Origin of the sequence: Streptomyces sp. CA-142005, from assembly GCF_050942335.1 — a bacterium.
Classification (GTDB): Bacteria; Actinomycetota; Actinomycetes; order Streptomycetales; family Streptomycetaceae; genus Streptomyces.
Genome location: NZ_CP192078.1, coordinates 2,516,230 through 2,573,256 on the forward strand (window position 1 = coordinate 2,516,230; position 57,027 = coordinate 2,573,256).

Here is a 57,027-nt window from a genome sequence, read left to right on the forward strand (position 1 = left end):
GCTGCCGGCCGAGCGGGAGCTGGCGGAGCGGCTCGGGATCAGCCGGGTGACGCTGCGCGAGGTGCTGAAGGTGCTCCAGGACCAGGGGCTGGTGGAGGCCCGGCGCGGGCGCTACGGCGGAACGTTCGTCCTGCCGCGCACGGACGCCGGCGGGGAGGACGAACTGCGGCGGCGGATCGCCGAGGTCGACGTCGAGGACGTGCTGCGTTTCCGCGAGGTGCTGGAGGTGGGCGCGGCCGGGCTGTGCGCGGCGCACGGGCTGACGGACGAGCGGGCGGACCGGCTGCGCGAGGCGCTGGCCCGCACGCACGACGCCCCGCTGGCCGACTACCGCCGCCTGGACACCCTGCTCCACCTGACCCTCGCCGAGCTGTGCGGATCCCCCTCCCTGACCGCGCAGTACGCGGCGGTCCGGGCCACGGTGAACGACCTGCTCGACTGCATCCCGCTGCTGGTGCGCAACCTGGAGCACTCGCAGCGCCAGCACACCGCGCTGGTCGAGGCGGTGCTGGACGGGCACGCGGACGGCGCGCGGGAGATGATGCGCGAGCACTGCGCGGGCACGGCGGCGCTGTTGCGGGGCTTCCTGACATGAGCGCACCCTTGTAAAGGTGTGAAAGTAAACCTTTTGCTTCCGGGGAGGGCGGCATGACCGTACGACCGCTGATCGGCATCAGCACCTATCTGGAGACCGGCGCGCGCTGGGGCGTGTGGGAGCTGGACGCGGCGCTGCTGCCGGCCGGCTATCCGCGGCTGGTGCAGCGGGCCGGCGGGCTGGCCGCGATGCTGCCGCCGGACGCGCCCGAGCGCGCGGCGGAGACGGTGGCCCGGCTGGACGCCCTGGTGATCGCCGGCGGCCCGGACGTGGACCCGGCCCGGTACGGCGCCGAGCGCGAGCCCCGTACGGGACCGCCCGCCGTCGCCCGGGACGCCTGGGAACTGGCCCTGATCGGAGCCGCCCTGGACGCCGGAATGCCGGTGCTGGGCATCTGCCGCGGCATGCAGCTGCTGAACGTGGCGCTCGGCGGGACGCTGGTCCAGCACCTGGAGGGGCACGCGGAGGTGGTCGGCGTGTTCGGCGGCCACCCGGTGAAGCCGGTGCCGGGGAGCCTGTACGCCGGGATCGTCCCGGAGGAGACGACCGTGCCCACCTACCACCACCAGGCCGTGGACCGGCTCGGCGCCGGACTGGTGCCGTCGGCCTACGCCGCGGACGGCACGGTGGAGGCGGTCGAGCTGCCCGCGGAGCGGGGCTGGGTGCTGGGCGTCCAGTGGCACCCCGAGATGGGCGAGGACCTGCGGGTGATGTCGGCGCTGGTGACGGCCGCTTCCTGAGTCACAGCCGCTTTCTGAGCCACTCCAGGGCGGCATCGCCCTGGGCACGCTGGAAGGGGCGCAGGGTGGGCAGTCCCGGCGGTGCCGGGTTCAGGGAGCGGCGCAGGAAGAAGCCGCTGAGGCCGGCCAGTGCGGCGGTCACGGCGTCCGGGTCGGCGTCCCGGCCCAGCGGGTGCGCGGTGAACACCTCCTCGGGATCGGGCCCGCCCTGCGCCCGCACGCACGGCAGCATGACGAGCAGGTCGAACCAGGGCGCGGCGCGCACGGCGTGCGGCCAGTCCACGAAGGCGACGCCCCCGTCGGCCGTGAGCAGCACGTTGTCCGCGCGCAGGTCGGCATGGGCCAGGGTGTCCCCCGAGGCGCCCTCGGCCCAGCCGGCTTCCAGCGCGGCGAGGTCGGGCAGATGGCCGGCGGTCCAGGCACCGAGCCGGTCGCGCACCTCGCCGCCCTCACCTGCCTCGCCGTCGAGCAGTCGGCGCCAGCCGTCGAAGGCGTCGGCCAGGTCCTCGGCGACGGGCGGGACGTCGATCGGGCACGGTGTGCCGGTGCGGCCGAGCACGGTCACGGCGTCGAGCACCCGGCGCAGCTCGTCCGGCCGCCAGGGCACGTGCGGCTGGCGCCCGGCCACCTCCTCGAAGACCAGCGCCACCCAGGTGCCGTCGTCGTACGTCCCGAGCAGCCGCGGCGCGGGTACGGCGGCCGGGAGCGCGGCGGCGATCCGGGCCTCCCGGCGGTGCAGGCCGGGGCTGTGCGGGTTGGCTGCGCCGCTCACCGCCTTGACGAAGCCGGTGCCGCCCGCGGCGGTCCGCACCCGCGCGGCCACGCCCGGCGAGAAACCCCCGCGCTGTGTCTCCGACCGTACGACCGGCGCCCCGAGCATCTCGCCGACGGCGTCACGGACGGCGGTCGGGAGGTCTTCCCAGGGGGCGCGGACGCCTGCGGCGGCCGGGGCGGTGACGGTCATGCGCAGCATGGTGCCGGTCCGCTGCGCGGCTTGGCGAAGGATTTTCGATGCATCGCCGGGGAGTTCGCCGTGATTGCCGGGTACGGGTCCTTGACCGGCTGGGGTGCCGTGCGGGTGTCGCCGTGGGGGTGGGGACCGCCTACGGGGGGTCGGATGCCGGGGGCAGCGTCCTTGCTCAGTGGGCGTCTCTGCCCGGTGCGGGTGCGGGTGCGGCGGAACAACGCCGTGGTTCAGCGGCCGTCTGCCGGGTGCGGGTGCCGACGGAACAGCACCGCCGTTCAACTGCCATCTGCCGGTGCGAATGCCAGCGGTACAGCACCGTCGCTCAACCGCCATCGGCCGAGTGCGGGTGCCGACGGAACAGCACCGCCGTTCAACCGCCAACTGCCGGTGCGAGTGCCAGCGGTACAGTACCGTCGCTCAACCGCCATCGGCCGAGTGCGAGTGCCGACGGAACAGCACCGCCGTTCAACAGCCATCTGCCAAGTGCCGGTGCGGCGAAACAACGCCGCCGTTCGACGACCATCTACCGAGTCCGGGCGCGTGGTGGGCTGGTCGCGCAGTGCCCGTGTTCCTTGGGTAGTTGCAGTACCGTCGGCTTCGGGGTGTCCCGTCGGCGTGGGCAGGTGAAGCTCACCTGCCCCGGGCTGGTCCCGAGCGAGCCGTGCTCGGAGGGACGCCCGCTCACCCCCGCGTCAGCGACAGCAACTCCCGTGCCGGACCGGTCGGTCGGTGTCCCGTCGGCCAGACCGCTCGCAGCTCGCGGTGCAGGGAGACGCCCTCCACCGGGATGCTGACCAGGCGCCGCATCGACAGTTCCTCGCCCACGGCCAGCTCGCTGAGGACCGAGGGGCCCGCGCCGCTGACGGCGGACGCCTTGACCGCCGTGGTGGAGGACAGCTCGATCAGGGGGCGGGCGAGGCCGCCGAGCGCCGCGTCCAGGACCTGCCGGGTGCCGGAGCCGCGCTCGCGGAGGATCAGCGGGGTGCCCGCCAGCTCCTGCGCCGTCACGGGGCGCCGACGCCGGGCCCAGGGATGGCCGGGCGCGGTGACGACGATCAGGCGGTCGCGGGCGATGACGGCGGAGTCCAGGCCCGTCGGGACCGACAGGCCCTCCACGAACCCGAGGTCGGCCTCTCCGGCCAGCAGGAGTTCCGCGACCTTGGCCGAGTTGCCCGCGAGCAGTGACACGGCCGTGTCGGGCCGCTCGGCGTGCAGCGCGAGGAGCCAGCCCGGGAGCAGGTACTCGGCGATGGTCATGCTCGCCGCGACCCTGAGGCGCGAGTCCCGCCGGTCCCGCAGCGCCCGCGCACCCGCGTCGAAGGCCGCCGCCGCCTCGACCACCCGGCGGGCCCAGTCCGTCACCAGGGCGCCCGCGTCCGTGAGCCGGGAGCCGCGCGGCGAGCGGTCCACGAGGGCCACGCCCAGTTGCCGTTCCATGGAGCGGATCCGGCTGCTGGCGGCGGGCTGGGTGATGCCGACCTCGCGCGCCGCCGCGCCGAGACTGCCCAGCCGCGCCACCGCCAGCAGCAGTTCCAGCGCGGCCAGGTCGGGCACCCGGTGCGCCAGTGACGCCGTGTGCTCCGGTTCCGTGCGCTCCCGCCGCCGCCCCTCCGCCTCGCTCATAAGACCAGCTTATGCCCTGATAGAAATGAACTCCCTGGTCAGGGGAGAGCGGCGGCGGCACGGTGAAGCCATGGTCACCGCAGCCCAGCCCTTGTCCACCGCTTCCGTCCTGCGCACCGAACGGGTCCGCCACCTGGGCCCCAACTGGTACGCCGCCGTCATGGGCACCGCCATCCTCGGCTCGGCCGGCGTCGCCCTGCCCGTGCACGCGACAGGTCTGCGCGATGTCTTCGCCGGAGCCTGGGCCCTGTCCCTGATCATGCTGGTGGCCCTGCTCGCGGCCCGGACCGTGCGGTGGGTCCACCATCGCGACCGGGCCCGCGCGGATCTCCTGGACCCGGCCACGGCCCCCTTCTACGGCTGCCTGTCGATGGCCCTGCTGGCGGTCGGCGGCGGCGCCCTGACGGCAGGGCGCGCGCTGATCGGCACCGGCACCGCCGTCGCCCTGGACGCCGTGCTGTTCACCGCGGGTACGGCGGTCGGGCTCGCGGCCGCCGTGGCCGTGCCGTACCTGATGGCCGTACGGCATCGCGTCGAGCCCGCGCAGGCGAGCCCGGCCTGGCTGCTGCCGCTGGTCGCGCCCATGGTGTCGGCCGCGCTCGGCCCGCTGCTGGTGCCGTATCTGCCGGCGGGCCAGCCCCGCGAGACCCTGCTGCTGGGCTGCCTCGCGCTGTTCGGGCTGAGCCTGCTCGCGACGCTGCTGATGCTGTCGCTGGTCTTCGCCCGGCTGGTCTCGGGCCCACTGCCGCTCGCCCTCACCCCGACCCTGTTCCTGGTCCTCGGCCCGCTCGGGCAGTCCACCACCGCGGTCGGCAAGATCGCGGACGGCGCCCCGGGTGTCGTACCGGCCGCGGACGCCCGCGGCCTCGCCGTCTTCGCCGTCCTGTACGGGGTGCCGGTCATGGGGTTCGCGCTGCTGTGGCTGGCGCTGGCGACCGCGCACGTGGTGCGGGCCCGCCGGCAGGGCATGCGGTTCACGATGAGCTGGTGGGCGTTCACCTTCCCGGTGGGCACGTGTGTCACCGGCGCGATGGCGCTCGCCCGGCACACCGGTCTCGCGGTCTACGACGCGCTGGCCGTCGGGCTGTACGCCCTGCTCGCCGCCGCCTGGCTGGCGGCCGCCACCGGCACCGTGCGCGGTCTGCTCAGCGGCGAGCTGCTCGCAGCGCCTCGGACAGCACCCGTGGCGCCTCGGCCAGAGACGGGCCGTACCAGGTCAGGTGCCGCCCGCTGACCAGGGCGCAGGGCAGGCCGGGGAAGGCCTCGGGGCCGTCGTCGGCGGTGAAGCGGTAGGGCTCGTCGGGCAGCACCACCAGCTCAGGGGCCGCTGCCCGCAGTTCGTCCAGCGGGACGCGCGGGTAGCGGTCGGGGTGGCCGGCGTACAGGTGGCCGGCGCCGAGCCGGGCCAGGACGTCACCGGCGAAGGTGTCCCGGCCGAGGACCATCCAGGGCCGGCGCCAGATCGGTACCACCGTGGTCGTCCGGGCCTCGGGCCGGGGCGGCGCCGCCCAGGCCTCCTCCGCCTCCGCCAGCCAGCGCGGGCGCCCCGGCGCACCGCACGCGATGAGCACCCGGGCCAGCTCGGCGAAGGCCTGCGGCACGCTCCGCACCTCGGTGACCAGCACGGGGAGGCCCGCGGCGCGCAGGGCGTCCAGGTCGGGGGCGCGGTTCTCCTCCTCGTTGGCGATCACGAGGTCGGGGGCGAGGGCGAGGATGCGGTCGAGTTTGGGGTTCTTGGTACCGCCGAGCCTGGTGACGTCCAGGCCGGCCGGGTGGGTGCACCAGTCGGTGGCGCCGACGAGGGCGCCGGGCAGCGTGACGGCCACCGCCTCGGTCAACGACGGAACCAGGGAGACGATCCGCGCCACCATCAGCGCGACCGGTCCTGAACGGCCTCGATGTGCTCGGCGACCGCCACCACGACGACCCGGGTGTCCGGCACCGTCGCCCGCCAGCGATGACGTACCCCTCCGGTCAGATAGAGGGTGTCGCCTCGCCCGAGGCGGTACGCGCGCCCCTCGGCCTCGATCTCCACCGCGCCGTCGGCGACGTACATCAGCTCGTCGTTGCGGTGCTGGAACTCGCGGCCGGCGTCGTGGTCGCCGGTGAACTCGGAGGCGTGCAGCTGGTGGTGGCCGCGCACCAGGGAGCGGGTCCGGGGCGCGAGGTCGCCCTCGGCGGCCAGGTCGGCGCGGACGACGTCCACGCTGGCCGCCGGGTCGGCGGCGGCGAGGAGTTCGACGGCCGTGGTGCGCAGGGCGTCGGCCAGTTTCTCCAGCGAGGTGCGGCTGGGGCGGGCCCGGTCGTTCTCGACCTGGCTGAGGAAGGGCACCGACAGGCCGCTGCGCTCGGCCACGACGGCGAGGGTCAGCTCCAGGGCACGGCGGCGCCGCCGGACGGCCGCGCCCACCCGCACGGGCTGCTGTTCTTTGTGGTCGCCCATCGCTCCGGCTCCCTCCCTCGCTCGTCGTGCCGCTGTCCGGGTGCCCGGGTCTGGACACACCTCTTCCGATGACTTCTCTGCACCCTACGCATGTTCGGCAAACCGTTTCACGCGGCTGTCACATACCCGACATGCTGCCGAGCCGCCACCCTCACGGTTCGCGCCACCGTGACGGGGCCACGGGCCGGTCCTGGGCGCAGTCCGGGCCGACGCGAACATGCCGACCAGCAGGGGCTGCCGCCTGGGTGGGGGCCAAGGTTCGTCACGCACCGTGGTTGGCCGGATCCCTGTCGTGTCGGGAAGGAGTTGGCGACGCTGCCCGCCGATGCCGCGAGGGGCGGGCCGCGCCGGACGCTCGACGGCGTCCGGCGCTGCCCGCCCCTCGGGTGGCGGTCCGGGACGGTCAGGTCACCCGGCCGCCTGGCTCTTGGCGCCCTTCCTGGCGACCGGGGCCCACTTGTCGATCAGGCCGGGGTGCTCGCGCAACCAGGCGCGCACGGCGTCCTGCTCCTTGCCCTTGCCGGCCTTCTGGATCCGCGCCTCCAGACCGGTGAGCTGCTTCTCGGTCATGGAGAAATCCTTGAGCCAGCGGCCGACCTGCGGGTTGTCCTGGGTGAAGCCCTTGCGGGCCAGGGTGTGCACGCCGTCGCCGGCGCCCCAGGCGCCCTTGGGGTCCTTGAGCTTCTTCAGGCCGTAGTCGCTGTAGGCCCAGTGCGGGGACCACAGGGTGACGACGACCGGCTGCTTCCTGGCGTAGGCGCGCTCGAGCTCGGCGAGCATGGCCGGGGTGGAGCCGTCGACGACCTGGTACGTGCCGTCGAGGCCGTACTCCTTGAGGACCTTGCTCTTGAGCAGGCCCATCTCGCCCGCGCTGGGCTCGATGCCGACGATCTTGCCGCCGAACTCGGAGGCGTGGTCCTTCAGGTCCGCCAGGGAGTTCACGTCCTTCACATAGGACGGGACGGTCAGCTCCAGGGAGGTCCGGCCGTACCACGAGCCGAGGTCGTCGAGCCGGTTGCCGTACTTCTTCCAGTACTCGGCGTGGGTGGTGGGCAGCCAGGAGTCGGTCTCGAAGTCGAGCTGGCCGGTGGCGAGGCCGGTGTAGAGGGGGCCGGCCGCGTACTGGGTGGTGGTGACCTTGAAGCCGCGTTCCTGAAGGATCTCCTTCCACAGGAAGGTCGAGGCGACGCCCTCGTCCCAGGGGATGTAGCCGATCCTGATCTCCTGGCCCTTGCCGACGTTCGTGCCGGAGGCCTCGGAGGAGGTGCCGGCGGGCGAGCCGAAGATCCCCATGCCGCCCGCGACGAGCGCGAGCACGACCACGCCGACGACGGCGACGGCCGGGCGCGGGCGGTACGACCACGCGCGCGTGGGTGCCTTGGCGGCGGCCCTGCGGCCCAGCGGGGAGAGCTGGGTGCCGAGGGCGCCGGTGATGCGGTCCAGGTAGATGGCGAGGACGACGATGCCGACGCCCGCCTCGAAGCCGTAGCCGATGTCGAGCTGGCCGATGGCCTCGTTGACGGCGCCGCCGAGGCCGCCGGTGCCGACCATGCCGGCGATGACGACCATGGACAGACCCAGCATGATCACCTGGTTGACGCCGGCCATGATGGTGGGCAGGGCGAGCGGCAGCTGGACGCGCCACAGGATGTCGCGCGGTGCGGTGCCGAACGCCTCGGCGGCCTCGACCAGTTCGGCGTCGACCTGGCGGATGCCCAGCTCGGTCATGCGCACGCCGGGGGCGAGCGCGAAGATCAGGGTGGCGACGACACCGGCGGCGGTGCCCAGGCCGAAGAACAGCATGGCCGGGATGAGCAGGACCATCGAGGGCATGGTCTGGAGCAGGTCCAGGACGGGTCGTACGACCGCGCCGACCGCCTTGGAGCGGGCCGCCCAGATGCCCAGCGGCAGCGAGACCGCCAGCGCGATCAGGGTCGCCACCAGGACCAGGGCGAGGGTGGACATGGCCTGGTCCCACAGGTCGAGCGAGTCGACCAGCGCGAATCCGGCGAAGGCGAGGACGCCGGCGGTGAGGCCGCGCAGCCACCAGGCGATGACGGCGAGGATGCCCGCCATCAGCAGCGGCTGGGGCGCGCCGAGGACGGCGTCGATGCCGTCGTACATGCCCTCCATGACCGCCTTGACGGCGTCGAAGAGCCAGGAGAGGTGATTCACCAGCCAGTTGACGCCGGAGTCGACCCAGTCGCCGAGATGGATCCTAGGCACGGCTGATCACCTTCTTCCCGCCCTGGTCGCGCTGGTTGTCGCAGGCCGTCGGCGCGCCGTGTTCGTCGCCGAGGAAGCCGACGAGGCGGCGGCGGGGTACGACGCCGACGAGGCTGCGGCGGGTGTCGAGGACGGCCACCGCGTGCGGCACGCGCGCGCTGATGGCGCACAGGTCGGTGAACGGCGTGTCGGGGGCCGCGGTCTCGCAGCCGCAGTCGGCCTCGTCGCCGCGCAGGTCGGTGTCCATGACGGCGGCGGCGGTCAGCACGCGGGAGCGGTCGACGTCCTGGATGAAGGAGGCGACGTAGTCGTTCGCGGGGCGCAGCAGGATGTCCTCGGCGGTGCCGGTCTGCACGATGCGGCCGTCGCGCATGACGGCGATGCGGTCGCCGAGGCGCATGGCCTCGTTGAGGTCGTGGGTGATGAAGACGATGGTCTTCTTCAGGGTCTTCTGCAGGTCCAGGAGCTGGTCCTGCATGTCGCGGCGGATCAGCGGGTCCAGGGCGCTGAAGGACTCGTCCATCAGGAGCAGGTCGGCGTCGGTGGCCAGGGCCCGGGCCAGGCCGACGCGCTGCTGCATGCCGCCGGACAGCTCGTCAGGCCAGGAGCCCTCCCAGCCGGCCAGGCCGCACAGCGCGAGCGCCTCGTCGGCGCGGCGCTCGCGCTCGGCGCGGGGCACGCCCTGCACTTCCAGGCCGTAGGCGGCGTTGTCGCGGACGCTGCGGTGCGGGAACAGCGCGAAGTGCTGGAACACCATGCTGATCTTCTTCGAGCGCAGCTCGCGCAGTTCGCGGGCGGTGAGCGCGGTCAGGTCCTGGCCGTCGAAGCGGACGCTGCCCGCGGTCGGCTCCAGCAGGCCGTTGAGCATGCGCAGCAGGGTGGACTTGCCGGAGCCCGACAGGCCCATGACGACGAAGATCTCGCCCGCCTCGACGCGGAAGGAGGCGTCGATCACGGCGGCGGTGCTGCCGTCGGCGCGCAACTCCTTCCGGTCCGCGCCCTGTCGCAGGCGTTCCACCGCTCGGTCCGGTCCTCTGCCGAACACCTTGAACAGGTGCTCGGCCTCAAGCCTGGGGTGCACGCGTACCTCTCGTCTCGGGGGCGGGACAATGGCCGCGCCTCCCCGGGATCGAGATGGTCAAACTTTTAAGTGGCTCAGCTCACAGCGCGGTCTACGATGCCCGCCTACCGCTGTTGAGGGGGGCAACCGTGGAACGACCCGACGACAGACACGCGTCCGCGCTGCGTTTCGCCACCGAACTGGTCGCCTGGGTGGCCACGCCGTGGGCCCTTTCCGGGCACTCCTGGACCCTGGCCGTGCTCGCGCTGGTGGTGCTCGTCGGCCTGCCCACGGTGTTCTCCACACCGGGCGACAAGGCCACCGTGATCGTCCCCGTCCCGGGCGGCGTCACCATCCTGTTCGTCCTGCTCCACCTGGTGGCCGCCGTGGTCTCGGCCTGGTGGCTGTGGCCGGCCTGGGCCGCCGTTCCCGTGACCCTGCTGGCCGGCGCGACCCTCGTCACCGAGCGGCCGCGCTGGAGGTGGCTGCTGTCGTCGGCCGGGTGACTGTCGGTGCGGTACGGCATGATGCGAACGTGACCGGACGACTCATGCTGCTCGACACCGCATCGCTGTACTTCCGCGCCTACTTCGGCGTCCCGGACTCCGTGAAGGCACCCGACGGCACGCCCGTGAACGCCGTGCGCGGACTGCTGGACTTCATCGACCGGCTGGTCAGGGACCACCGGCCGCAGCATCTGGTGGCCTGCATGGACGCCGACTGGCGGCCGCAGTGGCGGGTGGACCTCATCCCCACCTACAAGGCCCACCGGGTCGCCGAGGAACACGAGGACGCGCCGGACGTGGAGGAGGTGCCGGACACCCTCTCCCCGCAGGTGCCGGTCATCGAGGAGGTACTGGACGCGCTCGGCATCGCCCGGGTCGGCGTCGCGGGGTACGAGGCGGACGACGTGATCGGCACGTTCACCGCGCGCGCCACGGGCCCGGTGGACATCGTCACCGGCGACCGCGATCTGTACCAGCTGGTGGACGACGCGCGCGGGATCCGGGTGCTGTACCCGCTGAAGGGCGTCGGCACCCTGCAGCTGACCGACGAGGCGGTGCTGCGCGAGAAGTATGGGGTCGACGGGCGGGGGTACGCGGATCTGGCGCTGCTGCGCGGCGACCCGAGCGACGGCCTGCCGGGCGTGGCCGGGATCGGCGAGAAGACGGCCGCCAAGCTGCTCGCCGAGTTCGGCGACCTGGCCGGGATCATGGCGGCGGTCGACGACCCGGGGACGAAGCTCACGCCGTCGCAGCGCAGGCGGCTCACCGAGGCCGGCCCCTATGTCGCGGTGGCGCCGAAGGTGGTGCGGGTGGCGGACGACGTACCGCTGCCGGACGTCGACACGGCTCTGCCGCGGGCACCGCGGGACCCGGCGGCCCTGGAGCAGCTGGCCAAGCGCTGGGGGCTCGGCGGCTCCCTGCAGCGGCTGCTGACCACCCTCGCGGTGGGACCCGAGTGACCGCGACCGGAATATTCCGGCAAAGGGCTCTCCGCCGGCAGCCGGGAAAGAGGTGTGACCGCAGGGCGAGATGCTAACTTAGGTAAACCTAACCATCTTGCAGGAGGTCGTGATGGCAGAGCGTCCGGTACGGAAGCCGCGCAAGACCCGCACCGCCCACGTGGTCCGCACCGAGCGGCTGACCCCGCACATGCAGCGCGTGGTGCTCGGCGGCGAGGGCCTGGCCGACTTCGCGGCGGACACCTGCACCGACCACTATGTGAAGCTGCTCTTCGGCCCCGAGGGCGTGACCTACCCGGAACCCTTCGACCTGGAGCGGATCCGGGCGGAGTTCCCGCGGGAGCAGTGGCCGGTGACCCGGACGTACACCGTGCGCGCCTGGAATCCCGAACACCGCGAGCTGACCCTGGACTTCGTCGTCCACGGCGACGAGGGCCTGGCCGGCCCGTGGGCCTGCCGGGTGCGGCCTGGCGAGCCGGTGCGCTTCATGGGCCCCGGCGGCGCCTACGCCCCGGACCCCGCGGCCGACTGGCATCTGCTCGCCGGAGACGAGAGCGCGCTGCCCGCGATCGCGCGGGCCCTGGAGGCGCTGCCCGCCGGCGCCCGCGCCCATGCCTTCGTGGAGGTGTCCGGCCCCGAGGAGGAGCAGAAGATCGGCTCCGACGTGGCGGTCGTCTGGCTGCACCGGGGGGACCGGCCGGTCGGCGAGGCGCTGCTGGAGGCGGTACGCGCCCTGGAGTTCCCCGAGGGCCGCATGCACGCGTTCGTGCACGGCGAGGCGGGCTTCGTGAAGGAACTGCGCCGGCTGCTGCGGGTCGAGCTGAGCATCCCGCGCGAGGACCTGTCGATCTCCGGCTACTGGCGCCTCGGCCACAACGAGGACGGCTGGCAGGCCTCCAAGCGGGAGTGGAACGCCCGTATCGAGGCCGAGCAGGAGAGCGGCTCGGCGGCGGCCTGACAGCGGCCCCCGGCTCAGCTCTCGTTGATCTTGCCGAACGGGACGTGCACGCTCGGTGTGGTCCGGGACGTGCTCTGCAGGTGCGTCACCTGGTCGTCGAAGAAGATGTGCGGCCTGAGCACCTTCATCACCGCGCCCTTCTCGATGCCCCCGAGGAAGAAGGCGCCGTTGACCGTCACGCCCCACTGCTTCAGGCTCCGTACGGCCCTCTCGTGCGCCGGCGCGGCGCGCGCGGTCACGATGGAGACGTGGACCCGGGTCGGGTAGCCGCGGTCGGTCCTGCGCCGTTCCTCCTCCCGGCGCTGTATGCGGTTCACACCGGCGAGGAAGTCCCGCAGCGGTCCCGGGTCGTGCGGGGTCGCCGCGTTGCGGCTCTCGTGCGCGCGGAACTCCTCCAGACCGCCGGACTGGTACACCTGCTCGGCGGCATCGCCGGCGAGCACCCCGTCGAAGTCGAACGCGATCCGCAGCTCCGGGTCGGCCGGGTCGTCCGCGTACGACGACCCGAGCACGTGCCCGGCCGGCAGGCCGGCCGCGACCGCCTCGCGTACGTCGTCGCCGTTCGCGGACAGGAACAGGGACATGTTCAGCGCGGTCATGAACGCGTACGGTGCCTTGCCCTGCATGAACACGGCCCGGCTGACCGGCAGTTCATGTGCCTCGATCGAGCGCATGACCCTGAGGCCGGTGTCGGGGTCGTTGCGGGAGAGGATGATGACCTCGACGAGCGGGTCTCCCGGCTCGCCGAGGTCGTTCAGCGACAGCAGCCTGCGGATGAACGCGAACGCGACCCCGGGCCGGAGCGCGTTGTCCACGTTCTCCTCCTGGTAGGCCCGGTAGGCCTCCTCGCCCTGCTCGCGGAAGACGGCGTCCGACTCCCGCAGATCGAACAGGGCGCTGGAGGCGACTCCGACGACGAGCCGGTTCGCGAGGTCGTAGGGCGGCATGTCCTACATCATCACACCGACCGCTGGTAGGAGCGGAAGGTGCGGATCGACAGCCACACCGCCGCGACGGCGAGCACGAGCAGCGCACCGCCGCGGCCGAGGACCTCACTCCAGCCGGGCATCTGCGAGGGTGCCATGAAGGCGCTGGAGAGGAAGGTCAGCGGCAGCAGCAGGAAGGTGTTGATGCCGATGATCGACTCCCGTTCGCGCACGAGCATGCCGAGCGCGTTGGACAGGGCCCCGAAGACGGTGCCGAGCAGGACGGCCGACAGCACGAGGATCGCGATGCCGCCGGCGCCGCCGGGGTAGTCCGCGCCGCCGAGCAGGCCGAGCAGCACGATGACCACCGACGGGAACGCCGTGACCAGGCCGTTGTTGACGACGTTGCCATTCATCAGCGCGGCCCGGCTGACCGGGGTGGTCAGGAACCGGTCGAGGGTGCCGCGCTGGATCTCCTCCATGTATCGCGTATCGCGAAGTGATGGCATGCCGCGGTCAGTCGCCCCGCACGCGTGCGTGGAGGTGCATGTCGTGCCAGCCGTCGCGGTGGAGGAGGGCGCTGCGCCTGGTGCCCTCGGCCGCGAAGCCGGCCTTCTCGGCCACGCGGCAGGAGGCCTCGTTCGCGGTGGCGTGGGAGAGTTCGAGACGGTGCAGACCGATCTCCTCGAACGCCCAGCGGGACAGCGTGGTGGTGGCCCGGACCGCGACGCCCCGGCCACGCGCGCGTGCCACCGTCCAGTACGCGACCTCGGCGCAGCCGTCGCCGAGCAGGATCTGGCGCAGCGCGACGCGGCCCAGCAGTTCGTCGGTGTCCGCGTCCACGACGGCCCACTGGGCCTCGCTCTCGTCCTTCCAGCAGCTCTGCCACTGCGCGATCCAGCCGGCGACCTCCTCCTCGGAGTCGGCGGACCTGATGTGCCACTGGTGCATCAGCGGATCCTGGAAGGCGGCGTACACGGCGGGCGCGTCCTTCGCCTGCCAGGGGCGCAGCAGCAGCCCGTCGCCGCCGGGAAGGCTGGGCTGGGGGACACGGGCGAGGGTGCCGGCCGGGACGACCGGGCTGTTGAGATACGGCATGATCCACATCCTGCCCACCGCACGGCCGCCGGCCCAGCGGTTTCCGCCTCGTACCCTTGACCCCGATGAGACGCCGTACGCCACCCCCGCCCGCCCCGCTCCCCCAGCGAGACGGGGTCGATCCCGTGCGGGTGCGGCTGCCGTACGGCGGGACGTGGGCCACCGTGCGGGAGCATCTGGTGGAGCGGCTGACGGGGGCGGCGCCCGGAATGATCGAGTCGATGTTCGGCTCCGGGCGGATCGTCGGCGCCGACGGGCGCGCGGTGGCGCCGGACGCGCCGTACGAGCCGGGGATGTTCGTGTGGTTCCACCGCGAGCTGCCCGCCGAGGTGCCGGTGCCGTTCCCGGTGGAGGTCGTCCACCGCGACGCGCACATCGTCGTCGCCGACAAGCCGCACTTCCTCGCCACGACCCCGCGCGGCAGCCATGTCGCCGAGACCGCGCTGGCCCGGCTGCGGCGCGAGCTGGGCATCCCGACGCTGACCGCCGCGCACCGCCTGGACCGGCTGACGGCGGGGCTGGTGCTGTTCACCGTGCGGCCCGAGGAACGCGGGGCGTACCAGACGCTGTTCCGGGACCGGCGGGTGCGCAAGGAGTACGAGGCGATCGCGCCGTACGACCCCTCGCTGGACCTGCCCCGGACCGTGCGCAGCCGGATCGTCAAGGAGCGCGGGGTGCAGGCGGCCCGGGAGGTGGACGGCGAGCCGAACGCGGAGACGTACGTCGAGCTCACCGAGCACCGGGGCGGGTCGGCCCGGTACCGGCTGGTTCCGGCGACCGGGCAGACCCATCAGCTGCGGGTGCATCTGAACGCGCTCGGCGTGCCCATCCTCGGCGACCCGCTGTATCCGGAGGTGACCGCCCCGGTGCCGCCCGGCGACTTCCGGCGCCCGTTGCAACTGCTCGCTCGCAGGCTGGAGTTCACCGATCCGGTGACCGGCGCGGAGCACACGTTCGTCAGCGGACGTGTACTCCGCGCCTGGGAGTCGTACGACAGCTGGGCCGGCCGGAGCTGAGCCCGCCCGGCAGGAGGCGGGAGGCCGCTGCCTCGGGTGCGGTTACTCGCCCCGCCACCAGTTGAGCAGCCGCCGCCACATGCCCTGGCGGCGCGCCGCCGGTGCCGGTGCCGCGGGCTCGGGCACGGCGGGGCGGGGCTCGGCGACCGCGGGCCGGTCCGGGCCCGGAATGCCGGACGGCCGGTTGCGCTGCGGCGGGACGGGCACGGGCCTCGGCAGGACGTTGACGTCCTGCTGCGGCTTCGGCTCGAAGCGCACCGGCAGGGACACCAGGTGCCGGGAGGCGATGGACGCACGCCAGCGCAACTCCTCCTCCGCACAGTCCAGCTGGATGTCGGACAGCCGGATCAGCAGCGCGTCGACGCCGACGTCGGCGATGGCGCGGCCGATGTCCTGACCGGGGCATTCGTGCGGGCCGCCGCCGAAGGCGAGGTGGGAGCGGTTGCCCTGCATGCTCGCGGACAGGTCGGGGCGGATGCGCGGGTCGAGGTTGCCCGGCGCGGGTGCGAAGAGCAGGCCGTCGCCCTTGCGGATCCGCTGCCCGCCCAGCTCGGTGTCCTGCTTGGCGTAGTAGCCGAAGACGGTGCTGAACGGCGGCTCGTCCCACAGGGACTGCTCGATCGCCTCCGGCACGGTCATCTGGCCGCCGCTGAGCTGGGCGCGGAAGCCCGGCTCGGTGAGGACCATGCGCAGCGCGTTGGCGAGGAGGTTCACGGTGGCCTCGTAGGCCGCGAAGAGGACGAGCCGCAAGTGTTCGCGGACCTCGTCGTCGCTGAGTCCGGCCGGGTGGGTGACGAGGTGACTGGTGAAGTCCTCCTCGGGCCGGGCGCGGCGCCGCATGGTGAGCCGGCTGAGCGCGTCCATGACGTAGGCATGGCTCTGGATGGCGGTCTCGGTGCCCTTCAGGGCGTCCCGGGCGGCCTGCACCATCCGGTCGTTGTACTCCTCGGGCATGCCGAGGATCTCGCACATGACGGCCATCGGCAGGTGCTCGGCGAACTGGGAGACCAGGTCGGCCCGGCCGCGTTCGCAGAAGCTGTTGACCAGGCCCTGGGTGTGGCGGCCGATGTGGCGGCGCACGGTGCGGTGGTCGATGGTGCCCATGGCCGCGGTGACCGCGGCGCGCAGCCGCTGGTGCTCGTCGCCCTCGGCGTGCGAGCAGATCGGCTGCCAGGCGATGTGCGGCATCAGCGGGTGGTCGGGTTTGACCATGCCCTCGACCAGCGGGGTCCAGATGCGGCTGTCACGGGTGTACACGGAGGGGCTGCGCACCAGGTGCTGGTTCTCGGCGTGCCCGAGGACCACCCACATCGGTACGTCGTCGTGCAGCAGCACGGGCGCCACGGGGCCGTGCTCCTCCCGCAGCCGCTCGTAGAGGGCGCCGAGGTCCTGCGCGTCGGGGCCGTAGAGCCGGTGCAGTCCGCCGGGGCCCAGGCGGTGCGCGGGGCAGCCCGGCGGGGGTCCGGGGGTGGGGTCTGTGTCGGTCAGGGACGGGGATTCAGACGTCACGGTGTCGCTCCTGAACGAAAGGGTGTGGGGGTCGGTCGGCCGGGGATCAGGCGAGGGCGCGGGAGAGGGCGATCGAGTGCAGGAAGCGCATCAGGGTCATCAGCACCTCCTTGCTGGAGGCCCGGCGGCGTACGTCGCAGTCGATGATCGGGATCTCCGGGGTCAGGTCGAGCGCGGTGCGCAGTTCCTCGATCGGGTAACGGGGCGCGTCCGGGAAGGAGTTGACGGCGACGACGAAGGGCACGCCGCGCTCCTCCAGCCGGCCCATGACGTCGAAGCTGACCTCCAGACGCCGGGTGTCGACGAGGACGACCGCGCCGAGCGCGCCCTCGAACAGCCCGTTCCACAGGAACCAGAAGCGCTCCTGGCCGGGGGTGCCGAAGAGGTAGAGCACCAGCTTGTCGGTGATGCTGATGCGGCCGAAGTCCATGGCCACGGTGGTGGCCGTCTTGGACTCGGAACCGTAGTTGTCGTCCACGCCGATGCCGGCCTGGGTCATGGTCTCCTCGGTGGTCAGCGGCCTGATGTCGCTGACGGAACCGACCATGGTCGTCTTGCCGACACCGAAGCCACCCACGATCACGATCTTCACCGCGGTCTCGGCCGTGTGCGGCAGATGGTCCTCGGTGCGTGGTCCGGGGATGGTGTCAGAGCCGTTGAAGTCCATGCATCACCGCTTCGAGGAGTGAACGGTCGGGGAGCGCCCGGCGGACGACCGGGGCGCGCACCTGCACCCGTTCGGCCGTGATCAGCTCGGTGAGCAGGACGGTCATCGCGCTGAACGGCAGGTTCAGATAGGCCGAGAGCTCGGCCACGGACAGGGGGTTGGCGCAGAGCCGCAGGACCGCGGCCTGCTCCGGCGAGGCGGCCATCTGGGGCGCGTCGCGCGCCACGATCAACGTCACGAGGTCGAGGTCGGCGCGTGCGCCGTCCTCGGACCCGGCGACGGTGTAGAGCCGTTCGGGGTTCTTGGGTTCGGCCTCGCCGTCCGCCGGCTTGGGCGCCGGGGGCTGCGGCTGTGGAGGCGGCGGGGGCTTCGGCTCGCGCCGTTTGCGTCGCGGAGGAGTCATACGCTCTGCCCGTTCCGCCGGGGCGGACTGGTGAGGTGGGCGCCGATCCGGACGACGAGGTCGCGCATCATGCCGCTCATCCGGCCCGGCTCGCAGGTCACGTCGGCGAGGACGGCGAGGTAGGCGTTGTCGCCGGCGTTCATGAGGTAGAAGTAGCCGCCGTCGATCTCGAAGACGACGACCTTCATGTCGCCGGCGCCGGGAAGCTCCTTGATGATGGCGCCGGCCAGGCTCTGTACGCCCGCGCAGGCGGCGGCCACCCGGTCGCAGGCGTCGGGGTCGCTGCCGTAGCGCGCGATGCGCAGTCCGTCCGCGGAGAGGACCACGATCATCTCGATGCCCGGCACGCCGTCGTTGAGCTGCTTGAGCATCCAGTCGATGTTGCCTCGCTGCTGGATCACTTGTGGTCCCCCTCGTCGTCGGCCTCGGTGGTGCCCTCGACGGGCTCGTCCGCGTAGTCGTTGAGCAGGTGCACGTACTTTTCCGGGTGCCTGGTGAAGTCGGTCAGTTCGGGTCCGGTGGCGCCCTCGGGCATGCCCTTGCGCAGGCCGTTCCAGAAGTCCTCGATCCCCTGACCGAGCGGCCGCTCCATGAGCTTCTTGCGCTCGGGGTCCATCTCGGGCTCCCGTTCGGGCTTGGGCTGCGACCAGATGCTGGGCCTGCCCTCGCGCTCGGCCTGCTCGACCTCGGCCTGCTCGGCGAAGCGCTGGCTGATCGGTGTCTTCATCCGGCTGCGGCGCTGCGGCAGGCCGCCCGCCGTCCACTCGGTGACCACCGGGGCGTCGTCCTCCATGGAGATGCCGGCCGGGATCTTGGGGCTGGTGGGGCGGCGCCGCTTCGGCGGGCGCTTGGGGCCCTCGACCGCGCCGAGCGCGGGGATCGGCGTGCCGGTGGCACCGATGCCGTGGGCGGCACCGACACCGGGCTCGGTGGTCGTCATCACGCGCGGTACGACGAGGATCGCGCGGCAGCCGCCGTAGGCGGAGGCCCGCAGCGAGACCTCCATGTCGAACATCTTGCACAGGCGGCCGACGACGGCGAGGCCGAGGCGGGGGTTCTCGCCGAGGTTGTGGGCGTCGTCGAGGTTCTTGGCGTCCTCGATCATCTTCTCGATGCGGGCGCGGGACTCCTCGCTGAGGCTGACGCCGGCGTCCTCGATCTCGATGGCGATGCCGGTCTGCACCTCGGTGGCGGTGACGTGCACCTTGGCCGTGGGCGGCGAGTAGCGGGTGGCGTTGTCGAAGAGCTCGGCGGCGGCGTGGATGACCGGCTCGACGGAGGTGCCCTTGATGTTGATGTTGACGATGGAGTTCAGCTGGATGCGGCGGTACTCCAGGATCCGCGACATGGCGCCGCGCAGCGTGCTGTAGAGGGAGACCGGCAGCGGCCACTGGCGGCCGGGCCGGCCGCCGCCGAGGACGGAGATGGTGTCGGCGAGCCGGCCGATCAGCGAGGTGCCGTGGTCGATGCGCAGCAGGTCGTCGAAGACCTCGGGGTTGCGGCCGTGGTCCTCCTCCATCTCCCGCAGTTCGTTGGACTGCTGGTGGACGATGGCCTGGACGCGGCGGGCGATGCTCACGAAGGACTGCTCGGTGGCGTCGCGCATGTTGATCTCGCGCTCGGCTCCGCGCATCGCGGCGCGGAACAACTCGCGGTAGGAGTCGGGCAGGCCGCGCAGTTCGGGGTCGACGTCGTAGCCGTTGACCATCACGTCCCGCAGCGGTTCTCCGGCCCGCAGCCGCAGATGGCCGTGGGGGATGACGTCGGACGCGAAGCGCCCGATCAGATCGTCGTGGGCGGCGAGCCGGTGCTCCAGGTACGCGGTGTGACGGGCGTGCTCGGCCTGTTCCTCACGGAGCCTGCGGCCGCGGCGGGCGGCTTCCGCGCCGGTGACGAGGATCAGCAGCAGGGCCACGGCCCCGACCACGCCGACGGCGATCCGGGCCGACGCCGGCCCCAGGGCGACGGCCGCACCGGTCGCGGCGACCATCAATATGGCCGGCGGCAACAGCACGCGTGCGTAGGGACGTTCACGGCCACCGGGAGGCTTCTGAACACTCACCATGGATGCCTTCTGGGATGAATCGGCTGGGTGTCGGGGAGCATTTGCGGGGAAGATTCATGGAACTGTCGGGATTTGTCTCATGTTTGGGAACAGACGCACGAATTCACCTCAACTCGGTGCGCCGCGGGCGAGCTTAGTCCGACCGGATCATCGCCGTGTCATATTCGGCAAGCACCTGAAATCGGCCGCATGACAGGAGTACGCTCGACTCCATTTACACGCCGGGCATCCGTTCGAACACGCTGGGTGATGGCGTACGAACGTACGAAAGCCGCTCACCGTGATAGGTGAACGGCTCGTACGACCCCTGACAGTGAAGCGGCGGTCACCCCACCGAGGAGTAGGCGACGACTCCCCGCAGCAACTGGTCGACGGCCTTGCGCGCCGCCTTCGCCACGGTCGACCCCTCCACGGGAGCCGCCGCCGAGATCTGGCCCAGCACGTCGATGACCTGCTTGCACCACCGCACGAAGTCGCCCGCGGGCATGTCCGCCTCGCGCAGCACCTCGTCCAGTCCCTTGCCCGAGGCCCACATGTATGCGGCCCAGGCGAAGCCGAGGTCCGGCTCGCGCTGCCCGACGCCCTCGGTCTGGTTGATCCGGAACTCCTCCTCCAGACCGTCCAGCCGGCCCCAGATCCGGACCATCTCACCGAGCGCGGCCTTCGCCTTGCCGGAGGGCAGCTTGGGCGCCATCGCGTCGTCGCCGACCCGCGCCTCGTACACCAACGCCGAGACGCAGGCGGCGAGTTCGGCCGGGCTGAGCCCCTCCCAGACCCGCTCGCGCAGGCATTCGCTGGCCAGCAGGTCGAGTTCGCCGTACAGCCGGGCCAGGCGCTTGCCGTGCTCGGTGACCTCGTTGCCGCGCAGGTAGTCCAGCTCGGTCAGCAGGGCCACGATCCGGTCGAAGGTCCGCGCGATGGTGTTCGTACGGCCCTCGATGCGGCGCTCCAGCTGGGAGGTGTCGCGCAGCAGCCGGTGGTAGCGCTCGGCCCAACGGGCGTGGTCCTCACGGTCGTTGCAGCCGTGGCAGGGATGGGCGCGGATCGCGGTCCGCAGCCGGGCGATCTCGCGGTCGTCGGCGGCCTGCGAGCGCTTCTTGCGGGCCCGCTCCGGCGGGATGTGCCCGGCCTTGGTGCGCAGCGCGGAGGCGAGGTCCCTGCGGGACTGCGGCGAGCGCGGGTTGAAGGACTTCGGGATCCGCATCCGGTCCAGCGGCTCGACCGGCACCGGGAAGTCCATCGCCGCCAGCCGCTTGACCTGCCGCTCGGCGGTCAGCACCAGCGGTCGCGGGCCGTCGAGGTGGTCGAAGCCGCGGTGGCCGTTGGAGCGGCCGGCGGGCAGACCGGGGTCCAGCACCAGGGCCAGACCGGCGTACTTGCCCGTGGGGACGTGGATGACGTCGCCGGGCCGCAGCCTCTCCAGGGCGCCGGCGGCCTCGGCGCGCCGCTGGTTGGCGCCCTGCCGGGCCAGCTCGGTCTCCCGGTCCTTCAGCTCGCGGCGCAGGCGCGCGTACTCCTCGAAGTCGCCGAGGTGGCAGGTCATGGAGGCCTTGTAGCCGGCCAGGCCCTCCTCGTTGCGCTGCACCTGACGGGAGATCCCGACGACCGACTTGTCGGCCTGGAACTGCGCGAAGGAGGTCTCCAGCAGCTCGCGCGAGCGGTGCCGGCCGAACTGCTCGACCAGGTTGACCGCCATGTTGTACGACGGCTTGAAGCTGGAGCGCAGCGGGTACGTGCGGGTGCCGGCGAGGCCGGCGAGGTGCTCGGGGCTCATGCCGCGCTGCCACAGCACGACCGCGTGCCCCTCGATGTCGATGCCCCGGCGGCCGGCGCGGCCGGTCAGCTGGGTGTACTCGCCCGGCGTGATGTCGGCGTGCTGCTCGCCGTTCCACTTGACGAGCTTCTCCAGCACCACCGAGCGGGCGGGCATGTTGATGCCGAGCGCGAGGGTCTCGGTGGCGAACACCGCCTTGACCAGGCCGCGTACGAACAGCTCCTCGACGACCTCCTTGAACGTCGGCAGCATGCCCGCGTGGTGGGCGGCGATGCCGCGCTCCAGGCCCTCCAGCCACTCGTAGTAGCCGAGGACGTGCAGGTCCTCCGGCGCGATGTGCGCGGTGCGCTCCTCGACCAGGGCGCGGACCTGTTCCCGCGCCTCCTCGTCGTTCAGCCTCAGGCCCGCGTACAGGCACTGCTGGACGGCGGCCTCGCAGGCGGCGCGGCTGAAGATGAAGGTGATGGCCGGGAGCAGGCCCTCGGAGTCGAGGCGCTCGATGACCTCGGGCCGGCCCGGTGTCCACACGCGCGAGCGCTGTCTGCGCTCGCGCTCGCGGTCGGCCTCGCGCATCGCACGGCCGCGTCTGCGGTCCTGGTACGACGGCCGGGTCGCCTCCATGCGGGCGAGGCGGACGAGGTCGGGGTTGACGGCCTTCTTGTGGCCCTCGCCCTCCTCGAACAGGTCGTACATCCTCCGCCCGGCGAGGACGTGCTGGAACAGCGGCACGGGCCGGTGCTCGGCGACGATCACCTCGGTGTCGCCGCGGACGGTGTCCAGCCAGTCACCGAACTCCTCGGCGTTGGACACGGTCGCGGACAGTGACACCAGGGTCACCGACTCGGGGAGGTGGATGATCACCTCTTCCCAGACGGCGCCGCGGAAGCGGTCGGAGAGGTAGTGCACCTCGTCCATGACCACATAGCCGAGGCCGAGGAGGGTCTGGGAGCCGGCGTAGAGCATGTTCCGCAGGACCTCGGTGGTCATCACGACCACCGGGGCGTCGGAGTTCACGCTGTTGTCGCCGGTGAGCAGGCCGACCTTGCCGGTGCCGTAGCGACGGCACAGGTCGGCGTACTTCTGGTTCGACAGCGCCTTGATGGGTGTCGTGTAGAAGCACTTCTTGCCCTGCTGCAGGGCGAGGTGGACGGCGAACTCGCCCACGATCGTCTTGCCCGAGCCGGTGGGGGCGGCCACCAGTACGCCCTTTCCCTCCTCGAGTGCCTGGCAGGCCTCGATCTGGAAGGGGTCGAGGCCGAAGTCGTACATCTCGCGGAAGGACGCGAGCGCGGTGGCCTGCTCGGCTGCCCGCCTGCGGGCTGCCGCGTACCGCTCGGCCGGAGAGAGGTCCTCTGTCATCGTGCTTTCGAGCGTACCGGGCGCCACTGACAACAGGACGATCATTATCCGGAAGTGGGCTGATCGACAAAGCCGTATGCCCCCGTCCATCAGGGCGGGGGCATCCGGCGTGCTGCGGTGAGGAGCGGGTTCAGGTCACGTCGTCGTAGCCGTTGACCCGGTCCGGGCCCGCCTGCTCGGGCAGGGCCCGGCTGGCCGCGACGGGCTCGATCTCGCCGATGTCCTCGGGGGTGAGGTCCAGCTCGGAGGCCTCGTCGTCGGCGGGACCCGCGGCCTCGCGGCGGCGCTTGCGCTTGTCGTTCGCCAGGGAGAACAGCACCGCGCCGAAGTACAGCACCCAGATCGGTCCGGCGAGGGCCAGCATGGAGAGCGGGTCGGTGCTGGGCGTGGCCACGGCCGCGAAGACCGTGATGCCCAGGATCATCGCGCGCCACCAGCCGAGCATGCGCTTGCCGCTCAGCACCCCGGTGAGATTGAGCATGATCAGCAGCAGCGGCAGCTCGAAGGAGAGACCGAAGACGATCACCATGCGCGTGACCAGCTGGAGCAGGTCGTCCAGCGGCAGCAGGTTCTTGATGTTGCCGTTCGGCGTGAAGTCGATCAGCACCTTCGCGGTGGTGGGCAGCACCTTGTACGCGAAGAACGCGCCGGCGAAGAACAGCGGGGCACCGGTGAAGACGAAGGCGTAGGCGTACTTCTTCTCGTGCCGGTGCAGGCCCGGCGCGACGAACGCCCACAGCTGGTAGAGCCAGATCGGCGACGCGGCGACGACGCCCGCCATCAGCGAGACCTGGAGGGCCAGCGTGAACGGGGCGAGGAGCCCGTTGATGGTGATCTCCGCGCACTGGTGGCTGTTCTTGGCCTTCGCCAGCTGTTCGAAGGTCTCTGCGCAACCGACCGAGTCGAGGATCGGCTTGGTCAGGAAGTTGATGATGTCGTTGTAGAAGAAGGCGGCGACGATCGTGACGATGACGATGGCCAGCAGCGCCTTCGCGAGCCGGTTGCGGAGCTCACGAAGGTGATCCGCAAGGGGCATGCGCCCCTCGGGATCCTTCTCCTTCTTGCGGGCAGACTTGAGCAACCCACGTCCTCATCTCGTGCGGGAGGCCGGGGATTTCCGGCCCTGCGTCAGCGCTGGGTGGTGTCCGTCGGCTCGTTGACCGGCCGCGAGCTGGACACGTCGCCGGGGGCCGCCTGGATGGTGCGCTGCGCCGGAGGCTGCTCGTTGGAAGCGGGCGCCTGGGCGGAGGCGGTGGACTCCTCCTTCATCGCCTTGGCCTCGCTCTTGAGGATGCGCGCGGACTTGCCGAGCGAGCGGGCCATGTCCGGAAGCTTCTTCGCGCCGAACAGCAGGACGATGACGACGAGGATGAGAATGATCTCGGGGGCTCCGAGCCTTCCGAACATAAGTCTTTACCTTCTCACCGAGGCGGCTGGGGTGGGTGCTGTCCGACCGGTCGGACATGTGTCCGATGGTCGTGCTGACAGCGATCGTAACGCTCAGGGGTAAACGTGAGGCAATGCCCGTGCGTACGCCCGGTCCACGACGCGGGCCTCGTTCTCCGCACCGCGACAAGCAGCGTACCTGGCCCCATGGGCAGCATGACAGGGCGAAGTGACGCAAAGCGCTTGCCTCGCAGGACACACGGGCGCCGCCCGGACGCCGCTCACAGCGCGTCCACGGCCCGGCCCGCGCTGACCGCGGCCCGCTCCAGGTCCTCGGCCGCCCGGTTGATCCGGCGCGCGGAGTCCGCGACCTGCTGCCCCAGACGCCGTGCCTCCAGGAAAACCCGGACGGCGAGCACCCCCAGCACCGCGAGACCCAGGAACCCCACCGCTACCGCGAACATCGGCCAGAACATGACGTCGAGACTAGACCGTGGTGTGCAGCCGCAGCGTGCGGACCCCGCCGCCGGTGAGGAGTTCGACGATGCGCTCCCCGGCGGGCTTGCGGACGGCCGCCCCGCACTCGGGGCAGGTGAAGGAGTAGAACGTCGTCCGGCTGGTGGCCCCGATGGCGAGGCGCAGCGCGCTCGCGGCGAGCTCGAAGCGGCCCCGGCAGTCCGGGCAGCCCGCCCGGAACACCACGGGGACCACTCTCCTCATCCCGGCGAAGGCGGCCGCCACCGTCATCTCACCCGCACGCTCGCTCACAGCCCTCGCTCCTTGTCCTGGTCGTTCGCCGGCGATCGCCGTCCTCGTCCGCGGCGCCGTCGTGGCCGGTCGCACCCTCGCGGCGGAGCCGTAGGTCACCCGCAGCCCCGCGCCCCTTGCGGGGCACCCGCTCACGCCCCGGCGCTCTCCGGTCGCGCCGCGTCATAGGCGGACAGCGCCTCGGCGGCCGCTCTGCGGGCGCTCTCGGCCAGCTCCGGTGGGGAGACGATCCGGCCGTCGGCGCCGAGCCGCAGTGCCAGCCGGCGCAGGGAGGCCGGATCGGGGGTGCGCAGAGTGATACGCAGCCCGCCGTCGGGAAGCTCATCGGCGCTGTCGTGCGGGTAGTACTCGGCCACCCAGCGGCCGCCCGGGCCGACCTCGACCACGACCTCGGGGTCCTCGGCGGCCGGCTGCACCAGGGCCTCGGAGAGGTCGCGCAGCTCCATCTCGGGCGGCGCGGACGGCTCGTCCAGGATCCGGATCTCCGCGACCCGGTCGAGCCGGAAGGTGCGCCGCGCCTCGGAGCGGCGGCACCAGGCCTCGACATAGGTGTGGCCGACGCTGACCAGGCGGATCGGGTCGATCTCCCGCTCGGTGACCTCGTCGCGGGCCGGGGAGTAGTAGCGGATCCACAGCCGGCGGCGCTCGGAGATCGCCCGGTCGACATCGGCGAAGACCCCGCCCTCGGACTCGAAGGTCACCGACAGCCGTGCGCTGGCGCCGGCGGCCTCACCGGCGGCGGCCTCCACCTTCGCCGTGGCCCGCAGCAGGGCCTGACGGTCGCCCTCGCGCAGGCCCGGCAGGGTCGCCACGGCCCGGGCGGCCACCAGCAGCGCGGTGGCCTCGTCGGCGGCCAGCCTCAGCGGCTCGGCCGCCTCCTCGCCCAGCGCGGCCGGGTTGTGCCACCAGATCCGCTCGCCGTCGGTGTCGATGTCCAGCAGATCACCGCCGCGGAAGCTGGTGCCGCACATCGGCAGCAGATCGAGGTCGGCGACCAGCTCGTCCTCGGTGATGCCGAAGGCGCGCGCGACATCCGCGATCCGGGCGCCGGGGCGCTCCCTGAGGTAGGTCACCAGGGACAGCATCCGCCGGGTCTGGTCGATGGCGTTCACGGGCCTGACCGGTTTGCCTGCCACAGTCCTGCTCCCCCTCAGCCCTTGGCCACGGCACGCAGCCGGTCCACCACGTCCGCGCGCAGCTCGGCCGGCTCCAGAACCACCACGTCCGGCCCGAACTCCACCAGCCAGGCGTCCAGGCCGTGCCCGTACGGAATCTCCAACTCGTCCCAGCCGTCGCCGAGTTCCCGCACCCTGCCGGCCTTCGCCCGAAGGGGGTAACCGGCCCCGGCACGCAGCCGGATCAGCGCCGTACCGTCGGCGATCTCCCCCGCCCAGCTCGCCACGGTCTCGCGCACGGTGACGACGTCGGGCACCGGGGCGGTGAAGCCCGTTCCGCGCGAGCGGACCCGGCCGGTGATCCGGGAGAGCCGGAAGACCCGCTCGGCACCCCGGTCCCGGTCGTAACCGGCCAGGTACCAGTGGCCGCGCCAGCACTCCAGCGCCCACGGCTCCACGTGCCGGGGCTCGGGACGGGCGGCGGAGGCCTTGCGGTAGTCGAAGACGACCGGGCGGCGGTCCCGGCAGGCCAGCATCAGCGGCTCGAAGGCGGCCTCGTGCACCGGGATGCGCGGCTCCAGCGCGCCGTGCGCCTCGTAGGGGTCGACGTCCTCCGGGAGCCCCGCGGCGCGCAGCTTCTGCAGGGCACCGCTGGCCGCGCCGGCGAGGCGGGCCTGCTGCCACACCTTCGCGGCCAGACCGAGCGCCGCGGCCTCCTCGGCGTCCAGGGTGATCGGCGGCAGCCGGTTGCTGTCGCGGCGGGCCAGGTAGCCGACCTCGCCGTCGAGGTTCTCCACGGTCGCGATGACCAGACCCAGCTCGCGCAGATCGTCCTTGTCCCGCTCGAACATCCGGTTGAAGGAGTCGTCCGAGCCCGCCTCCAGGTAGGCCTCGATGGACTCCCGCAGCTCGCGCTTGCTGAGAGGCCGCCGTGTGCCGAGCAGACACAGCGCGAGGTTCATCAGCCGCTCGGCCTTGGCAATGGCCATCGACGCCCTTCGCCTTTCCTATGGTGCTTCCGACCGATGACCGTACCGCTCCCGGGTGCGGTGGCAAAAGCCGAGGGCCCATGCCCGAGCAGGCATGGGCCCCAGGTGATCGGAACCGGTCGGATACGGCCGGTCGATCAGGTGTGGATCAGAAGGGCTCGCGCAGGCGATCAGACGCCCAGCAGGTCCACCACGAAGATCAGCGTCTCGCCCGGCTTGATCGCCGGGGTCGGGCTCTGGTTGCCGTAGGCCAGGTGGGCCGGGATGGTCAGCTGGCGACGGCCGCCGACCTTCATGCCCTGCACACCCTGGTCCCAGCCCGCGATGACCCGGCCCGCACCCAGCGGGAAACGGAACGGAGTGCCACGGTTCCAGCTGGCGTCGAACTCCTCGCCGGTGCTGAAGGCGACACCCACGTAGTGCACGGTGACGTTCTGGCCCGCCTGCGCGACCGGCCCGTCGCCCTCCCAGATGTCCTTGATCTCGAGGTCCGCCGGGGGCTCGCCGCCCGGGAAGTCGATCTCGGGCTTCTCGATGTTCACGTCAAAAGCTCCTGCGTGTGTACGACACGAAACGCGGACAGTCTTTCATCTCCGCAGACCCGCCGCCCGCCATGGACACCGGCTTCCTGCGCCCGCGGCGGACGGCGCCGGCTACATCGCCGCGAGGACGTCCACCGTGAACACCAGCGTCGAACCCTTCTTGATGACACCACCGCTCGGCGGAGTGTCGCCGTAACCCAGCTCCGGCGGCACCACGATCAGCACCCGGCTGCCCACCTTCTTGCCCTCCAGACCCTGCGCCAGGCCCTTGACCGCCTGCTGCATCTGCTCCAGCCCGAACTGGCTCAGCCGGCCCGAGCCGTACGTCCGCTGGAAGGTCTTGCCGCCGTCCCACACCAGGCCCTGGAACTGGCACAGCACCGTCTGGTCCGCCTTCACCTCCGGGCCGTCGCCCTCCAGGACATACGTCGACACCAGCTTCTTCGGCGGGTCCGTCTTCGGGATGGTCACCTTCGGGACATTGCCGTCGGTGTTCGTGGCCACCTTGGGCAGCGCGGCGTCCCCCTGCGCGACCACCCGGCCCTTGGCCGAACTCTTGGAGTTGAACGAATCGATCAGGTCGATGACGAACACCAGCGTGTCCGTGCCCTTGATACCCGCCTGCGCATTGCCCGACGTGCCGTAACCCCAGGTCGGCGGCACCGCCATCAGCACCCGGCTGCCCGTCTTCCGCCCCGCCAGCCCATACCGCCAGCCGTCGATGATGCTGCCCTGGGCCAGCTGCATCACCAGCGGACGCTTACGGTCGTAGGAGTTGTCGAAGACCTTGCCCGTGTCCCAGATCTGACCCAGGTAGTTCGCCTGGATGAAGTCGTTCTCCGCGACCGTACGACCACTGCCCGCGATCACCGTCTTCACCGCCAGGTTCTTCGACGGCTCACCCGGCCCCTTGGCCACGGTCGGCTTCTCACCGAACTTCGTGCCCGCCGTGATCGCCGGCAACGGCCCTTCCACGATCTTCGGCGGAGGCACCGTCGACACCGACGGCGACGGCGACGGCGAGACACCGGCCTTGCTGGAGCCGGACTTGCCGTCACCGCATCCGGCGAGCGTGACCAGTCCTGCGGGAACGGCGGCGAGGAGAAGTGAACGTCGGCGCACGGAAGAGCCTCGTAATCGATCGATCTTGCGGATGGCGTGCGCGCAACTCTACGACGCGAGAAGGGCGCCGTACGGGAAACGTACGACGCCCGTGTGGCGTTCCGGCATTTCACACCCGAAACGCTTGACTCACCCGCTTTCGACTACATACCTGCGATCAGCTTCTCCACCCGGTCGTCCACCGAACGGAACGGGTCCTTGCACAACACGGTGCGCTGCGCCTGGTCGTTGAGCTTCAGATGCACCCAGTCGACCGTGAAGTCCCTGCGCTGTTCCTGTGCCCGCCGGATGAAGTCACCGCGCAGCCGCGCCCGAGTCGTCTGCGGAGGAACCGACTTGCCCTCGAAGATCTTCAAGTCGTTGCAGACCCGGGCCGCCTGACCCTTCTTCTCCAGCAGGTAGTACAGGCCACGACGACGATGGATGTCGTGGTAGGCGAGGTCTATCTGAGCGACCCGCGGATGCGACATCGTCATGTTGTTCTTGGCCCGGTACCGCTCGATGAGCTTGTACTTCATCACCCAGTCGATCTCGGTGGCGATCCGGTCCAGTTCCTCGGTCTCGATCGCGTCCAGCGTACGGCCCCACAGCTCCAGGACCTGCGCGACCGTGCCGGTGCGGATCCCCCGGCGGTCACAGAAGTCCACGGCCTTGTCGAAGTACTCCCGCTGCACCTCCAGCGCGGACGCCTCCCGGCCGCTGGCCAGCCGCACCTTGCGCCGGCCCGTGATGTCATGGCTGACCTCACGGATCGCCCGGATCGGGTTCTCCAGCGTCAGGTCACGCATCACCGTGCCCGCCTCGATCATGCGCAGCACCAGGTCCGTCGCGCCGACCTTCAGCAGCATCGTCGTCTCGGACATGTTCGAGTCACCGACGATGACATGCAGCCGGCGGTAACGCTCGGCGTCCGCGTGCGGCTCGTCACGGGTGTTGATGATGGGCCTCGAACGGGTCGTCGCCGAGGACACCCCCTCCCAGATGTGCTCCGCACGCTGACTCACGCAGTACACGGCACCACGCGGGGTCTGCAGCACCTTCCCCGCGCCGCACAGCAGCTGCCGGGTGACCAGGAACGGGATGAGGATGTCCGCGAGCCGGGAGAACTCCCCGTGCCGGGCCACCAGATAGTTCTCGTGGCAGCCGTAGGAGTTGCCCGCCGAGTCGGTGTTGTTCTTGAAGAGGTAGACGTCGCCCGCGATTCCCTCCTCGTGCAGGCGTCGTTCCGCGTCCACCAGGAGTCCTTCGAGAATGCGCTCGCCGGCCTTGTCGTGGGTGACCAGTTCGATCACGTTGTCACATTCGGGGGTCGCGTATTCCGGATGTGAGCCCACGTCGAGATAGAGCCGGGCGCCGTTTCGCAGAAAGACATTGCTGCTGCGGCCCCATGACACGACACGGCGGAAGAGGTACCGCGCCACCTCGTCAGGAGACAGGCGGCGCTGTCCCCTGAACGTGCACGTGACGCCGTACTCGTTCTCCAGCCCGAAAATGCGGCGGTCCATGAGTGAACATTACGCCCGATCCCCCGAGCTGAAACGGGGTTCGGCAGCACGATTTGGATCATTTTCCGATGAAGACGCAACGACCCCGCCCCGCACGGGAGCTGCGAGGACCCGCCCCATGACGAGCAGCACCAGCAACGACACCGCCCCCGCCGCCCCCGGAACCGCGAACCCCCACACCGTGCCACCAGCCTGAACCACAGGCCCCGCCACGCCCGTACCCACCGAGGCACCCACGGTGAACGTCGTCACAAGCCAGGAGAAAGCCTCGGTCACCGTCCCGCTCGGCGCATGCCGGTCCACGATGATGAACGCACAGGCGATACACGGCGCGAGGAACACCCCGGAGAGCACCGTGAGCAGCACCATGGCCGGCGCGCCCGGCGTCAGCATCAAAGGCAGGTAACACACCGCCAGAAGCGCCACGAGCACGCTCAGTCGCCGCTCGGGCGAACCACCCCACCGACGGGCCCCGTACACCGTGCCGCCGACCAGCGCACCCAGCCCCAGCCCCGCCATCATCCAGCCGTACACCGCGTCACCGCCATGACCGTCGGCGTACGACACCGACGCGACCGTGATCGAACCCAGCGCGATCCCCACGAACAGGAACGACCCGAGCAGCACCAGCAGACCCGGCGAACGCAGCGCACCCAGCCAGTGCGCCTCACACGGCGCCGACCGCCACGCGCGCGAGGGCGGCGACACCACCACGGAGAGCGCACCCAGCACCCCCAGCAGGTTCAGCACCAGCAGGGCGGCGCGCTCGTCCCACAGCGACACGCACAACGTCACCAGCAGCGGCCCCACCGTGAACATGATCTCCTGCGCGATCGCGTCCATGGCGTACGCCGTATGCACCTGCTCCTCCCGGCGCAGCACCGACGGCCACAGCGCGCGCAGACCCCCCTCCAGCGGCGGCGTGAACAGACCCGCCGCCGCCACGGCCGCGTACGCCGCCGGCAGCGGATCGGTGCCGGAGAACGCGAAGACCGCCATGGACAGGGCCGCGAGGACCGCCGCCGGCAACTGCACACGCGGCTGGCCGTGCAGATCCACCAGCCGGCCCAGCACCGGCTGGCCCACCGCGTTGGCGACGCCGTACACCGCCGCGAGCGCGCCCGCGAGGCTGTAGGTGCCGCCCTCGGCGCGGACGAACAGCACCAGGGCGATCGCGGCCGTCGCGTTCGGCAGCCGGCCCACCAGGGTGCCGGTGAGCAGCCGCAGCGCGTGCCGCGCCCGGAGTATCTCCAGATAACCCGTGGCCATGTGCGCCCTCCAGCCTCAAGTTTTACGTATAACGTCCCCAGTCATACGTACCATGTGCGCTGTTCGGAGGTCCAGACGAAGGGCAGGCCCACGGTGGCACGCAGCAGTACGCGCCCGACCAGCCGGGACGTCGCCCAGGCAGCCGGAGTCTCCCAGGCCGCCGTCTCCCTCGTCCTCGGCGACAAATGGCGCGGCCGAGTCTCCGAAACCACCGCCGAACGAGTCCGCGACGCCGCCCGCGAACTCGGCTACCGCCCCAACCTCGCCGCCCGCAACCTCCGCCTCGGCCACACCCGCACCGTCCTGCTGGTCGTACCCGCCCTCACCACCGAATTCTTCGCCGGCGTCTACACCGGCGCCGCACGCGTGGCGGCCGACCACGGCTTCGGAGTCGTCCTCTACCCCTCCCCCGAAGGCATCGGCCCCGCCCCCGACCCCTTCGCCTCCGCACAGGCCGCCCTCGACGGCGTCATCGCCTCCTCCATGGCCGCCGACGCCCTCACCGCCATCCGCGGCGACCAACTGCCCCTGGTCATGCTCGACAGCGACCCCGAAGGCAGCCTCGGCGCCGCCACCGTCAACCTCGACATCACCGACGGCATCCGCCAGGTCACCCAACACCTCCTGGACCTCGGCCACCGCCGCATCCTCCACCTCGCCGCCGACGTACCCTCCTGGACCTTCGAGGTACGCGCACGTGAACTCGCGACACGCATGGCCGCCGTACCGGGGACACAGGTGCGCACAGCCAGAGCACCCATCTCCATCGAAGGAGCCCTCGCCGCCACCGAGGCCGCACTCACCACCCCCGGCCCCCGGCCCACCGCAGTGGTCTGCGACGACGACAAACTCGCCGCCGGCGCCTACAAGGCCCTGCGCCGCCTCGGCCTGCGCATCCCCGACGACGTCTCGGTCACCGGCGTCGACGACCTCGGCCTCGCCACCGCCATCGACCCCGAACTGACCACCGTACGACTCGACGCCGAACGCTTCGGCGAACACGGCATGCAAGCCCTCCTCGCCGTCCTGGAGGGCCGCGAACCCGAAGGCGGGGACATCCCCGTCGAACTGGTCGTACGAGGCTCCACGGCCCCGCCACGCACCACCTAGACCCCCAGCCGCCCCACCGGAACGCCGTGTGCCCCGGCCACAAGAACGGCCGGGGCACACAGGAGCGGGCAAGGGCGACGGATCACTCCTCCTCGGAGTCCTCCTCCTCGGAACTCTCCGCCTCGGTGGCCGCACCCTCCGCCGCCAGCAGACGCGCCAGCTGACGGCCCACGATCCGCTTGAACTTGCGCTTCTGCGGACGCGTACGATCCAGCACCGCCACCTCGAGACGCTCCGCGGGAATCTCCCGCTCGCTGCCGTTGGTGTCACGCGACAGAGCCTGCACCGCCAGCTTCAGAGCCTCCGCCAGCGACATCCCGTCACGGTGACGCTGGTCCAGGTAACTGCTGATCTGCTCGGCGTTACCACCCACCGCGACCGAACCGTGCTCGTCCACGATCGACCCGTCATGCGGCAGCCGATAGATCTGATCACCCTCCGGGGTCTCCCCCACCTCCGCCACGACCAGCTCCACCTCGTACGGCTTCTCGGCGGCCGAGGAGAAGATCGTGCCAAGCGTCTGGGCATAGACGTTCGCCAGACCACGAGCGGTCACATCATCACGGTCATAGGTGTAACCCCGCAGATCGGCATAACGGACACCACCGATGCGCAGGTTCTCGTACTCGTTGTACTTACCGGCGGCCGCGAAACCGATCCGGTCATAGATCTCGCTGAACTTGTGCAGCGCACGGGACGGGTTCTCACCGACGAACACAATGCCGTCGGCATACTGCAGCACGACCAGGCTACGGCCACGGGCGATGCCCTTCCGGGCGTACTCCGCCCGGTCGGCCATGGCCTGCTGGGGTGAGACATAGAACGGCGTCGACACCGGTTATCCGTCCCTTTCTGTCATGGTCACTGGATCACCTGATAAGAACCGGGGCCCGCACTCAGAGCAGAGCGGCCTTCGGGCCGTCCGGCTCCTCCAGGCGCTTCTGCAGCACCGCACGAGCGACCTCGGAGGACTCGTCCTCCGTCAGCCGGCGGAAACCGTCCTCGGTGATCACGGTGACGATCGGGTAGATCCGGCGGGCGACATCGGGACCACCGGTCGCCGAGTCGTCGTCAGCCGCGTCATAGAGGGCCTGCACCACCAACGTGGTCGCCTGCTCCTCGGTCAGGTCGTCACGGAACAACTTCTTCATCGCACCACGAGCGAAGATCGAGCCGGAACCCGTCGCCGCGAAGTTGTGCTCCTCGCTGCGGCCACCCGTGACGTCGTACGAGAAGATCCGGCCCTTCTCACGGTCCAGGTCATACCCCGCGAACAGCGGCACGACGGCCAGCCCCTGCATCGCCATGCCCAGGTTCGACCGGATCATCGTCGACAACCGGTTCGCCTTGCCCTCCAGCGACAGCTGCGCACCCTCGACCTTCTCGAAGTGCTCCAGCTCCAGCTGGAAGAGCTTGACCATCTCCACGGCGAGACCGGCGGTGCCGGCGATACCGACGGCCGAGTACTCGTCCGCCGGGAACACCTTCTCGATGTCCCGCTGAGCGATGATATTGCCCATGGTGGCGCGACGGTCACCCGCGAGCACCACGCCCCCCGGGAAGGTCACGGCGACGATGGTGGTGCCGTGCGGCGCCTCGACCACACCCTGCGTGGGCGGCAGCTGCCGGTTGCCGGGCAGCATCTCGGGCTGGTGCTCGGACAGGAAGTCCATGAAGGAGGACGACCCAGGCGTCAGGAAGGCAGCTGGTAGACGCCCGGTGCCACGAGAGTTGGCTTCCACAAGTTTCCTTCCAGATAGGCGGCGGCTCGGCGAGCTGCGCCTGGGTCGTCGCGCAACTTGCCGATGGCCGAATTGCAGTTGAAGCACAGTACGCCACGGACCCTACCCGTCTTGTGGCAGTGATCCACATGTGCGGGCGGGGCAGCCAGGCAGATCGCGCAGAGGCCGTACTGGGAGGCGACCATCGCGTCACGCTCGGCTTCGGTGAGGCCGTAGTTTCGCTTCAGATGATCAGCGCGTCCCTTCGTTGCGCGGCAAGCCTGGCAGCTCGTTGACAGGCCATCCGACGCTGTTGCGTTGCGATGCCACTCGCTGTGCGGCTTGACCTCTCCGCAACTCCGACAGAACTTGTGACCTTCCGGCGTCTCCACACGCGGCCTGACGTTCTTGCCCTTGGCCAGTTGCCGGGCCTGGTGGTACGCCGCCCAGCACTCACGGCAGTAGGCCTGCAGCCCGTCGCGCATGGCCTTGTTTCGCGCGAACGCTGCTCGCGGCTTGTGCTGCTTGCACCGCGAGCAGCGTTTCACACCTTCTTCGCTTTCCAACTCCGCCCCCGACACCTTCCTTCGATTCGAAGGTAGAAGCTACTCTCCACCCTTCTGAACGAAGGAGCGCACGAAGTCCTCGGCATTCTCCTCGAGGACATCGTCGATTTCATCGAGGACGGAGTCCACGTCGTCGCTCAGCTTCTCGTGCCGCTCCTTGAGGTCCTCCGAAGCCTGCGCGTCCTGCGCCTGCTCCTCGACCTCCTCGGTCGCGCGCGTCGCCTTCTGCTGGCCGCCGCCGGTGTCCTTGGTTGCCATAACCCTCACCCCGCTCAGTTCGCCTGCCGATCGGTGATGATCAGACCCTACAAGCCGGGTCCGACATCGGCCCCGCAGTTTCTCCAACGTACGGGGGCCATCTCGATGATTCCCGGGCGGCGGGATTTCCACCCCGCCGCCCGGGCCGCACCGAGTACCCCCCTGGCCCGCTCACCCGCCCGACAGGACCCTGACCAGGTCTTCTGCGGTGCGGCAGCGGTCCAGCAGTTCCTTGACGTGATTTCGCGTTCCGCGTAGTGGTTCCAGGGTTGGAACGCGCTGGAGCGAGTCGCGGCCGGGGAGGTCGAAGATGACCGAGTCCCAGCTCGCCGCGGCGACGTCGTCGGCGTACTGCTCCAGGCAGCGGCCGCGGAAGTAGGCGCGGGTGTCCTCCGGTGGCTTGGTGCGGGCCCTGTCGACCTCGGACTCGTCCAGGAGGCGCTTCATGCGGCCGCGGGCCGCGAGACGGTTGTACAGGCCCTTCTCGGCGCGTACGTCGGCGTACTGGAGGTCGACGAGGTGGAGGCGGGCGGCGTCCCAGTCGAGGTCGTCGCGGCGGCGGTAGCCCTCCATCAGCTCGCGCTTGGCGACCCAGTCCAGTTCGCCCGCCAGGCTCATGGGGTCGTTCTCCAGGCGGGTGAGGGTGTCTTCCCAGCGGGTCAGGATGTCCTTGGTCTGGTCGTCGGCGTCGGCGCCGTAGCGCTCCTCCACGTATTTGCGTGACAGCTCGTAGTACTCCATCTGGAGCTGGACCGCTGTGAGGGTCCGGCCGCTACGCAGTGTGATCAGGCGTTTCAGGGACGGGTCGTGGGACACCTGGTGCAGTGTCCGCACCGGCTGGTCGACCGCCAGGTCCACGGCGATGAAGCCGTCCTCGATCATGGACAGGACCAGGGAGGTCGTGCCCAGTTTGAGGTAGGTGGAGATCTCGGAGAGGTTGGCGTCGCCGATGATCACGTGGAGGCGGCGGTATTTCTCCGCGTCGGCGTGGGGTTCGTCGCGGGTGTTGATGATGGGGCGCTTGAGCGTGGTCTCGAGGCCGACCTCGACTTCGAAGTAGTCGGCGCGCTGGCTGAGCTGGAAGCCGTGTTCGTGGCCGTCCTGGCCGATGCCGACGCGGCCGGCGCCGGCGAAGACCTGGCGGGAGACGAAGAAGGGGGTCAGGTGGCGCACGATGTCCGAGAAGGGGGTTTCCCGCTTCATCAGGTAGTTCTCGTGCGTGCCGTAGCTGGCGCCCTTGTTGTCGGTGTTGTTCTTGTAGAGGTGGATGGGCTGGGCGCCGGGGAGCTGGGCGGCTCGTTCGGCGGCCTCGGCCATGATGCGTTCGCCGGCCTTGTCCCAGAGGACGGCGTCGCGGGGGTTGGTGACCTCGGGGGCGCTGTATTCGGGGTGGGCGTGGTCGACGTAGAGGCGCGCACCGTTGGTGAGGATGACGTTGGCGAGGCCGATGTCCTCGTCGGTGAGCTGGCTGGCGTCGGCGGCTTCTCGGGCGAGGTCGAAGCCTCGTGCGTCCCGTAGCGGGTTCTCTTCCTCGAAGTCCCAGCGGGCCCGGCGGGCCCGGTGCATCGCCGCCGCGTAGGCGTTGACGATCTGGGACGAGGTGAGCATGGCATTGGCGTTGGGGTGGCCGGGGACGGAGATCCCGTACTCCGTCTCGATGCCCATTACTCGCCGTACGGTCATGCGGCCCTCCTTGCCCGGCGGCACCCTCGGTCGTGGGCGCCGCTCACGTACCGCTGGCGCTCCGGTGCGTGTGCGGTGCCCGTCCCCGCACTTCGCGACTCGGCGGTAGGAACGAGCCTAGAACGCCTTAGTGCTGGTGGGGAGATCATTTGCGTCATTGGCTGCTCCGGTCGTGGCCTGAAAACGCGAGGGCTGCGGGTACCCGGTGAGGGCACCCGCAGCCGCCCTGGTGTTACAGGTACTGACCGGTGTTGGCCACCGTGTCGATGGAGCGTCCGGTGTCTGCGCCCTGCTTTCCGGTGATGAGGGTACGGATGTAGACGATCCGTTCGCCCTTCTTTCCGGAGATGCGGGCCCAGTCGTCGGGGTTGGTGGTGTTGGGGAGGTCTTCGTTCTCCTTGAACTCGTCCACGCAGGCCTGGAGGAGGTGGGAGACGCGGAGACCCTTCTGGTTCTTTTCGAGGAAGTCCTTGATCGCCATTTTCTTGGCGCGTCCGACGATGTTTTCGATCATGGCGCCGGAGTTGAAGTCCTTGAAGTAGAGGACTTCCTTGTCGCCGTTGGCGTAGGTGACTTCCAGGAAGCGGTTTTCCTCGGATTCGGCGTACATCTGCTCGACCGCCGTCTGGATCATGCTCTGGACGGTGGTCTCCTTGCTGCCGCCGTGCTCGCTGAGGTCGTCGGCGTGCAGGGGGAGGCGCTCGGTGAGGTACTTGCCGAAGATGTCCTTGGCGGCCTCGGCGTCGGGACGCTCGATCTTGATCTTCACGTCGAGGCGGCCGGGGCGGAGGATGGCGGGGTCGATCATGTCCTCGCGGTTGGAGGCGCCGATGACGACCACGTTCTGCAGGCCTTCGACGCCGTCGATCTCGGCGAGGAGCTGGGGGACGATGGTGTTCTCCACGTCCGAGCTGACGCCGGAGCCTCGGGTGCGGAAGAGGGACTCCATCTCGTCGAAGAAGACGATCACGGGGGTGCCCTCGCTGGCCTTCTCGCGGGCACGCTGGAAGACGAGGCGGATCTGCCGCTCGGTCTCGCCGACGTACTTGTTGAGCAGCTCGGGGCCCTTGATGTTGAGGAAGAAGCTCTTGCCGGCGGCTTGGCCGGTGACCTCGGCGACCTTCTTGGCGAGTGAGTTCGCGACGGCCTTGGCGATGAGTGTCTTGCCGCAGCCGGGGGGGCCGTAGAGGAGGACGCCCTTGGGCGGGCGCAGCTCGTGCTCCTTGAACAGGTCCGGGTAGAGGTAGGGCAGCTCGACCGCGTCGCGGATGGCCTCGATCTGGTTGCCGAGTCCGCCGATCTGGTCGTAGCCGATGTCCGGGACCTCTTCGAGGACGAGTTCTTCGACCTCGCTCTTGGGGACGACCTCGTAGACGTAGCCGGAGCGGGGTTCGAGCAGGAGGGCGTCGCCGGCGCGGATGGTGGTGCCGAGCAGTGGTTCGGCGAGCCGTACGACTCGTTCCTCGTCGGTGTGCCCCAGTACGAGGGCGCGCTCGCCGTCCTCGAGGATTTCCTTGAGGGTGACGATGTCGCCGACGCTCTCGAACTCCATGGCTTCGACCACGTTGAGCGCTTCGTTGAGCATGACTTCCTGGCCGCGCCTGAGGTCGTCGAGGTCGACGCTCGGGCTGACGTTCACCCGGAGTTTGCGGCCGCCGGTGAAGATGTCGGCGGTGCCGTCCTCGTTCGCCTGCAGGAAGACGCCGAAGCCGGCGGGCGGCTGGGCGAGCCGGTCGACCTCTTCCTTGAGGGCCACGATCTGGTCGCGGGCCTCGCGGAGGGTGTTGGCCAGCCGTTCGTTCTGGGCGGACACGCCGGCCAGGTTCGTCTGCAGCTCGACGATCCGCTCTTCGAGAATTCTCGTGTGTCGCGGAGAGTCGGCGAGCTTGCGTCGCAGGACGGCGATCTCCTGCTCAAGGTAGGCGATCTGCCCGGCCGGGTCGTCGGACCCTCGTCCCGGGCGGATGCCGCGGTTCATGTCGTCGTCGTGGGCTGCCACGGTCCTCACCTCCTCCAAGGGGAGCTGGACGCTTCCAGACCCTACCTGGGTGGGTGTCGATTGAAACCCCTAGATCACAAAGACTGTCAAGGTGTGTCGTCGGTCACCCGTTGCGCTCTCCCTCGCACGGAGGGGATACCCACTCAACGTGATAGGGAAGCAGCTTGTTCCGGGCATCGGGTGGTCAAAACCCTTCAGGAGTGGCCGGAGTTGTCCACTCCGGGCGGGTGGGCCCGGTGGTGGGCAGCGCGCGGGGCGCTCGCGTGTTTTATCACGCAGAGCGACGGTTCGGGCGGGGGGTGTCACGGTCGGCCTGGCTTGAAGTGGTGGGTGCCGTGGCCGGGGGCTGTCTCTGTCCTGATCGAGCGCTGGTACCCGAGGGGGCGGGGGTGGAAACCCGGTGCCTGCGGAAGGTGGCCGGATTGCGGGCGGAGGTAGGGTCGGGGGTGTTCAACAGCCGCTGGTGCGGACCCGGCTGGCCCTGGTGGTGCCGGCTCCGTCCGGCGTTCCGACGGCAGGAGAGGTGACCGTGCAGCAGGAGGCCCCGGGCGGGGAGGCGCTGGAGGTCTGGATCGACCAGGATCTGTGTACCGGTGACGGGATCTGCGCCCAGTACGCCCCCGAGGTGTTCGAGCTGGACATCGACGGGCTGGCCTATGTGAAGGGCGCGGACGAGGAGCTGCTGCAGGCGGTGGGTGCGGCGGCGCCGGTGCCGTTGCCGCTGCTGGCGGACGTGGTGGATTCGGCGCGGGAGTGTCCCGGCGAGTGCATTCATGTGCGCCGGGTTTCGGACAGGGTCGAGGTGTACGGGCCCGACGCGGACTGAGCCCGGGCCGGGCCCCGGGTCAGACGCTGTGGGCGGCGGCGGGGGTGGAGCGGATGAACGCGGTGCCGTTCCAGTGCCACTTGGCCGGGGTTTTCGTGTCGGGGCAGCAGTTGGGGACGGCGTCGGAGGAGTAGCCGAGCAGGGTGGCGGCGACGGTGCCCGCGTGGATCGAGAAGTCGGTGACGGTGAGCCGGTCCTCGGGGTCGACGAGGGTGGCGACCACGCGTGGTTGGCCGCTGTCGGTGGAGCGGGTGAGGACGTAGACGCCGTCGGGCGGTGTGCCCATGGCGGAGTCGCAGTGCACCACTGCGACGGTTTCGGGTCTGCCGTCGCCGTCGAGGTCTCCGGTGGCTTTCTTGGCGACGACGGCTTTGACGGGCCCGCACTGCAGGGGGAAGTCCACGCCGGTGGTGCCGGGTGGGGCGATGGCCGCGGGGGCGGGCTTGGTGTGTGTGCCGCCGGGGGCCTGGGCGGCCGTGGCCGATCCGGGCTGTACGACGGAGGAGAGGGCGACGACGCCGGCGACGGCCGTGGCGGTGGCGACCCAGTGGATGGGCCGGGTCTGCGTGTGGGCGAGCTCCGGAACGGCGGATTGCTGCACTAGGAGTGTCTCCTGTGAGGGCTGTGCCGGTGGGGGTGGCCAGCATGGTGCCACACGTCACAGTGCGGGGGAACGGCGGGGTCGGGGATTCCCGCAGGCGGGGGCCCGCGCGTGTGAGGGTGTACGAGACGCGGGCTGGGGAGTCCTGGTGCTCCGTCAACGGACGGGCGCCGTGCCCGAGTTCCCGTCGGTGGGCGGGAACTCGGGCACGGCGCCGTTGCGTTGTGCCGTGTGCGGGGTGGGTCAGCGGCCGGCGCCGCCGTCGGCGTTGGGGCCGGCGTAGTCCTCGCCGTAGGCGCCCTTGGCGGGGCGGCGGCGGCGCATGGGCGGCTCGACGCCGTCGGCGAGGCGGCGGGCGGTGAGCAGGAAGCCGGTGTGGCCGATCATGCGGTGGTCGGGGCGTACGGCCAGGCCCTCGATGTGCCAGTTGCGGATCATGGTCTCCCAGGCGGTCGGCTCGTTGAAGCAGCCGATCTCCCGGATGGACTCCACGGTCCGGGCGAGCTGGGTGGTGGTGGCCACGTAGCAGCAGAGGATGCCGCCGGGGACGAGTGCCTTGGAGACGGCCTCCAGGCATTCCCAGGGGGCGAGCATGTCGAGGATGACGCGGTCGACGTCGGTGTCGGACAGGTTGTCCTGGAGGTCGCCGACGGTGAGCTGCCAGGCGGGGTGGGGGCCGCCGAAGTAGCGTTCCACGTTCTGCTTGGCGATCTCGGCGAAGTCCTCGCGGCGCTCGTAGGAGTGCAGCATGCCCTGGTCGCCGATGGCGCGCAGCAGGAAGCTGCTGAGCGAGCCGGAGCCGACGCCGGCCTCGACGACGCGTGCGCCGGGGAAGATGTCGGCGAAGGCGAGGATCTGCCCCGCGTCCTTGGGGTAGACGACGGCTGCCCCGCGGGGCATGGACAGGACGTAGTCGGGGAGCAGGGGGCGCAGCGCGAGGTAGGCGACGTTGCCGGTGGTGCGGACAACGCTGCCCTCGGGAGCGCCGATCAGTTCGTCGTGCGGGAAGGAACCCTTGTGGGTGTGGAAGTTCTTCCCGGCTTCGAGCGTGAACGTGTAGTGGCGGCCCTTGGGGTCGGTCAGCTGTACCTGGTCCCCGACCTTGAAGGGCCCGCGTCTGCGGGCGGCACCGGTCGGTTCGGACATGTGACCAGCGTACCGGGTCCCTGCCGGGGGTTTGGCCGACGGAGGGATGGGGGCGGTGCGTGCGGACCGGGCGGTGGTCCGTCCGGTACGGGGCGTTACGGGGCGGGCCGTGCCATCGCCTTGACGAAGGCCCGCTCGACGTCCGCCGCCGACAGGACGCCGTAGATCTCGCCGGTTTCCTCGACGACGAGGTATTCGGTGGCGGGGGTGGCGCGCAGGACGTCGAGGAGTTCTTCTCCGGCGAGTTCGGCGGAGACGCGCATGCCGTCGGTGAGCTCCTGGGCGAGGCCGCTGACGGCGACCCAGGGGCGGCGGTGTTCGGGTACGCCGACGATGGCGGACTCGCGGACCAGGGAGATGGGGTTGCCGTGGGCGTCGACGACGACCAGGGCGCGGGCGCCGGCGGCGTTGGCGCGGCGCAGAGCCTCGGAGAGGGGGGTGTCGGTCTGGACGGGGACGGCCCGCCGGGTGAGGGTGCGGGCGCGCAGTTCGGGGAGGTGTTCGCGCAGGCGGGCCATGCGCAGGCTGTTGCCGGCGCCGGTCCAGATGATCGCGGCGAGGATGGCGGCGAGCAGGGCGTCGGTGACGGTGTCCATGCCGCCCGTGTCCTCGCTGCCGCCGCCGAGGGCGCCGGACTGGTTGAGCAGCGGCAGGCCGATCAGGACGGCGACGGCGAGGGCGCGGCCGACCCAGGCGGCGGCGACGGTGCCGCTCATGGGTTTGCCGGTGATGGCCCAGACGACGGCGCGGAGCATGCGGCCGCCGTCGAGGGGGAGGCCGGGGAGGAGGTTGAAGATCGCCACGATGAGGTTGGAGATCATCAGGCCGGCGAGCAGGACGCCGGGTACGGTGCCGGGCTGGACGGGTTTCATGGCGAGGTAGAACAGTCCGGCGAGGACGAGGGAGAGCAGCGGGCCGACGAAGGCCAGGACGAATTCGCGGCCCGGGGTCTCGGCCTCCTTCTCGATCTCGGAGACGCCGCCGAAGAACTGCAGCTGGATGCGGCGGACCGGGAGCTTGAAGCGGATCGCGGCGACCGTGTGGGCCAGCTCGTGGACCAGTACGGAGGCGTAGAAGGCGACGGCGAAGAACAGGGAGACCAGGTAGCGGGCGGCGCCGAGCTCGGGCAGCACGCGGTCGAGCTGGCCGCCGAAGACCCAGGTGATGAGCGCGGCGACGAGGAACCAGCTGGGCGCGACGTACACGGGCACGCCGAAGGGGCGGCCCATGAGGATCCCGCCACCGGGCTCCTTGGGCCGTGGCTGGGGCGGCTCGCCCTTGGCGATTCCGGAGTGGGCGAGGGTGCGGTGCTGGTCGGGGTGCGATGCGTGCCGGGTGCCGGTGTCGGGGGCGGGGGCGGCTTCGGGTCCGGTGGGGTTGTCGGGGGTGGGGGGCGGGACGGTCGTGTCGCGGTGCGGAGTCTGCGAGCCGCCGGTGGCGCCGGTCGTGGCGCCGCTGCCGGTGGCCTGCGAGCCGCCGGTGGATCCTTGGGCGCCCGCGGCATCGCCGCTGCCGGTCGCCTCGGGGCGGTCCTCGGCGCCGGTCCCACAGGTGTCGCCCGTCGCGCCGCCGGCGTCAGCCGGGCCGTCGTTGGTCCCCTCGGCGTCCCGGCCGCCGGTGTCGGCCGCACCCCCCGCAGGCACAGTGGCCGCGGAGCCGTCGGCGGCACCGGTGGTGTCCGTGGCCTCCGCAGGAGCAGCGGAGTCCGAGTCGTCGGCGACGCTGGCAGCGCCCTGCGGGTTCGCGGTGGTGTCCGTGTCGGTCTGGGCAGGGCGCGGGTCGGCCGGGTGGTCGGGGGTGTGTCCCTTGTCGTCGGTCTCGGCCCGGCTGTGGTCCGTGGTGGGCTGCGGCTCCGGGGCCGCATGGTCGGTGCGGTCGGCCGTCGGGGCCGTTGGACCTGCGGGGTGCTCGGCCGGCTTGTCGTTGCCGGACCGCGGCTGCCCGCTCCCGCCGCTCACGTCCACGGTGTCCCCTCGTTCGAAGCGTCTTCCGTACCTGCCGGACGGAAGGGTCTCTGGTCGATGGTATGCGGCCTTGGTGACGCGTTTCGCCCCGGCACCCTTCGAGTTTGCCCAGTGGTCGCGCGGCCCGGTGCGGCGGCGGCTGGGTCACTGTCAGTGGTGGGCCGTAAGGTCTGTGGACATGGACAGCAGCATCGAGGACGCGGGAGCCCTGCCGGGCGGCGCCGAGCAGACGGATCCGGCCGAGGCGCCGCAGCCGACGCCCACGGCGGCTTCGGTGCCGGCGCCGGCGACAGCCGTGGAGGCCGCCGAGCCGGACTCGGCCGTGCCGGTTCCGCCGGCGGCCGGTGCCGAGCGCGTCGCCATCCCGCCCACCTCCCTGTCCCCGTCCCGGGCCGGCGATTTCATGCAGTGCCCGTTGCTGTACCGGTTCCGGGTGATCGACCGGCTGCCGGAGAAGCCGAGTGCGGCGGCGACCCGGGGCACGCTGGTGCACGCGGTGCTGGAGCGGCTGTTCGACGCGCCCGCGGCGGAGCGGACCGCGCCGCGGGCGAAGGCGCTGATCCCGGGCCAGTGGGACCGGCTGCGGGAGAGCAGGCCGGAGCTCATGGAGCTGTTCGCGGACGACGCCGACGGGGAGCGGATGACCGGGTGGCTCCAGGAGGCCGAGCAGCTGGTCGAGCGCTGGTTCACGCTGGAGGATCCGACGCGGTTGGAGCCGGCCGAGCGGGAGCTGTTCGTGGAGGCCGAGCTGGAGTCGGGGCTGCGGCTGCGCGGGATCATCGACCGGGTGGATGTGGCGCCGACCGGTGAGGTGCGGATCGTCGACTACAAGACGGGGAAGGCGCCGCGGCCGGAGTACTCCGAGGGCGCGCTGTTCCAGATGAAGTTCTACGCGCTGGTGGTGTGGCGGCTGAAGGGGGTCGTGCCGCGGCGGCTGCAGCTGGTGTATCTGGGCAGCGGGGATGTGCTGACGTACGACCCGGTGCTCGCCGACCTGGAGCGGGTGGAGCGCAAGCTGCACGCGCTGTGGGACGCCATCCGGCAGGCCACGGAGAGCGGGGAGTGGCGGCCGCGCCCGACGAAGCTGTGCGGCTGGTGCGATCACCAGGCGCACTGCCCGGAGTTCGGCGGCACTCCCCCGCCGTATCCGCTCCCGGTGAGGGCGCGCGAATCCGGGAGCGTGCCGCAGGGCAGAATGGGCCCGGACTAGCGAAGGAGTGTCACGTGGCCATCCGTGTCCTACTGGTCGACGACCAGCCCCTGCTGCGTACGGGTTTCCGGATGATCCTGGAGGCCGAGCAGGACATCGCGGTCGTGGGCGAGGCCGGCGACGGTCTGCAGGCCCTCGATCAGGTGCGGGCCCTGCAGCCGGACGTGGTGCTGATGGACATCCGTATGCCGCGGATGGACGGGGTGGAGGCGACCCGGCAGATCACCGGGCCCGACCGGTCCGGTCCGGCCAAGGTGCTGGTGCTGACCACGTTCGATCTGGACGAGTACGTGGTGGAGGCGCTGCGGGCCGGGGCGAGCGGCTTTCTGCTGAAGGACGCGCCCGCCAACGAGCTGGTGCAGGCGATCCGTGTGGTGGCGGCGGGTGAGGCGATGCTGGCGCCGAGCATCACGCGCCGGCTGCTGGACAAGTACGCCACGCATCTGCCCTCCGGCGAGGAGCCGGTGCCGGACACGCTGAACACCCTCACCGACCGCGAGGTGGAGGTGCTGAAGCTGGTGGCGCGCGGTCTGTCCAACGCGGAGATCGCGGCCGACCTGTTCGTCAGTGAGACCACCGTCAAGACGCATGTCGGGCATGTGCTGACCAAGCTGGGTCTCAGGGACCGGGTGCAGGCGGCGGTGTACGCGTACGAGAGCGGTCTGGTGCGCCCCGGCGCGCAGTGAGCGGTCACGTCGGTACGACGGCGAAGGGCGCCCCTCCCGTGCGGAGATGGGCGCCCTTGGCGTCAGGTGGCGTCAGCTCTTGCTGAGTTCCCAGAACCGGAACACCGTGGAGGCGTCCAGGCAGTATTCCAGGCCGTAGACGCCGTCGCGGACGACCGCGTACTGCTTGGCCTGCCAGACGGGCAGGACGGGCAGTTCGGTGGCGACGATGTTCTGCAGTCGCCCGAAGTCCTTGTCGGTGGCGGCCCGGTCGCTCTGCGCGGCGGTGTCGGGGATGAGGATGCCGGTGATGGTGCGGTTGCTGTAGTTGTTGTCCAGCACGTTGCCCTTGCCGAAGAAAGGGGCGGTGAAGTTGTCGGCGTCCGGGTAGTCGGGGACCCAGCCCTTGACGTAGACGCCGTACTTGCCGGCCGCGATGTCCTTCTCGTACTGGTCGAAGGCGACCGACTTGACGTCGGCGTCGAACAGGCCGCTGGCGTTGAGCTGTCCGGCGATGGCCTTCAGCTCCTCGTCGGTGGCGGGGCCGTAACGCGACGGCGTGGACCACAGGGTGAGCCTGACCTTGCCGGTGATGCCGTCGGCGCGCAGTGCGGCGGCGGCCTTGGCCTGGGAGGGGCGGGCGCCGTAGGTGTCGAAGAAGGCCGTGTTGTGGCCGACGATGCCCGCCGGGATGATCGAGTACAGCGGGGTGGCGGTGCCCTGGTAGACGTTGTTCATGAGGGCGTCGCGGTCGATGAGGTAGGCCATGGCCTTGCGGACCCCGAGTTTTCCGGCGACCGGGTCGTTCATGTTGAAGACCAGGTGCTGGACTTCGGCGCTGCTGCCCTCGATGACGTCGACGCCCTTGCCGTCCTGTCCGTCGAGGCCGGCGATGTCGGACGCGGACAGGCCTCGGTAGGCGATGTCGACGTTGCCGTCGAGGAGGGCCTTCTTCAGGGCGGCGCGGTCGCCGTGGAAGAACTTCATGGTGACGCCGGAGTTCTTGACCTTGGCGGTGCCCTGGTAGTTGCCGTTGACGGTGAAGACCGCCTGGTCCTTGCCGAAGGAGTCCAGTTTGTAGGGGCCGGATCCGATGGCCTTGTGGTCGGTGCGCAGGCCGTTGGCGTCGTACTGGCGGTGGTCGACGATGGAGCCGGCACCGGAGGCGATCTTGCTGGGGAAGGTCGCGTCGGAGGACTTCAGGTGGAAGACGACCGTCTTGGCGTCCGGGGTGTCGACGCTGCCGAGCATCGGGAACATGATCGCGGGCCCCGAGGGGTCGTTGATCTTCAGCATGCGGTCGAAGGAGAACTTGACGTCCTTCGAGGTGAGCGGGTCACCGTTGCTGAACTTCAGGTCGTCCTTGAGCGTGCACCGGTAGACCGTGGCCCGGGAGTCGGTGAAGGTGCACTGCCTGGCCAGTTCGGGCTGGGGTTCGGTGCCGCCCTTGGGGAAGCTGAGCAGCGTCTGGAAGACGTTGTCGAACAACAGCCAGGAGCCGGGGTCGTACCCGGAGGCCGGGTCCGTGGCGAGGACGTCGTCGGACATCCCCATCACCACGGAGTTGCCGGTACCCCCGGAATCACCGGAATCCGAGCCGCAGCCGGTCAGCAGGCCGGAGGCCAGCCCCGCCACGATGGGCAGGACTGGCCACTGGTTGCGCATGTTCACTTGAAATGTGCCTTGTCGTCGGTTCGTCCCCCGGGACCACCGTCCTGGCCTCGGGTTGTCCGGGGCGGCCGTCCCCGGCCCCCGGACGAGAGAGCCGTCAGCCGCTCACACCGCGGCCGAGCTCCCACAGCTGAAGCGTCGAAGAGGAGTTGAGGGCGTAGGCGACACCCGTGATGTCGTCCCGGGCGGCGACGTACTGCTTGCCCTGCCACAGGGGCAGGACCGGGACGTCCTCGGCGACGATGTCCTGGATCTGCGTGAGGCTCTTGCCGGCGTTGAGCCGGTCGGCCTCGCGGCGGGACTGAGGGATCAGGGTGCGCTGGATGGTGCTGTTGGAGTACGGGGAGCCGAGGAAGTTGTCCTTGTCGAGGAAGGGCGCGAGGAAGTTGTCGGCGTCGGGGAAGTCGGGGAACCAGCCCATGCCGTAGACGTCGTACTGGCCCTTCTGCTCGGCGGGCCGGAAGGTGTCCCAGGGGTGGCCCTGGATGGAGGCGTCGAACAGGCCGCTGTCGTTGAGCTGCTTCTGCAGGACCTCGAACTCCTTCTTGGTGGCGGAGCCGTAGTGGTCGGTGGTGTAGTGCAGGGTCAGCTTGACCGGGGTGGTGATGCCGGCCTTGGTCAGCAGGTTCTTGGCCTTGGCGACGCTGGGGTTGCCGTACTTGTTGAAGAACGAGTTGGAGTGGCCGGTGACGGTGGCGGGGACGAGCGAGTACAGCGGCTCGGCCTGGGTGCCGTAGACCTTGGAGACGATTTCCGCGCGGTTGATGAGCTGGGCCATGGCCTGGCGTACGGCCTTGGACTTCACGCTCGGCGCGTTGGTGTTGAAGGCGAGGTAGCGGATCTCCAGGCCCGGCATGTCGACCAGGTCGGCGTTGTCGTCGCTGCCGGCGTCCAGCTTCTGGATCTGGGCGGGCGACATGGTGCGGGTCATGACGTCGATGTCACCCTTGTCGATGGCCGCGCCCATGGCCTCGGCGTCGTCGAAGGAGCGCAGTTCGACCTTGTCGTTGTTCACCTTGAAGTACCCCTTGTAGTCGGGGTTCTTGGTGAAGGTCGCGGTGGTGATCGCGTTGCCGCTGACGTCGGCGTGGAAGGTGTAGGGGCCGGAGCCGTCGACCTCGAAGCCGTTGCGGAGCTTGTCCTTCTCGTAGTCCTTCGGGTTGATGATGCCCGCGACCGGGGTGGACAGCTTGTACGGGAAGGTGGCGTCGGCGGTCTTGAGGTGGAAGATGACCTCGTGGTCGCCCTGCGTCTCGATGGTGTCGAGGGTGTTCAGCAGGGAGGAGACACCGCTGCTGGACTTGATGCGCAGGGCGCGCTCGATGGAGTACTTGACGTCCTGGGCGGTCACCTGGTCGCCGTTGGCGAACTTCAGGCCGTCGCGGAGCTTGCAGGCGTAGCGCTCGCTGCCGCTGTCGGTGAAGGAGCAGCTCTCGGCCGCGTCCGGGACGGGGTCGCCCTCGCCCTTGGGCTGGGCCATCAGGGTCTGCACGGTCTGGCGCAGGATGTTCCAGGTGCCGACGTCGTAGGCGTAGGCGGGGTCGAGGGGCGCCGGGGCGTCGCTGGTGGTGGTGAACCGGTCCGTGGTGCCGACGACGATGGCGTCACCGCTCTTGCTCCCGCTGTCGGCTCCGCCGCACGCGGCGAGAACCGGGGTGAGCAGGCCGGCCACCGCCGGCAGCACCAAAGTCTTGCGGTTCATGCGGGAGTTTCTCCAGAGCTGTTCGGGTCCGTGTATCCGGCATGCAGGGGTGGTGCGGCGGATCACGGGGGGTTGCGGCGATGTTCTCGCGATGAGATTAGTCCGCGCCCGCAGGAGGGTTCACGGCCCCGTGAGTTGACCCCCCATCACGCAGTGAAACCAGGTGCGGACACACCGAAAACCCGACAGCGGCAGGATTAGTGCAGCATCCCATCAATCGGGACACAAAGACTCGTCGTTCCGGGCCGAACAGGCCCGTTCAGCACACTTGGCCCGGGTTGTCGAGAGCAGTCGGAGTGGGGAACGTCACACTCCCAACTGTGCGGGGAGTCAGTGGAATTCGGCCGGATGGCCGACTGTGAATTCCACTCGGGTGTACTTCCCCGGAAATTTGTCCAACCGGGCCAATGGACTTTTCACGCTGGGTGAACGGCTAGAGCATGTCCGTCATCAGGCCGCGCAGAAATGCCAGGTCGACCTCTTCCAGAGAGGTCACCACGGTGCGTCCGGCGGCCGGGCTGATGGGGGCGACGGAGGGTACGGCGACGACGCGGCAGCCCGCGGCCTCGGCGGCGGCGACACCGGTCGCCGTGTCCTCGACCACCGCGCATCTGTCCGGCCGGGCGTCGAGGCCCGCCGCGGCGAGCAGGTAGGGGTCGGGGAAGGGCTTGGTGCGCGAGACCTCGTCGCCGGCGACGGTCAGGGTGAAGTGGTGGGCGCCGAGGACGCTCAGCACGCGGTCGATGATGCGCCGGTGGGAGGCCGAGACCAGGGCCGTGGGGATGGACTGCTCGTGGAGTTCGGCGAGCAGGCGGGCGGCGCCCGGCATCAGCGGCAGGGCCCGGTCGATGCGGTCCTCGAAGCCCTCGTTGAGCAGCACGGTGAGTTCGGCGAGCGTGATGTCGGCGCCGGTGGCCTCGATGAGGAAGCCGGCGCTGCGGGTCATGGGTCCGCCGACCACGACGTGCCGCCAGGACGGGTCCAGGGTGTGGCCGAGCGTGGCGAAGACCTCGACCTCGACGTCCCACCAGAAACCCTCGGTGTCCACCAGGGTGCCGTCCATGTCGAGGAGCACCGCCTGCAGGGCGGAGCCTTCGGCCGTAAGGGTTCCGAGCGCGGGGACCGTGCTGGTCATCCGGGCGCACCTCCTTGAGGGACGATCAGGCCGGTTCCCGCCACAGGGAACCGGCCTGGTGGACCGACCAGTGTACGTCTCCGGCGCCCGAACCGCCTCGTTTATCACTCGTGCCCGGGGGTATGCCGAAAATCACCCTCGACGCAGGCCGGAGGGCCGTTGCCGGGTGCCGTGAAGCCGACGGCACCGCGGCTGCGGGCAGACCCCCGGAGGGCTCAGCGGGCGTTGAAGTACTTCGCCTCCGGGTGGTGGATGACGATCGCGTCCGTGGACTGCTCGGGGTGCAGCTGGAACTCCTCGGACAGGTGGACGCCGATCCGCTCCGGCCGGAGCAGGTCCGCGATCTTCGCGCGGTCCTCCAGGTCGGGGCAGGCGCCGTAGCCGAGGGAGAAGCGGGCGCCGCGGTACTTCAGCGCGAACATGTCCTCCATCTCGGCCGGGTCCTCGCCGGCGAAGCCGAGTTCCGCGCGCACCCGGGCGTGCCAGTACTCGGCGAGCGCCTCCGCCAACTGGACGGACAGACCGTGCAGTTCGAGGTAGTCGCGGTAGGAGTTGGCCTCGAAGAGCTTGGCGGTCTCCTCACCGATGCGGGAGCCGACGGTGACGACCTGGAGGCCGACGACGTCGGTCTCTCCGGACTCCTCCGGGCGGAAGAAGTCGGCGAGGCACAGGCGGCGGCCGCGGCGCTGGCGCGGGAAGGTGAACCGGGTGCGTTCGTTGCCCTGCTCGTCCAGGATGATCAGGTCGTCGTCCTTGGACACGCAGGGGAAGTAGCCGTAGACGACGGCCGCTTCCAGCAGGTTCTCCGTCTGGAGCCGGTCCAGCAGGCCGCGCAGCCGCGGCCGGCCCTCGCTCTCCACCAGTTCCTCGTACGACGGTCCCTCGCCGGTGCGGGCCTGCTTCAGGCCCCACTGACCCTTGAACAGGGCGCCTTCGTCGAGCCAGCTCGCGTACTCCTTGAGCTGGATGCCCTTGACGATCCGGGTGTCCCAGAACGGCGGGGTGGGCACGGGGTTGTCGGTCGCGACGTCGGAGCGGACGTGCCCTTCCTCGGGGCGTTCCTCCACCTCGACGGAGGCCGTGGCCCGCACCCGGCGCTGGCGCAGCTCGGGCAGCTTGGCGCCCGGCACGCCGCGCTTGACGCCGATGAGGGCGTCCATCAGGCGCAGGCCCTCGAAGGCGTCGCGGGCGTAGCGGACCTCGCCCTCGTAGATCTCGTGCAGGTCCTGCTCGACGTAGGCGCGGGTGAGGGCGGCGCCGCCGAGGATGACCGGGAAGCGGGCGGCGAGGCCGCGCTGGTTGAGCTCCTCCAGGTTCTCCTTCATGATCACCGTGGACTTCACCAGCAGCCCGGACATGCCGATGACGTCGGCCCGGTGCTCCTCGGCGGCCTCCAGGATCGCGGAGACCGGCTGCTTGATGCCCAGGTTGACGACGTTGTAGCCGTTGTTGGACAGGATGATGTCGACCAGGTTCTTGCCGATGTCGTGCACGTCGCCGCGCACGGTCGCCAGGACGATGGTGCCCTTGCCCTCGGCGTCCGACTTCTCCATGTGCGGTTCGAGGTAGGCGACGGCGGCCTTCATGACCTCGGCGGACTGCAGGACGAACGGCAGCTGCATCTGGCCGGAGCCGAACAGGTCGCCGACGACCTTCATGCCGTCCAGCAGGGTCTCGTTGACGATGTCGAGCGCCGGGCGGTCCCGCAGGGCCTCGTCGAGGTCGGCCTCCAGGCCGTTGCGCTCGCCGTCGATGATGCGCCGCTTGAGGCGCTCCTCCAGCGGCAGCGCGGCCAGCTCCTCGGCCTTGCCGGCCTTCAGGGACTTGGCGGTGGCGCCCTCGAAGAGCTGCATGAGCTTCTGCAGGGGGTCGTAGCCCTCGCTGCGGCGGTCGTAGATCAGGTCCAGGGCCGTGGTGACCTGCTCCTCGTCGAACCGGGCGATCGGCAGGATCTTGGAGGCGTGCACGATCGCCGAGTCCAGGCCCGCCTTCACGCACTCGTCCAGGAAGACGGAGTTCAGCAGGATGCGCGCGGCCGGGTTCAGGCCGAAGGAGATGTTCGACAGCCCCAGGGTGGTCTGCACGGCCGGGTGGCGCCGCTTGAGCTCGCGGATCGCCTCGATGGTGGCGAGGCCGTCCTTGCGGGACTCCTCCTGACCGGTGCAGATGGTGAAGGTCAGGGTGTCGATGAGGATGTCCTCCTCACGGATGCCCCAGTTCCCGGTCAGGTCGTCGATCAGCCGTTCGGCGATCTCGACCTTCTTCTCGGGGGTGCGGGCCTGGCCCTCCTCGTCGATGGTGAGCGCGATCAGGGCGGCGCCGTGCTCCCGGGCCAGCTTGGTGACCTTGGCGAACCGGGAGTCCGGGCCGGCGCCGTCCTCGTAGTTCACCGAGTTGATCACCGCGCGGCCGCCGAGCTTCTCCAGGCCCGCCTGGATGACGTCCACCTCGGTGGAGTCCAGGACGATCGGCAGGGTGGAGGCGGTGGCGAAGCGGCCGGCGAGTTCCTCCATGTCGGCGACGCCGTCCCGGCCGACGTAGTCCACGCACAGGTCGAGCATGTGCGCGCCCTCGCGGATCTGCTCCCGGGCCAGCTCCACACAGTCGTCCCAGCGGCCCTCCAGCATGGCCTCGCGGAACTTCTTGGAGCCGTTGGCGTTGGTGCGCTCGCCGATGGCCAGGTAGGCGGTGTCCTGGCGGAACGGCACCGACTGGTAGAGGGAGGCCGCCCCCGGCTCCGGGCGCGGGTCGCGGGCGGGCGGGGTGAGGCCCTGGACGCGCTCGACGACCTGCCGCAGGTGCTCGGGGGTCGTACCGCAGCAGCCGCCGACCAGCGAGAGGCCGTACTCGCGGACGAAGGTCTCCTGGGCGTCGGCCAGCTCGGGCGCGGTCAGCGGGTAGTGGGCGCCGTCCTTGCCGAGGACGGGCAGGCCCGCGTTGGGCATGCAGGACAGCGGGATGCGGGCGTTGCGGGCGAGGTAGCGCAGGTGCTCGCTCATCTCGGCCGGTCCGGTGGCGCAGTTCAGGCCGATCATGTCGATGCCGAGCGGCTCCAGCGCGGTGAGCGCGGCGCCGATCTCGGAGCCGAGGAGCATGGTGCCGGTGGTCTCGACGGTCACCGACACGATCACCGGCAGGTCCAGGCCGAGGGCGTCCAGGCCGCGGCGGGCGCCGAGGACGGCGGCCTTGGTCTGCAGCAGGTCCTGGGTGGTCTCCACGAGCAGCGCGTCGGCGCCGCCGGTGACCAGGCCCTCGGCGTTGCGCTGGTAGGCGTCGCGCAGGGTGGTGTACGGGGCGTGGCCGAGGGTGGGCAGCTTGGTGCCGGGGCCCATGGAGCCGAGGACCCAGCGGGGGCGGCCGTCCCCGGCGGTGAACTCGTCGGCGACCTCGCGGGCCACCCGGGCGCCGGCCTCGGACAGCTCGTGGACGCGCTCGGCGATGTCGTACTCGCCGAGCGCGGAGTGGTTGGCCCCGAAGGTGTTGGTCTCGACGCAGTCGACGCCCACGGCGAAGTACGCCTCGTGGACGGAGCGGACGATGTCGGGGCGGGTGAGGTTGAGGATCTCGTTGCAGCCCTCGAGCTGCTGGAAGTCGTCGAGTGTGGGTTCCTGGGCCTGGAGCATGGTGCCCATGGCTCCGTCGGCGACCACCACGCGGGTGGCGAGTGCCTCTCGGAGCGCGGACGCACGGGTCCGGCTGTCGGCGGAAGGGGACGGTGGCAACGAGGCCATGAAGGGGCTCCCTAGGTGCGACGGCTGTCGGCTATGCGGTGTCCCCGGCGGGTGGGGAGGCCGCACGGCGCCAGAGTAGCCGGGAGTCGGCTTGGATGGGCACCTGCGTCCACGAGGCGGACGCCGGTGGCGGGTGCGCCACGCGCAGGTCACCTGTGATGTAACAAGTGCCGACCGACCGTTAGCGGGAGGTCGGCATGGACCGGTAGTGTTCGACATTGCCGAACGGTGTTGAATACACAGCGGCAGTCGAAGGGACGGAGGCAGGACGGGGATGGCACGGAACATCCAGTCGCTCGAACGCGCGGCCGCGATGCTGCGGTTGCTCGCGGGCGGCGAGCGGCGGCTCGGCCTGTCGGACATCGCCTCGTCACTGGGCCTCGCCAAGGGCACCGCCCACGGCATTCTGCGCACCCTCCAGCAGGAGGGCTTCGTGGAGCAGGACGACGCCTCCGGGCGCTACCAGCTGGGCGCGGAGCTGCTGCGCCTGGGCACCACCTACCTGGACGTGCACGAACTGCGGGCCAGGGCCCTGGTGTGGACCGACGACCTGGCCCGTTCCAGCGGGGAGAGCGTGTATCTGGGTGTCCTGCACCAGCAGGGCGTGCTGATCGTGCACCACGTCTTCCGGCCGGACGACAGCCGGCAGGTGCTGGAGATCGGCGCCATGCAGCCGCTGCACTCCACCGCGCTCGGCAAGGTGCTGGCGGCCTACGACCCGGTCGCGCACAGCGAGGCGCTGGAGTCCGAGCGCAAGCCCTTCACGGACCGCACGGTGTACGACGCCGAGGACTTCGAGCACCTTCTCGACATCACACGCGCGCGTGGCTACGCGGCCGACATCGAGGAGACCTGGGAGGGCGTGGCGTCGGTCGCCGCGCCCATCCACGACCGGCGCCGCATGCCCGTGGGGGCGGTCGGCATCACGGGCGCCGTGGAACGGCTGCGCCCGGACGGGGAGCTGCGCCCCGAGCTGATCGCGGCGGTGCGCGACTGCGCCCGCGCGGTGTCCAGGGACCTGGGCGCGGGACGGTTCTGAGCGCTCGGCGCTCCTTGTCAGCACGCCTGGGGACGCCTCAGGCCACGACCGGAACGCCGGGCGGCGCTCCGGTTCTCGCCCTACCCTGAAACCGGCATATAGGGCTAATACCCACGTCAACGCGCGAAGAGTGACAACCGGCAGCGATCAATAACGATCCTGTTTTCGATAACAGAACCCTTGACGCATGCGTAACGCCGAAGCAAGACTCCCGTCCATCGGTCGGCATTGTCGAACACCTACCGGCAATACGCGCTAGAGTGTGGCAACGCCAAGGGCCGGCAATCGCTCTCATCCCCGAGGGCGCCAGAACCACCGGAGGGACCCGGGGTTCGGCTATCCCTGGACGAAGGACAAAGGAGTCGCGGGTGTCCAGCTCCGACATCTTCATCGGCGAGACCATCGGTACCGCCATACTCATCCTGCTCGGCGGCGGCGTCTGCGCGGCCGTCACGCTGAAGGCCTCCAAGGCCCGTAACGCCGGCTGGCTCGCCATCGCCTTCGGGTGGGGCTTCGCCGTCCTGACGGCCGTGTACATCTCCGGACCGCTCTCCGGTGCACACCTCAACCCGGCCGTCACCGTCGCCCTGGCGATCAAGAACAGCGACTGGAGCAACGTTCCGACCTATTTCGCCGGCCAGCTGCTCGGCGCGATGATCGGCGCGGCCCTGGTGTGGGTCGCCTACTACGGCCAGTTCCACGCCCACCTGACCGACAAGGAGATCGTCGGCGGTCCGGGCGCGCAGGCCACCGCGGCCAAGGCGGTCGAGGCCCAGGAGAAGGGCGCCGGCCCGGTCCTCGGCATCTTCTCCACCGGCCCGGAGATCCGGAACGCGGCGCAGAACCTCGCCACGGAGATCATCGGCACCGTCGTGCTGATCCTCGCGGTCCTCACGCAGGGCCTGAACGACAAGGGCAACGGACTCGGCGTCCTCGGCGGTCTGATCACCGCGCTCGTGGTCGTCTCGATCGGTCTCTCCCTCGGCGGCCCGACGGGGTACGCGATCAACCCGGCCCGTGACCTGGGCCCGCGCATCGTGCACGCCCTGCTGCCGCTGCCCAACAAGGGCGGTTCCGACTGGGCCTACGCCTGGATCCCCGTGGTCGGTCCGCTGATCGGCGGCGCGATCGCCGCAGGCATCTACAACGTCGCCTTCGCTTAGACATCACCTCCGAGCACCGCGCCGTACGCACCGCCCTATCACCACGGATCCTTTGGAGCACACAGTGACCGACGCCCACACCGCAGGCCCGTTCATCGCCGCGATCGACCAGGGCACCACCTCCAGCCGCTGCATCGTCTTCGACCGGGACGGCCGTATCGTCTCCGTCGACCAGAAGGAGCACGAGCAGATCTTCCCCAAGCCGGGCTGGGTCGAGCACAACGCCAACGAGATCTGGACCAACGTCCAGGAAGTCGTCGCCGGGGCCATCGCCAAGGCCGGGATCACCCGGGACGACATCAAGGCCATCGGCATCACCAACCAGCGCGAGACCACCGTGCTGTGGGACAAGAACACCGGTGAGCCCGTCCACAACGCCATCGTCTGGCAGGACACCCGCACCGACGCCCTGTGCAAGGAACTGGGCCGCAACGTCGGCCAGGACCGCTTCCGCCGCGAGACCGGCCTGCCGCTGGCCTCGTACTTCTCCGGCCCCAAGGCCCGCTGGCTGCTCGACAACGTCGACGGTCTCAAGGAGCGCGCCGAGGCCGGCGACATCCTCTTCGGCACCATGGACACCTGGGTCATCTGGAACCTGACCGGCGGTGTCGACGGCGGCAAGCATGTCACCGACGTCACCAACGCCTCCCGCACCCTCCTGATGAACCTGCACACGACGCAGTGGGACGACAAGATCGCCGAGTCCGTCGGCGTGCCGCTGCAGATCCTGCCCGAGATCCGCTCCTCCGCCGAGGTCTACGGCGAGGTCACCGGCGGCAAGCTCGGCGAGCTGATCGGCGGCATCCCGGTGGCCTCCGCGCTCGGCGACCAGCAGGCGGCCCTGTTCGGCCAGACCTGCTTCTCCGAGGGCGAGACCAAGTCGACCTACGGCACCGGCACCTTCATGGTGATGAACACCGGTGACAAGATCATCAACTCCTACGCCGGTCTGCTGACCACGGTCGGTTACAAGATCGGCGACCAGCCGACGGTCTACGCCCTGGAGGGCTCGATCGCCGTCACCGGCTCCCTGGTGCAGTGGATGCGCGACCAGATGGGCCTGATCTCCACCGCCGCCGAGATCGAGACGCTCGCGCTCTCGGTCGAGGACAACGGCGGCGCCTACTTCGTGCCGGCCTTCTCCGGTCTGTTCGCCCCGCACTGGCGCTCCGACGCCCGCGGTGTGATCGCCGGCCTGACCCGGTACGTCACCAAGGCGCACCTCGCCCGCGCCGTCCTGGAGGCCA

Annotated in this window: 51 protein-coding genes and 1 pseudogene (2 of these 52 cut by a window edge); 14 read left to right on the top strand and 38 right to left on the bottom strand. The window is 70.5% G+C overall.

Translation table 11 applies throughout. The annotated features are described in order from the left end of the window. Together ACQPXS_RS12045 and ACQPXS_RS12050 are read left to right on the top strand one after the other, a co-directional pair. Window positions 1-595, top strand: the 3' portion of a protein-coding gene (locus ACQPXS_RS12045) for a FadR/GntR family transcriptional regulator (RefSeq protein WP_433449204.1). The gene continues 143 nt to the left of window position 1, outside the view; 595 of the gene's 738 nt are visible here — the last part of the coding sequence; its start codon lies beyond the left edge, outside the window; it ends in the stop codon at window positions 593-595. Window positions 596-648: 53 nt separating this feature from the next. Continuing rightward, complete coding sequence (locus ACQPXS_RS12050; protein WP_365330404.1) at window positions 649-1,335, top strand: gamma-glutamyl-gamma-aminobutyrate hydrolase family protein; 687 nt, start codon at window positions 649-651, stop codon at window positions 1,333-1,335. Window position 1,336: 1 nt separating this feature from the next. On the opposite strand, the gene ACQPXS_RS12055 is transcribed toward ACQPXS_RS12050, so the two are convergent. Beyond that, a complete protein-coding gene (locus ACQPXS_RS12055) occupies window positions 1,337-2,299 on the bottom strand; it encodes a phosphotransferase (RefSeq protein WP_433449205.1) in 963 nt (320 codons plus the stop codon). Window positions 2,300-2,983: 684 nt separating this feature from the next. Further along, window positions 2,984-3,925 carry a LysR family transcriptional regulator gene (locus tag ACQPXS_RS12060; protein ID WP_365330400.1) on the bottom strand — a complete coding sequence of 314 codons (942 nt, stop codon included), beginning with the start codon at window positions 3,923-3,925 and terminating at the stop codon, window positions 2,984-2,986. A gap of 70 nt (window positions 3,926-3,995) precedes the next feature. Between ACQPXS_RS12060 and ACQPXS_RS12065 the strand changes: the two genes are divergently transcribed. Then, on the top strand, window positions 3,996-5,159 hold the full coding sequence (locus ACQPXS_RS12065; protein WP_433449206.1) for a TDT family transporter: 1,164 nt from the start codon (window positions 3,996-3,998) through the stop codon (window positions 5,157-5,159). Here the strand turns inward: ACQPXS_RS12065 and ACQPXS_RS12070 are convergent. From ACQPXS_RS12070 to ACQPXS_RS12085, 4 genes are all read right to left on the bottom strand, one after another. Next, the gene (locus tag ACQPXS_RS12070) at window positions 5,071-5,796 is read right to left on the bottom strand and encodes a helical backbone metal receptor (RefSeq protein WP_433449207.1); all 726 of its coding nucleotides are present in this window, start codon (window positions 5,794-5,796) and stop codon (window positions 5,071-5,073) included. The two genes, ACQPXS_RS12065 and ACQPXS_RS12070, sit on opposite strands and share 89 nt — an antisense overlap. Then, window positions 5,796-6,368, bottom strand: coding sequence for a helix-turn-helix domain-containing protein (locus ACQPXS_RS12075; protein WP_351804259.1), 573 nt, complete (start codon window positions 6,366-6,368; stop codon window positions 5,796-5,798). The genes ACQPXS_RS12070 and ACQPXS_RS12075 overlap by 1 nt, the downstream gene beginning before the upstream one ends. A 408-nt stretch (window positions 6,369-6,776) precedes the next feature. Then, window positions 6,777-8,594 carry an ABC transporter permease/substrate binding protein gene (locus ACQPXS_RS12080; protein ID WP_433449208.1) on the bottom strand — a complete coding sequence of 606 codons (1,818 nt, stop codon included), beginning with the start codon at window positions 8,592-8,594 and terminating at the stop codon, window positions 6,777-6,779. Further along, complete coding sequence (locus ACQPXS_RS12085; RefSeq protein WP_433449209.1) at window positions 8,587-9,675, bottom strand: quaternary amine ABC transporter ATP-binding protein; 1,089 nt, start codon at window positions 9,673-9,675, stop codon at window positions 8,587-8,589. The genes ACQPXS_RS12080 and ACQPXS_RS12085 overlap by 8 nt, the downstream gene beginning before the upstream one ends. A 128-nt stretch (window positions 9,676-9,803) precedes the next feature. Here ACQPXS_RS12085 and ACQPXS_RS12090 point away from each other — a divergent pair, with 128 nt between their 5' ends. The 3 genes from ACQPXS_RS12090 to ACQPXS_RS12100 all read left to right on the top strand — a co-directional run bounded on the left by ACQPXS_RS12090 (window position 9,804) and on the right by ACQPXS_RS12100 (window position 12,077). After that, window positions 9,804-10,160 carry a hypothetical protein gene (locus tag ACQPXS_RS12090; RefSeq protein WP_433449210.1) on the top strand — a complete coding sequence of 119 codons (357 nt, stop codon included), beginning with the start codon at window positions 9,804-9,806 and terminating at the stop codon, window positions 10,158-10,160. Window positions 10,161-10,189: 29 nt separating this feature from the next. After that, the gene (locus ACQPXS_RS12095) at window positions 10,190-11,119 is read left to right on the top strand and encodes a 5'-3' exonuclease (RefSeq protein ID WP_433449211.1); all 930 of its coding nucleotides are present in this window, start codon (window positions 10,190-10,192) and stop codon (window positions 11,117-11,119) included. Between the two features lie 112 nt (window positions 11,120-11,231). Further along, on the top strand, window positions 11,232-12,077 hold the full coding sequence (locus ACQPXS_RS12100; RefSeq protein WP_433449212.1) for a siderophore-interacting protein: 846 nt from the start codon (window positions 11,232-11,234) through the stop codon (window positions 12,075-12,077). Between the two features lie 14 nt (window positions 12,078-12,091). Here the strand turns inward: ACQPXS_RS12100 and ACQPXS_RS12105 are convergent, their stop codons facing one another. The 3 genes and pseudogenes from ACQPXS_RS12105 to ACQPXS_RS12115 form a co-directional block, all read right to left on the bottom strand. After that, entirely contained in the window at window positions 12,092-13,024 is a 933-nt protein-coding gene (locus ACQPXS_RS12105) for a 5'-nucleotidase (protein ID WP_433449213.1), read from the bottom strand. 11 nt (window positions 13,025-13,035) lie between these two features. Next, window positions 13,036-13,485: pseudogene (locus ACQPXS_RS12110) on the bottom strand (ABC transporter permease); the annotation flags it as partial. 34 nt (window positions 13,486-13,519) lie between these two features. Beyond that, a complete protein-coding gene (locus ACQPXS_RS12115) occupies window positions 13,520-14,101 on the bottom strand; it encodes a GNAT family N-acetyltransferase (RefSeq protein ID WP_433449214.1) in 582 nt (193 codons plus the stop codon). A 65-nt stretch (window positions 14,102-14,166) separates the two neighbouring features. Here ACQPXS_RS12115 and ACQPXS_RS12120 point away from each other — a divergent pair, with 65 nt between their 5' ends. Next, window positions 14,167-15,117, top strand: coding sequence for an RluA family pseudouridine synthase (locus ACQPXS_RS12120; protein ID WP_433449215.1), 951 nt, complete (start codon window positions 14,167-14,169; stop codon window positions 15,115-15,117). 42 nt (window positions 15,118-15,159) lie between these two features. On the opposite strand, the gene ACQPXS_RS12125 is transcribed toward ACQPXS_RS12120, so the two are convergent. The 16 genes from ACQPXS_RS12125 to ACQPXS_RS12200 all read right to left on the bottom strand — a co-directional run bounded on the left by ACQPXS_RS12125 (window position 15,160) and on the right by ACQPXS_RS12200 (window position 31,590). Further along, on the bottom strand, window positions 15,160-16,626 hold the full coding sequence (locus ACQPXS_RS12125; protein WP_433449216.1) for a cytochrome P450: 1,467 nt from the start codon (window positions 16,624-16,626) through the stop codon (window positions 15,160-15,162). 46 nt (window positions 16,627-16,672) lie between these two features. After that, window positions 16,673-17,293 carry a GTP-binding protein gene (locus tag ACQPXS_RS12130; protein ID WP_356311303.1) on the bottom strand — a complete coding sequence of 207 codons (621 nt, stop codon included), beginning with the start codon at window positions 17,291-17,293 and terminating at the stop codon, window positions 16,673-16,675. Beyond that, on the bottom strand, window positions 17,274-17,696 hold the full coding sequence (locus ACQPXS_RS12135) for a DUF742 domain-containing protein (RefSeq protein WP_433449217.1): 423 nt from the start codon (window positions 17,694-17,696) through the stop codon (window positions 17,274-17,276). Before ACQPXS_RS12135 ends, ACQPXS_RS12130 begins: the two co-directional genes overlap by 20 nt. Beyond that, window positions 17,693-18,097, bottom strand: a complete 405-nt coding sequence (locus ACQPXS_RS12140) for a roadblock/LC7 domain-containing protein (protein WP_351804233.1) — start codon at window positions 18,095-18,097, stop codon at window positions 17,693-17,695. The genes ACQPXS_RS12135 and ACQPXS_RS12140 overlap by 4 nt, the downstream gene beginning before the upstream one ends. Continuing rightward, window positions 18,094-19,761 carry an ATP-binding protein gene (locus ACQPXS_RS12145; RefSeq protein WP_433449218.1) on the bottom strand — a complete coding sequence of 556 codons (1,668 nt, stop codon included), beginning with the start codon at window positions 19,759-19,761 and terminating at the stop codon, window positions 18,094-18,096. Before ACQPXS_RS12145 ends, ACQPXS_RS12140 begins: the two co-directional genes overlap by 4 nt. 325 nt (window positions 19,762-20,086) lie before the next feature. Next, a complete protein-coding gene (locus tag ACQPXS_RS12150; protein WP_433449219.1) occupies window positions 20,087-22,939 on the bottom strand; it encodes a DEAD/DEAH box helicase in 2,853 nt (950 codons plus the stop codon). Window positions 22,940-23,024: 85 nt separating this feature from the next. After that, window positions 23,025-23,975, bottom strand: a complete 951-nt coding sequence (gene tatC, locus ACQPXS_RS12155; protein WP_433449220.1) for a twin-arginine translocase subunit TatC — start codon at window positions 23,973-23,975, stop codon at window positions 23,025-23,027. 47 nt (window positions 23,976-24,022) lie between these two features. Continuing rightward, a complete protein-coding gene (tatA, locus tag ACQPXS_RS12160; RefSeq protein ID WP_351804225.1) occupies window positions 24,023-24,301 on the bottom strand; it encodes a Sec-independent protein translocase subunit TatA in 279 nt (92 codons plus the stop codon). A gap of 260 nt (window positions 24,302-24,561) precedes the next feature. Beyond that, window positions 24,562-24,756, bottom strand: a complete 195-nt coding sequence (locus tag ACQPXS_RS12165; RefSeq protein WP_356311310.1) for a hypothetical protein — start codon at window positions 24,754-24,756, stop codon at window positions 24,562-24,564. 10 nt (window positions 24,757-24,766) lie between these two features. Then, entirely contained in the window at window positions 24,767-25,027 is a 261-nt protein-coding gene (locus ACQPXS_RS12170; protein ID WP_351804488.1) for a hypothetical protein, read from the bottom strand. Window positions 25,028-25,179: 152 nt separating this feature from the next. Next, the gene (locus ACQPXS_RS12175) at window positions 25,180-26,184 is read right to left on the bottom strand and encodes a helix-turn-helix transcriptional regulator (RefSeq protein WP_433449221.1); all 1,005 of its coding nucleotides are present in this window, start codon (window positions 26,182-26,184) and stop codon (window positions 25,180-25,182) included. Between the two features lie 14 nt (window positions 26,185-26,198). After that, window positions 26,199-27,152 (bottom strand): helix-turn-helix transcriptional regulator, encoded by a 954-nt coding sequence (locus ACQPXS_RS12180; RefSeq protein ID WP_390681865.1) that lies wholly within the window; start codon window positions 27,150-27,152, stop codon window positions 26,199-26,201. A 170-nt stretch (window positions 27,153-27,322) separates the two neighbouring features. Continuing rightward, a complete protein-coding gene (locus ACQPXS_RS12185) occupies window positions 27,323-27,694 on the bottom strand; it encodes an FKBP-type peptidyl-prolyl cis-trans isomerase (RefSeq protein ID WP_351804217.1) in 372 nt (123 codons plus the stop codon). A gap of 111 nt (window positions 27,695-27,805) precedes the next feature. Next, a complete protein-coding gene (locus ACQPXS_RS12190; protein WP_351804215.1) occupies window positions 27,806-28,816 on the bottom strand; it encodes an FKBP-type peptidyl-prolyl cis-trans isomerase in 1,011 nt (336 codons plus the stop codon). A 143-nt stretch (window positions 28,817-28,959) separates the two neighbouring features. Continuing rightward, window positions 28,960-30,321: a Pup--protein ligase gene (gene pafA / locus ACQPXS_RS12195; protein WP_055709514.1), complete on the bottom strand. Its 1,362-nt coding sequence runs from the start codon at window positions 30,319-30,321 to the stop codon at window positions 28,960-28,962. 9 nt (window positions 30,322-30,330) lie between these two features. Next, window positions 30,331-31,590, bottom strand: a complete 1,260-nt coding sequence (locus ACQPXS_RS12200; protein WP_433449222.1) for an MFS transporter — start codon at window positions 31,588-31,590, stop codon at window positions 30,331-30,333. A 93-nt stretch (window positions 31,591-31,683) separates the two neighbouring features. Between ACQPXS_RS12200 and ACQPXS_RS12205 the strand changes: the two genes are divergently transcribed. Then, window positions 31,684-32,700 (top strand): LacI family DNA-binding transcriptional regulator, encoded by a 1,017-nt coding sequence (locus tag ACQPXS_RS12205; RefSeq protein ID WP_433449223.1) that lies wholly within the window; start codon window positions 31,684-31,686, stop codon window positions 32,698-32,700. 82 nt (window positions 32,701-32,782) lie between these two features. On the opposite strand, the gene prcA is transcribed toward ACQPXS_RS12205, so the two are convergent. The 6 genes from prcA to arc form a co-directional block, all read right to left on the bottom strand. Next, on the bottom strand, window positions 32,783-33,535 hold the full coding sequence (gene prcA / locus ACQPXS_RS12210; protein ID WP_365330356.1) for a proteasome subunit alpha: 753 nt from the start codon (window positions 33,533-33,535) through the stop codon (window positions 32,783-32,785). A 61-nt stretch (window positions 33,536-33,596) separates the two neighbouring features. Next, window positions 33,597-34,442: a proteasome subunit beta gene (prcB, locus tag ACQPXS_RS12215; RefSeq protein WP_365330354.1), complete on the bottom strand. Its 846-nt coding sequence runs from the start codon at window positions 34,440-34,442 to the stop codon at window positions 33,597-33,599. Beyond that, window positions 34,394-34,987, bottom strand: a complete 594-nt coding sequence (locus ACQPXS_RS12220; protein ID WP_433449224.1) for an endonuclease VII domain-containing protein — start codon at window positions 34,985-34,987, stop codon at window positions 34,394-34,396. Before ACQPXS_RS12220 ends, prcB begins: the two co-directional genes overlap by 49 nt. Before the next feature lie 39 nt (window positions 34,988-35,026). Continuing rightward, on the bottom strand, window positions 35,027-35,245 hold the full coding sequence (locus tag ACQPXS_RS12225; protein WP_153544461.1) for a ubiquitin-like protein Pup: 219 nt from the start codon (window positions 35,243-35,245) through the stop codon (window positions 35,027-35,029). 171 nt (window positions 35,246-35,416) lie between these two features. Beyond that, window positions 35,417-36,928 carry a depupylase/deamidase Dop gene (dop, locus tag ACQPXS_RS12230; RefSeq protein WP_433449225.1) on the bottom strand — a complete coding sequence of 504 codons (1,512 nt, stop codon included), beginning with the start codon at window positions 36,926-36,928 and terminating at the stop codon, window positions 35,417-35,419. Between the two features lie 232 nt (window positions 36,929-37,160). Further along, entirely contained in the window at window positions 37,161-38,927 is a 1,767-nt protein-coding gene (gene arc / locus ACQPXS_RS12235) for a proteasome ATPase (protein ID WP_351804202.1), read from the bottom strand. A 523-nt stretch (window positions 38,928-39,450) separates the two neighbouring features. On the opposite strand from arc, the gene ACQPXS_RS12240 reads away from it, so the two are divergent. Continuing rightward, window positions 39,451-39,753, top strand: a complete 303-nt coding sequence (locus tag ACQPXS_RS12240; protein WP_351804200.1) for a ferredoxin — start codon at window positions 39,451-39,453, stop codon at window positions 39,751-39,753. 19 nt (window positions 39,754-39,772) lie between these two features. Here the strand turns inward: ACQPXS_RS12240 and ACQPXS_RS12245 are convergent, their stop codons facing one another. The 3 genes from ACQPXS_RS12245 to ACQPXS_RS12255 form a co-directional block, all read right to left on the bottom strand. Then, the gene (locus ACQPXS_RS12245) at window positions 39,773-40,354 is read right to left on the bottom strand and encodes a hypothetical protein (RefSeq protein ID WP_433449226.1); all 582 of its coding nucleotides are present in this window, start codon (window positions 40,352-40,354) and stop codon (window positions 39,773-39,775) included. 243 nt (window positions 40,355-40,597) lie between these two features. Beyond that, window positions 40,598-41,500, bottom strand: a complete 903-nt coding sequence (locus tag ACQPXS_RS12250) for a tRNA (adenine-N1)-methyltransferase (protein ID WP_030608343.1) — start codon at window positions 41,498-41,500, stop codon at window positions 40,598-40,600. Between the two features lie 95 nt (window positions 41,501-41,595). Beyond that, complete coding sequence (locus ACQPXS_RS12255; protein WP_433449227.1) at window positions 41,596-43,464, bottom strand: site-2 protease family protein; 1,869 nt, start codon at window positions 43,462-43,464, stop codon at window positions 41,596-41,598. A gap of 178 nt (window positions 43,465-43,642) precedes the next feature. Between ACQPXS_RS12255 and ACQPXS_RS12260 the strand changes: the two genes are divergently transcribed. After that, the gene (locus tag ACQPXS_RS12260) at window positions 43,643-44,674 is read left to right on the top strand and encodes a PD-(D/E)XK nuclease family protein (protein ID WP_433449228.1); all 1,032 of its coding nucleotides are present in this window, start codon (window positions 43,643-43,645) and stop codon (window positions 44,672-44,674) included. Between the two features lie 14 nt (window positions 44,675-44,688). Then, entirely contained in the window at window positions 44,689-45,360 is a 672-nt protein-coding gene (locus tag ACQPXS_RS12265) for a response regulator (protein WP_228618649.1), read from the top strand. Between the two features lie 72 nt (window positions 45,361-45,432). Here ACQPXS_RS12265 and ACQPXS_RS12270 read toward each other — a convergent pair whose 3' ends face one another. From ACQPXS_RS12270 to metH, 4 genes are all read right to left on the bottom strand, one after another. Beyond that, on the bottom strand, window positions 45,433-47,010 hold the full coding sequence (locus tag ACQPXS_RS12270; protein ID WP_433449229.1) for an ABC transporter substrate-binding protein: 1,578 nt from the start codon (window positions 47,008-47,010) through the stop codon (window positions 45,433-45,435). Between the two features lie 97 nt (window positions 47,011-47,107). After that, window positions 47,108-48,712, bottom strand: coding sequence for an ABC transporter substrate-binding protein (locus ACQPXS_RS12275; RefSeq protein ID WP_433449230.1), 1,605 nt, complete (start codon window positions 48,710-48,712; stop codon window positions 47,108-47,110). A 433-nt stretch (window positions 48,713-49,145) separates the two neighbouring features. Further along, complete coding sequence (locus ACQPXS_RS12280; RefSeq protein ID WP_351804186.1) at window positions 49,146-49,847, bottom strand: HAD family hydrolase; 702 nt, start codon at window positions 49,845-49,847, stop codon at window positions 49,146-49,148. A 215-nt stretch (window positions 49,848-50,062) separates the two neighbouring features. Continuing rightward, window positions 50,063-53,578, bottom strand: coding sequence for a methionine synthase (gene metH, locus ACQPXS_RS12285; RefSeq protein ID WP_433449231.1), 3,516 nt, complete (start codon window positions 53,576-53,578; stop codon window positions 50,063-50,065). 274 nt (window positions 53,579-53,852) lie between these two features. On the opposite strand from metH, the gene ACQPXS_RS12290 reads away from it, so the two are divergent. The 3 genes from ACQPXS_RS12290 to glpK all read left to right on the top strand — a co-directional run. Beyond that, the gene (locus ACQPXS_RS12290) at window positions 53,853-54,617 is read left to right on the top strand and encodes an IclR family transcriptional regulator (protein WP_433449232.1); all 765 of its coding nucleotides are present in this window, start codon (window positions 53,853-53,855) and stop codon (window positions 54,615-54,617) included. Between the two features lie 368 nt (window positions 54,618-54,985). Continuing rightward, window positions 54,986-55,780 carry an MIP/aquaporin family protein gene (locus tag ACQPXS_RS12295; protein ID WP_433449233.1) on the top strand — a complete coding sequence of 265 codons (795 nt, stop codon included), beginning with the start codon at window positions 54,986-54,988 and terminating at the stop codon, window positions 55,778-55,780. A 64-nt stretch (window positions 55,781-55,844) separates the two neighbouring features. Next, a protein-coding gene (gene glpK, locus ACQPXS_RS12300) for a glycerol kinase GlpK (RefSeq protein ID WP_433449234.1) crosses the window boundary here: on the top strand, window positions 55,845-57,027 show its 5' portion. Its footprint extends 356 nt past the window's final position; the window shows 1,183 of its 1,539 coding nt (coding positions 1-1,183); it begins with the start codon at window positions 55,845-55,847; its stop codon lies off the right edge, out of view.

Coding starts and splice junctions, on each gene's coding strand:
- ACQPXS_RS12050 (WP_365330404.1), top strand. CDS start 649: ATGACCGTACGACCGCTGATCGGCATCAGCACCTATCTGGAGACCGGC.
- ACQPXS_RS12055 (WP_433449205.1), bottom strand. CDS start 2,299: ATGACCGTCACCGCCCCGGCCGCCGCAGGCGTCCGCGCCCCCTGGGAA.
- ACQPXS_RS12060 (WP_365330400.1), bottom strand. CDS start 3,925: ATGAGCGAGGCGGAGGGGCGGCGGCGGGAGCGCACGGAACCGGAGCAC.
- ACQPXS_RS12065 (WP_433449206.1), top strand. CDS start 3,996: ATGGTCACCGCAGCCCAGCCCTTGTCCACCGCTTCCGTCCTGCGCACC.
- ACQPXS_RS12070 (WP_433449207.1), bottom strand. CDS start 5,796: ATGGTGGCGCGGATCGTCTCCCTGGTTCCGTCGTTGACCGAGGCGGTG.
- ACQPXS_RS12075 (WP_351804259.1), bottom strand. CDS start 6,368: ATGGGCGACCACAAAGAACAGCAGCCCGTGCGGGTGGGCGCGGCCGTC.
- ACQPXS_RS12100 (WP_433449212.1), top strand. CDS start 11,232: ATGGCAGAGCGTCCGGTACGGAAGCCGCGCAAGACCCGCACCGCCCAC.
- ACQPXS_RS12105 (WP_433449213.1), bottom strand. CDS start 13,024: ATGCCGCCCTACGACCTCGCGAACCGGCTCGTCGTCGGAGTCGCCTCC.
- ACQPXS_RS12115 (WP_433449214.1), bottom strand. CDS start 14,101: ATGCCGTATCTCAACAGCCCGGTCGTCCCGGCCGGCACCCTCGCCCGT.
- ACQPXS_RS12120 (WP_433449215.1), top strand. CDS start 14,167: ATGAGACGCCGTACGCCACCCCCGCCCGCCCCGCTCCCCCAGCGAGAC.
- ACQPXS_RS12130 (WP_356311303.1), bottom strand. CDS start 17,293: ATGGACTTCAACGGCTCTGACACCATCCCCGGACCACGCACCGAGGAC.
- ACQPXS_RS12135 (WP_433449217.1), bottom strand. CDS start 17,696: ATGACTCCTCCGCGACGCAAACGGCGCGAGCCGAAGCCCCCGCCGCCT.
- ACQPXS_RS12145 (WP_433449218.1), bottom strand. CDS start 19,761: ATGGTGAGTGTTCAGAAGCCTCCCGGTGGCCGTGAACGTCCCTACGCA.
- ACQPXS_RS12150 (WP_433449219.1), bottom strand. CDS start 22,939: ATGATCGTCCTGTTGTCAGTGGCGCCCGGTACGCTCGAAAGCACGATG.
- tatA (WP_351804225.1), bottom strand. CDS start 24,301: ATGTTCGGAAGGCTCGGAGCCCCCGAGATCATTCTCATCCTCGTCGTC.
- ACQPXS_RS12165 (WP_356311310.1), bottom strand. CDS start 24,756: ATGTTCTGGCCGATGTTCGCGGTAGCGGTGGGGTTCCTGGGTCTCGCG.
- ACQPXS_RS12170 (WP_351804488.1), bottom strand. CDS start 25,027: ATGACGGTGGCGGCCGCCTTCGCCGGGATGAGGAGAGTGGTCCCCGTG.
- ACQPXS_RS12180 (WP_390681865.1), bottom strand. CDS start 27,152: ATGGCCATTGCCAAGGCCGAGCGGCTGATGAACCTCGCGCTGTGTCTG.
- pafA (WP_055709514.1), bottom strand. CDS start 30,321: ATGGACCGCCGCATTTTCGGGCTGGAGAACGAGTACGGCGTCACGTGC.
- ACQPXS_RS12200 (WP_433449222.1), bottom strand. CDS start 31,590: ATGGCCACGGGTTATCTGGAGATACTCCGGGCGCGGCACGCGCTGCGG.
- ACQPXS_RS12225 (WP_153544461.1), bottom strand. CDS start 35,245: ATGGCAACCAAGGACACCGGCGGCGGCCAGCAGAAGGCGACGCGCGCG.
- dop (WP_433449225.1), bottom strand. CDS start 36,928: ATGACCGTACGGCGAGTAATGGGCATCGAGACGGAGTACGGGATCTCC.
- ACQPXS_RS12250 (WP_030608343.1), bottom strand. CDS start 41,500: ATGTCCGAACCGACCGGTGCCGCCCGCAGACGCGGGCCCTTCAAGGTC.
- ACQPXS_RS12260 (WP_433449228.1), top strand. CDS start 43,643: ATGGACAGCAGCATCGAGGACGCGGGAGCCCTGCCGGGCGGCGCCGAG.
- ACQPXS_RS12275 (WP_433449230.1), bottom strand. CDS start 48,712: ATGAACCGCAAGACTTTGGTGCTGCCGGCGGTGGCCGGCCTGCTCACC.
- ACQPXS_RS12280 (WP_351804186.1), bottom strand. CDS start 49,847: ATGACCAGCACGGTCCCCGCGCTCGGAACCCTTACGGCCGAAGGCTCC.
- metH (WP_433449231.1), bottom strand. CDS start 53,578: ATGGCCTCGTTGCCACCGTCCCCTTCCGCCGACAGCCGGACCCGTGCG.
- ACQPXS_RS12290 (WP_433449232.1), top strand. CDS start 53,853: ATGGCACGGAACATCCAGTCGCTCGAACGCGCGGCCGCGATGCTGCGG.